This is a genomic window from Halomonas halmophila, assembly GCF_006540005.1.
GTDB lineage: Bacteria > Pseudomonadota > Gammaproteobacteria > Pseudomonadales > Halomonadaceae > Halomonas > Halomonas halmophila.
In genome coordinates, this window is record NZ_BJOC01000029.1 from 1 (window position 1) to 57,671 (window position 57,671).

53 protein-coding genes (1 of these 53 running past the window's edge) are annotated in these 57,671 nt (G+C 62.9%); 28 read left to right on the plus strand and 25 right to left on the minus strand.

What is annotated here, in order from left to right; genetic code table 11:
• The 3 genes from HHA01_RS10770 to HHA01_RS10780 all read right to left on the minus strand — a co-directional run.
• On the minus strand, positions 1–668 hold a 668-nt coding region (locus HHA01_RS10770; RefSeq protein ID WP_141320557.1), incomplete at its 3' end, for a retention module-containing protein.
• 164 nt (positions 669–832) lie between these two features.
• Positions 833–1,459: a helix-turn-helix transcriptional regulator gene (locus HHA01_RS10775; protein ID WP_141320559.1), complete on the minus strand. Its 627-nt coding sequence runs from the start codon at positions 1,457–1,459 to the stop codon at positions 833–835.
• 260 nt (positions 1,460–1,719) lie between these two features.
• Complete coding sequence (locus tag HHA01_RS10780; RefSeq protein ID WP_246053882.1) at positions 1,720–3,888, minus strand: type I secretion system permease/ATPase; 2,169 nt, start codon at positions 3,886–3,888, stop codon at positions 1,720–1,722.
• Between the two features lie 281 nt (positions 3,889–4,169).
• Between HHA01_RS10780 and HHA01_RS10785 the strand changes: the two genes are divergently transcribed.
• The 5 genes from HHA01_RS10785 to nth all read left to right on the plus strand — a co-directional run bounded on the left by HHA01_RS10785 (position 4,170) and on the right by nth (position 9,915).
• Entirely contained in the window at positions 4,170–4,451 is a 282-nt protein-coding gene (locus tag HHA01_RS10785) for a hypothetical protein (protein ID WP_141320561.1), read from the plus strand.
• A gap of 127 nt (positions 4,452–4,578) precedes the next feature.
• Positions 4,579–6,057: a tRNA uracil 4-sulfurtransferase ThiI gene (thiI, locus tag HHA01_RS10790; RefSeq protein ID WP_141320563.1), complete on the plus strand. Its 1,479-nt coding sequence runs from the start codon at positions 4,579–4,581 to the stop codon at positions 6,055–6,057.
• 130 nt (positions 6,058–6,187) lie between these two features.
• Positions 6,188–8,224: a methionine--tRNA ligase gene (gene metG / locus HHA01_RS10795; protein ID WP_141320565.1), complete on the plus strand. Its 2,037-nt coding sequence runs from the start codon at positions 6,188–6,190 to the stop codon at positions 8,222–8,224.
• A 7-nt stretch (positions 8,225–8,231) separates the two neighbouring features.
• Entirely contained in the window at positions 8,232–9,200 is a 969-nt protein-coding gene (locus tag HHA01_RS10800) for an RnfABCDGE type electron transport complex subunit B (RefSeq protein ID WP_141320567.1), read from the plus strand.
• 79 nt (positions 9,201–9,279) lie between these two features.
• Complete coding sequence (nth, locus tag HHA01_RS10805; RefSeq protein WP_141320569.1) at positions 9,280–9,915, plus strand: endonuclease III; 636 nt, start codon at positions 9,280–9,282, stop codon at positions 9,913–9,915.
• Positions 9,916–9,921: 6 nt separating this feature from the next.
• Here the strand turns inward: nth and HHA01_RS10810 are convergent, their stop codons facing one another.
• Together HHA01_RS10810 and HHA01_RS10815 are read right to left on the minus strand one after the other, a co-directional pair.
• Positions 9,922–10,971: a tRNA-queuosine alpha-mannosyltransferase domain-containing protein gene (locus HHA01_RS10810; protein WP_141320571.1), complete on the minus strand. Its 1,050-nt coding sequence runs from the start codon at positions 10,969–10,971 to the stop codon at positions 9,922–9,924.
• A gap of 10 nt (positions 10,972–10,981) precedes the next feature.
• Positions 10,982–11,659: a glutathione S-transferase gene (locus HHA01_RS10815; RefSeq protein ID WP_141320573.1), complete on the minus strand. Its 678-nt coding sequence runs from the start codon at positions 11,657–11,659 to the stop codon at positions 10,982–10,984.
• 269 nt (positions 11,660–11,928) lie between these two features.
• Between HHA01_RS10815 and HHA01_RS10820 the strand changes: the two genes are divergently transcribed.
• Positions 11,929–13,374: a 3'-5' exonuclease gene (locus HHA01_RS10820; RefSeq protein ID WP_141320575.1), complete on the plus strand. Its 1,446-nt coding sequence runs from the start codon at positions 11,929–11,931 to the stop codon at positions 13,372–13,374.
• A 130-nt stretch (positions 13,375–13,504) separates the two neighbouring features.
• On the opposite strand, the gene HHA01_RS10825 is transcribed toward HHA01_RS10820, so the two are convergent.
• Complete coding sequence (locus tag HHA01_RS10825; protein WP_141320577.1) at positions 13,505–13,813, minus strand: HlyU family transcriptional regulator; 309 nt, start codon at positions 13,811–13,813, stop codon at positions 13,505–13,507.
• An 84-nt stretch (positions 13,814–13,897) separates the two neighbouring features.
• The gene (locus tag HHA01_RS10830; RefSeq protein WP_141320579.1) at positions 13,898–15,118 is read right to left on the minus strand and encodes an argininosuccinate synthase; all 1,221 of its coding nucleotides are present in this window, start codon (positions 15,116–15,118) and stop codon (positions 13,898–13,900) included.
• Positions 15,119–15,380: 262 nt separating this feature from the next.
• Between HHA01_RS10830 and rnt the strand changes: the two genes are divergently transcribed.
• Positions 15,381–16,046, plus strand: coding sequence for a ribonuclease T (gene rnt / locus HHA01_RS10835; RefSeq protein WP_141320581.1), 666 nt, complete (start codon positions 15,381–15,383; stop codon positions 16,044–16,046).
• Positions 16,047–16,265: 219 nt separating this feature from the next.
• Here the strand turns inward: rnt and HHA01_RS10840 are convergent, their stop codons facing one another.
• Complete coding sequence (locus HHA01_RS10840) at positions 16,266–16,613, minus strand: Grx4 family monothiol glutaredoxin (protein WP_141320583.1); 348 nt, start codon at positions 16,611–16,613, stop codon at positions 16,266–16,268.
• Positions 16,614–16,767: 154 nt separating this feature from the next.
• Between HHA01_RS10840 and argF the strand changes: the two genes are divergently transcribed.
• The 5 genes from argF (at position 16,768) to HHA01_RS10865 (ending at position 21,066) form a co-directional block, all read left to right on the plus strand.
• The gene (argF, locus tag HHA01_RS10845) at positions 16,768–17,688 is read left to right on the plus strand and encodes an ornithine carbamoyltransferase (protein WP_141320585.1); all 921 of its coding nucleotides are present in this window, start codon (positions 16,768–16,770) and stop codon (positions 17,686–17,688) included.
• 186 nt (positions 17,689–17,874) lie between these two features.
• Complete coding sequence (locus tag HHA01_RS10850) at positions 17,875–18,783, plus strand: beta-keto acid cleavage family enzyme (protein WP_141320587.1); 909 nt, start codon at positions 17,875–17,877, stop codon at positions 18,781–18,783.
• Positions 18,780–19,736, plus strand: coding sequence for an L-carnitine dehydrogenase (locus tag HHA01_RS10855; protein WP_141320589.1), 957 nt, complete (start codon positions 18,780–18,782; stop codon positions 19,734–19,736). Before HHA01_RS10850 ends, HHA01_RS10855 begins: the two co-directional genes overlap by 4 nt.
• Positions 19,736–20,200, plus strand: coding sequence for a thioesterase family protein (locus HHA01_RS10860; RefSeq protein ID WP_141320591.1), 465 nt, complete (start codon positions 19,736–19,738; stop codon positions 20,198–20,200). Before HHA01_RS10855 ends, HHA01_RS10860 begins: the two co-directional genes overlap by 1 nt.
• A gap of 41 nt (positions 20,201–20,241) precedes the next feature.
• Positions 20,242–21,066 carry an alpha/beta hydrolase fold domain-containing protein gene (locus tag HHA01_RS10865; RefSeq protein ID WP_246053883.1) on the plus strand — a complete coding sequence of 275 codons (825 nt, stop codon included), beginning with the start codon at positions 20,242–20,244 and terminating at the stop codon, positions 21,064–21,066.
• Between the two features lie 242 nt (positions 21,067–21,308).
• Here the strand turns inward: HHA01_RS10865 and HHA01_RS10870 are convergent, their stop codons facing one another.
• The gene (locus tag HHA01_RS10870) at positions 21,309–22,280 is read right to left on the minus strand and encodes a GlxA family transcriptional regulator (protein ID WP_141320593.1); all 972 of its coding nucleotides are present in this window, start codon (positions 22,278–22,280) and stop codon (positions 21,309–21,311) included.
• Positions 22,281–22,348: 68 nt separating this feature from the next.
• Entirely contained in the window at positions 22,349–23,287 is a 939-nt protein-coding gene (locus tag HHA01_RS10875) for an ABC transporter substrate-binding protein (protein WP_141320595.1), read from the minus strand.
• A 558-nt stretch (positions 23,288–23,845) separates the two neighbouring features.
• Here HHA01_RS10875 and HHA01_RS10880 point away from each other — a divergent pair.
• Together HHA01_RS10880 and HHA01_RS10885 are read left to right on the plus strand one after the other, a co-directional pair.
• Positions 23,846–24,805, plus strand: a complete 960-nt coding sequence (locus tag HHA01_RS10880) for a GlxA family transcriptional regulator (RefSeq protein ID WP_141320597.1) — start codon at positions 23,846–23,848, stop codon at positions 24,803–24,805.
• A 114-nt stretch (positions 24,806–24,919) separates the two neighbouring features.
• A complete protein-coding gene (locus HHA01_RS10885) occupies positions 24,920–26,146 on the plus strand; it encodes a TauD/TfdA family dioxygenase (RefSeq protein ID WP_141320599.1) in 1,227 nt (408 codons plus the stop codon).
• A 67-nt stretch (positions 26,147–26,213) separates the two neighbouring features.
• Here HHA01_RS10885 and HHA01_RS10890 read toward each other — a convergent pair whose 3' ends face one another.
• Positions 26,214–27,212, minus strand: coding sequence for a GlxA family transcriptional regulator (locus HHA01_RS10890; protein WP_141320601.1), 999 nt, complete (start codon positions 27,210–27,212; stop codon positions 26,214–26,216).
• Positions 27,213–27,350: 138 nt separating this feature from the next.
• On the opposite strand from HHA01_RS10890, the gene tmpA reads away from it, so the two are divergent.
• The 11 genes from tmpA to HHA01_RS10945 all read left to right on the plus strand — a co-directional run bounded on the left by tmpA (position 27,351) and on the right by HHA01_RS10945 (position 38,352).
• Positions 27,351–28,490: a 2-trimethylaminoethylphosphonate dioxygenase gene (gene tmpA / locus HHA01_RS10895; protein WP_141320603.1), complete on the plus strand. Its 1,140-nt coding sequence runs from the start codon at positions 27,351–27,353 to the stop codon at positions 28,488–28,490.
• Entirely contained in the window at positions 28,487–29,074 is a 588-nt protein-coding gene (locus HHA01_RS10900) for an HD domain-containing protein (RefSeq protein WP_141320605.1), read from the plus strand. Before tmpA ends, HHA01_RS10900 begins: the two co-directional genes overlap by 4 nt.
• On the plus strand, positions 29,071–30,666 hold the full coding sequence (locus tag HHA01_RS10905; protein WP_141320607.1) for a 5-guanidino-2-oxopentanoate decarboxylase: 1,596 nt from the start codon (positions 29,071–29,073) through the stop codon (positions 30,664–30,666). The genes HHA01_RS10900 and HHA01_RS10905 overlap by 4 nt, the downstream gene beginning before the upstream one ends.
• 77 nt (positions 30,667–30,743) lie before the next feature.
• On the plus strand, positions 30,744–31,685 hold the full coding sequence (locus HHA01_RS10910) for a glycine betaine ABC transporter substrate-binding protein (RefSeq protein WP_141320609.1): 942 nt from the start codon (positions 30,744–30,746) through the stop codon (positions 31,683–31,685).
• A 23-nt stretch (positions 31,686–31,708) separates the two neighbouring features.
• Entirely contained in the window at positions 31,709–32,425 is a 717-nt protein-coding gene (locus tag HHA01_RS10915; RefSeq protein ID WP_174787733.1) for a class II aldolase/adducin family protein, read from the plus strand.
• Between the two features lie 10 nt (positions 32,426–32,435).
• Positions 32,436–33,635 carry a pyridoxal phosphate-dependent aminotransferase gene (locus HHA01_RS10920; protein WP_141320613.1) on the plus strand — a complete coding sequence of 400 codons (1,200 nt, stop codon included), beginning with the start codon at positions 32,436–32,438 and terminating at the stop codon, positions 33,633–33,635.
• Positions 33,636–33,642: 7 nt separating this feature from the next.
• Complete coding sequence (locus HHA01_RS10925) at positions 33,643–34,437, plus strand: ATP-binding cassette domain-containing protein (RefSeq protein WP_141320615.1); 795 nt, start codon at positions 33,643–33,645, stop codon at positions 34,435–34,437.
• 44 nt (positions 34,438–34,481) lie between these two features.
• Positions 34,482–35,252: a transporter substrate-binding domain-containing protein gene (locus HHA01_RS10930; protein WP_141320617.1), complete on the plus strand. Its 771-nt coding sequence runs from the start codon at positions 34,482–34,484 to the stop codon at positions 35,250–35,252.
• 184 nt (positions 35,253–35,436) lie between these two features.
• Positions 35,437–36,150: an ABC transporter permease gene (locus HHA01_RS10935; RefSeq protein WP_141320619.1), complete on the plus strand. Its 714-nt coding sequence runs from the start codon at positions 35,437–35,439 to the stop codon at positions 36,148–36,150.
• A 1-nt stretch (position 36,151) separates the two neighbouring features.
• Positions 36,152–36,907 (plus strand): ABC transporter permease, encoded by a 756-nt coding sequence (locus tag HHA01_RS10940; protein WP_141320621.1) that lies wholly within the window; start codon positions 36,152–36,154, stop codon positions 36,905–36,907.
• The gene (locus tag HHA01_RS10945; RefSeq protein WP_141320623.1) at positions 36,904–38,352 is read left to right on the plus strand and encodes an aldehyde dehydrogenase family protein; all 1,449 of its coding nucleotides are present in this window, start codon (positions 36,904–36,906) and stop codon (positions 38,350–38,352) included. Before HHA01_RS10940 ends, HHA01_RS10945 begins: the two co-directional genes overlap by 4 nt.
• Positions 38,353–38,670: 318 nt before the next feature.
• Here HHA01_RS10945 and HHA01_RS15010 read toward each other — a convergent pair whose 3' ends face one another.
• Entirely contained in the window at positions 38,671–39,801 is a 1,131-nt protein-coding gene (locus HHA01_RS15010; protein WP_141320625.1) for a 4-helix bundle domain-containing protein, read from the minus strand.
• Positions 39,802–39,956: 155 nt separating this feature from the next.
• On the opposite strand from HHA01_RS15010, the gene HHA01_RS10955 reads away from it, so the two are divergent.
• A complete protein-coding gene (locus HHA01_RS10955) occupies positions 39,957–40,631 on the plus strand; it encodes a Fe2+-dependent dioxygenase (RefSeq protein WP_141320627.1) in 675 nt (224 codons plus the stop codon).
• Positions 40,632–40,686: 55 nt separating this feature from the next.
• On the opposite strand, the gene HHA01_RS10960 is transcribed toward HHA01_RS10955, so the two are convergent.
• The 7 genes from HHA01_RS10960 to dapA all read right to left on the minus strand — a co-directional run bounded on the left by HHA01_RS10960 (position 40,687) and on the right by dapA (position 48,946).
• Complete coding sequence (locus tag HHA01_RS10960) at positions 40,687–41,721, minus strand: trans-3-hydroxy-L-proline dehydratase (RefSeq protein WP_141320629.1); 1,035 nt, start codon at positions 41,719–41,721, stop codon at positions 40,687–40,689.
• A gap of 211 nt (positions 41,722–41,932) precedes the next feature.
• Positions 41,933–43,231, minus strand: a complete 1,299-nt coding sequence (locus HHA01_RS10965) for a TRAP transporter large permease (protein ID WP_141320631.1) — start codon at positions 43,229–43,231, stop codon at positions 41,933–41,935.
• A 55-nt stretch (positions 43,232–43,286) separates the two neighbouring features.
• The gene (locus tag HHA01_RS10970; protein ID WP_141320633.1) at positions 43,287–43,793 is read right to left on the minus strand and encodes a TRAP transporter small permease; all 507 of its coding nucleotides are present in this window, start codon (positions 43,791–43,793) and stop codon (positions 43,287–43,289) included.
• A gap of 82 nt (positions 43,794–43,875) precedes the next feature.
• Positions 43,876–44,910 carry a TRAP transporter substrate-binding protein DctP gene (gene dctP / locus HHA01_RS10975; RefSeq protein WP_246053884.1) on the minus strand — a complete coding sequence of 345 codons (1,035 nt, stop codon included), beginning with the start codon at positions 44,908–44,910 and terminating at the stop codon, positions 43,876–43,878.
• Positions 44,911–45,171: 261 nt separating this feature from the next.
• The gene (locus tag HHA01_RS10980; RefSeq protein WP_141320635.1) at positions 45,172–46,677 is read right to left on the minus strand and encodes an aldehyde dehydrogenase; all 1,506 of its coding nucleotides are present in this window, start codon (positions 46,675–46,677) and stop codon (positions 45,172–45,174) included.
• 25 nt (positions 46,678–46,702) lie between these two features.
• A complete protein-coding gene (locus HHA01_RS10985; RefSeq protein WP_141320637.1) occupies positions 46,703–48,031 on the minus strand; it encodes an NAD(P)/FAD-dependent oxidoreductase in 1,329 nt (442 codons plus the stop codon).
• Positions 48,032–48,055: 24 nt separating this feature from the next.
• Positions 48,056–48,946 (minus strand): 4-hydroxy-tetrahydrodipicolinate synthase, encoded by an 891-nt coding sequence (gene dapA / locus HHA01_RS10990; protein ID WP_141320639.1) that lies wholly within the window; start codon positions 48,944–48,946, stop codon positions 48,056–48,058.
• A 507-nt stretch (positions 48,947–49,453) separates the two neighbouring features.
• Here dapA and HHA01_RS10995 point away from each other — a divergent pair.
• Positions 49,454–50,431 carry a LysR family transcriptional regulator gene (locus tag HHA01_RS10995; protein ID WP_141320641.1) on the plus strand — a complete coding sequence of 326 codons (978 nt, stop codon included), beginning with the start codon at positions 49,454–49,456 and terminating at the stop codon, positions 50,429–50,431.
• A 280-nt stretch (positions 50,432–50,711) separates the two neighbouring features.
• Here HHA01_RS10995 and yddG read toward each other — a convergent pair whose 3' ends face one another.
• Together yddG and HHA01_RS11005 are read right to left on the minus strand one after the other, a co-directional pair.
• Positions 50,712–51,644 (minus strand): aromatic amino acid exporter YddG, encoded by a 933-nt coding sequence (gene yddG, locus HHA01_RS11000; RefSeq protein WP_141320643.1) that lies wholly within the window; start codon positions 51,642–51,644, stop codon positions 50,712–50,714.
• 71 nt (positions 51,645–51,715) lie between these two features.
• A complete protein-coding gene (locus HHA01_RS11005) occupies positions 51,716–52,426 on the minus strand; it encodes a helix-turn-helix domain-containing protein (RefSeq protein ID WP_170214866.1) in 711 nt (236 codons plus the stop codon).
• 126 nt (positions 52,427–52,552) lie between these two features.
• Here HHA01_RS11005 and HHA01_RS11010 point away from each other — a divergent pair, with 126 nt between their 5' ends.
• A complete protein-coding gene (locus HHA01_RS11010; protein ID WP_141320647.1) occupies positions 52,553–53,317 on the plus strand; it encodes a sporulation protein in 765 nt (254 codons plus the stop codon).
• Positions 53,318–53,342: 25 nt separating this feature from the next.
• Here HHA01_RS11010 and HHA01_RS11015 read toward each other — a convergent pair whose 3' ends face one another.
• The 4 genes in view from HHA01_RS11015 to HHA01_RS11030 are tightly spaced (at most 53 nt apart) and all read right to left on the minus strand, a layout consistent with a single transcriptional unit that may run on beyond the window.
• Entirely contained in the window at positions 53,343–54,236 is an 894-nt protein-coding gene (locus HHA01_RS11015; RefSeq protein ID WP_246053885.1) for an SMP-30/gluconolactonase/LRE family protein, read from the minus strand.
• Between the two features lie 53 nt (positions 54,237–54,289).
• Positions 54,290–55,306 (minus strand): L-arabinose ABC transporter permease AraH, encoded by a 1,017-nt coding sequence (gene araH, locus HHA01_RS11020; RefSeq protein ID WP_141320649.1) that lies wholly within the window; start codon positions 55,304–55,306, stop codon positions 54,290–54,292.
• A gap of 40 nt (positions 55,307–55,346) precedes the next feature.
• The gene (gene araG / locus HHA01_RS11025; RefSeq protein ID WP_141320651.1) at positions 55,347–56,894 is read right to left on the minus strand and encodes an L-arabinose ABC transporter ATP-binding protein AraG; all 1,548 of its coding nucleotides are present in this window, start codon (positions 56,892–56,894) and stop codon (positions 55,347–55,349) included.
• A protein-coding gene (locus HHA01_RS11030) for an arabinose ABC transporter substrate-binding protein (protein WP_141320653.1) crosses the window boundary here: on the minus strand, positions 56,878–57,671 show its 3' portion. Its footprint extends 193 nt past the window's final position; the window shows 794 of its 987 coding nt (coding positions 194–987); the start codon falls outside the window, past its right edge; its stop codon occupies positions 56,878–56,880. The genes araG and HHA01_RS11030 overlap by 17 nt, the downstream gene beginning before the upstream one ends.

The following is a 57,671-nucleotide window of genomic DNA, read 5'->3' on the forward strand; positions in this document are numbered from 1 at the left end:
TGACCATTGCCGTCGATGCTCACCGCACCATTGGCGCCCTGGGTTACCGCACTGACAGTCGGCGAGCCCTCGAAGCTATCATTGCCCAGCACATCAGTAGTCACCGGCGTGTCTTCGTCGGTGGTGGCATTATCAGCCACTACCTGTAGCGCGGAATCGTCGTCTTCCACTGTCTGGGCATTGCCCGGGAAAGAGGTGGTGGAAACGTCTACCTGCCCGTCGAGCTGAAAGCCATCAAGATCAAACGTCAGGGAATCAACCTGCTCCGTGATACGCGCAATGCGTACGAAGTCATGACCACCACCACCCTGACCTCCGCCAGCACCAGCACCGCCGGCGGCAGGGGCTTCAAGGTATTGCAACAAGTCGCCACTTTCCTGCTCCAGAGCCGTCAGCATGGCCTGCAATTCGTCGTCGCTGACACTCGACTCGTCAACCGATGCCGGTACCGAAGCATCCATCTCGGGGCTGAGAGAGACGACTTCGCCACCACCGATGGTGGTAGGACCGAAGGCATCCCCCATATCGAGCTGAACACTGCCATTGTCAGAAGTGACGAGCGTCTCGCCCTCCTCAAGGGTGTCACCTTCCTGAAGCTCTCGAAGATTCCCCTGACTGTCTCGCGCCCAAGCCTGACCCGTGATGGATACGATAGTGGCGATGGCCATTGAGTGGCTCCTCCAGCGCAGATGCAAGGCACTGCGCTTTTATAGGTATAGGTGTGATATCTACTAAAGGCTAAACGAAAAATCGACTTAGCAACATTGTCCCGAAGGACTAGATAACAAATTCACCAGAAACCACTAATTTAAGCCACAACAAAATATTAGAACTAATTCATGGAGTGATGCAGCTCAGCCTTCGGCACCGAAAGCTTGACCAGCAACTGGGCCCGCCCACGCAGACCCAGCTTGCGATATATCGCGCCGAGATGTGCCTTGACGGTCCTCTCGGCAATACACAATTCCTGCGCGATTTCCTTGTTGCTGCGTCCACGCGTCACCAGCAGGGCCACCGCCCTCTCGCGCTGTGTCAGGGCCTGAAGAACCTCGGACTCATCGGGTTCCGGTTCCCCAAGTGCTTGCCAGGTAGTGCTAAGAAACTGAGCCATTAATTCCGGATACACCCAGACGCCATTATGGGATGTAACGAGGCTCATCTGACGCAGGACCTCGGGGGATGACAAGGCATGAGCATATCCCCGCGCACCGGCACCCAAGGCATCCAGCGCCTCCCGAGCATCGGGAGCAAGACTCAGCACACATACGATGGCCCCTCGCTGACTCAAGGTCGCTACCAGCTGGTGCCAATTGGCCAGTCGGCTGGGGACCCAGACACAATCACCCGACGCCACCTCCTGTAGCGCCTGGTCAGGGTCTTGCGTCAAGGCATCCCCGAAGGCCTCTCGCCAACGCGGCACCTCCTCTTTGCCCGAGGGGCAAATGAAGACTTGAACCATCTGAACTGTCTCCCTGGTATTGAGTGGCCCACTCGACACTGAGCCTCGAGGTCGCTGCCAGAGGCGTAACGAACCTCAGATGTTTACAAACCACGGCACTCGCCCATGTGGCGTTGACATCAGCCTCGCCCTCGAGCCCGATCACAATGCTCATTTACCCGCTCGTTAACGCCACCCTTACGGTTGGTGTCATCTGGCCTGGCCATTGCTCGTGACTTTTGTAAACCATTTATAGTGTAAGCAAGAATATTATTATGCTTTTAAGCGCCAACGCCAATCTGGCCCTTGCGCAATGCATCGACCACCTTGTCCCGCGGGCCATCTGCTACAACGTGGCCTGCATCCATGACCACAACACGGTCTACCAGCGGCAGCAAGGACGTTCGATGCGTCACCAGCAGCAACGTCTTGTCATGGTCATACTCATCGAGGCGTTCCCTAAGCGCCCTTTCGGACGAGTGGTCCATCGAGCTGGAGGGTTCATCGAACAGCAGAATCCTCGGGTCATGCACCAGCGCCCGCGCCACGGCCACTGCTTGTCGCTGGCCGCCCGAGATCCGTTGACCGCGCTCCCCTACCTCCAGCTCGAGCCCCCGAGGGTGGCCATTGACCAATGCGTCCAGGCCACTCAACTTCACGGCGCGCAGCAACGCGGCCTCGTCGACGGCATCGCTGCCGGCTCCCACCAGGATGTTTTCCCTCAGGGTGCCGTAGAACAGGCTGATATCCTGCGGCACATAACCGATGTGACGGCGCAGCTGTGACGGATCCAGCTGGCGGATATCTACACCATCGACGCGCACATCGCCCGCCGAAGGCTCATAGAGCCCGAGGATCAGTTTGGCCAGGGTACTCTTGCCACACCCTACCTTGCCGAGTAGAGCCACTTTCTCCCCCGCACGGAAGGATAAGGCTATATCACGCAGTGCATCGCGCTCTTCATCCGGATAACGGAACGTCACGTGATCGAATTGGATATCTCCCTCCATGACAGGACGATCGATATAGCTTCGATCAGCAGAGCGCTCCACGGGGCGCTGCATGACATCCTCGAGCGATTCCAGGGCCGTGGAGGCATGATGATACTGGGCCAGCAGAGAGGCCGCCTGACTCACCGGTGCCATGGCACGGGATGACAGCAGGTACGCGGCAATCAGGCCACCCTGGGTCAGGTTACCCGCTATGATCTGGTAGACCCCCACCAGGATCACGCAGACCGCCACACTGTTCTGGGCCCAGAGAGCCACGCTGGAAACCGAGGAGCTGATCAGCCTGAGCCTTGCCGAAGTACGCGACAGAAAGGCTGACGCCTTTTCCCAGCTTGACTGCAGGCGACCTTCACGGCGCATTGCCTTGACGGTCTCGAGTTGCGACACCATCTCGACCAGGCTGGCATTTCGCTGGGCACTGATGCGCCAGGTCGTCTCGGACAATTCATGCAGCTTGGATTGGGCCGCCAGGGCATAAAGCAGCACGAACACGATACCGACCAGCACGGGTATAACCAGTGGTGGCGCTATCAGCGCGATGATCCCCGCGAACAGCAATACGAAGGGCAGGTCGACGAGCCCGACGACGGTAGCCGAACCGATAAAGGCACGGATGGATTCATAGGACTGCAGAGTGGCCGCGAAGGATCCGGTGGAAGCCGGTCGCGAGGACATTCTGAGCCCCAGCACCTGTTCGATGATCGATGATGATAGCTTGACATCGGCGCGACTGGCGGCCAGATCGATAAAGGCACTGCGCAACAAGCGCAACACCAGGTCGAAACACAGCACGATAAAGATCCCGGTCGCCAGGACCCACATCGTTTCCGTTGCCTGATTGGGTACAACCCGGTCATAGATATTCAGAACGAACAGCGGCATCGCCACGGCGAACAGGTTGATGGCCAGAGACCCCAGCACGACATCGCGGTACAGGCGCCGATTCTCCCGGATGACACCCCAGAACCAGTGGTGATCTCTGCGGCTGCGACGGCCCGCAGTGCGGTCATCGAAGCGAAAGCGCGGGCGAACATAGATGGCACGACCGCTGTAACGAGACTCCAAGCTATCCAACGCGACCGTCGTCTCGGCATCACCGAGCTCCGGGTAGATGACCCGCGCGGCACCTCTGGCAAGGTCCAGGTGAACCAGTACACAGGCCCGTCCCGGTTCCAGCAGGAGTACGGCGGGCAAGAGTGCCGAGTTGAGCGTTTCCAGCGGCGCCTTGACCAGGTTGGCGGCCATGCCGGCATTGTCCGCCGCCCGAGGAAACACACTCGGGGTCAGGCAACCCTCTTCGAGAGGCAGGCCGGCAACCAGTGTATCGGCACTCGCATCATGCTCATGCAGATGCGCGATGCTCTGTAGACAGGCCAGCAGCTCATCGCGAACCACGGACTCGTCATCAACAGGGTCATCATCATGTTGCTGTCGTGTCACGTCCGCCCCCTAGGCCGACTGGAAACGAGACTGGGTCGGCCTCGTCGCTATGCATGGCATGACTCATCATTCAATAACCAGAAATTTGCATTTTACGATCCCTGGAATGACGTCATGGCTAACCACGGAGGTGACAAAACACCACTCATTGCATATCACTAACATATCATCATGCCCTAGTCCGTTTCAGAATCGCCAGGCGGGGCAAGATAGACTTTGCGCCACGGTCAATCATGGTATGGTGGCACCAGTCTGGAACGTGCCGCACAAGGAGCACCGCCATGTCCTCATCGGAGATTCAAAAAACACGCATCATCAATGAGCTACGTGGGTTCATCAAAAAGCTTCTGCAGGATCCGAAGATTCTGGAGCAGTCCCTCGAAGTAGCGAGGCAGGAGCTGTACAGGGATGAATCGACCGATGCCATGGTGCGCATCGCCAATCAGATATCGGACACCACCAGCGTCCACATCCCGGAGGACCCGGCCGAACACTCGGAGGCCGACAAGCTCTTCCTGGAACTGCTCAAGGAGGTGGTCGACGAGGACCAGGCCTTGTTCTAGACCGCGTCGCCTCGACGACGGCCCCAGCCGCGCTATCGACCATTTTCATGTTCTGACGCAGCAGGGGCCTGTGCCGCAGCGCCCCCGCTGGTAAAATGCCGGGCACATTTACCATTTACGCCGCCGCATGACCTATCTGATCAAGCTCTACCCCGAGATCACCATCAAGTCAAAGTCAGTGCGCCAGCAGATGACGCGCTGTTTGGCATCGAACATACGCAACACACTGCAGCCCCTTGATGAAAACGTGCGCGTACGCCGACGCTGGGACGCCATCCAGGTACAGCTGTCCGACGGACTGAGTGCCGAGCGGATCGGCGACATCGAAGGGAGCCTGAGCCGGATCAGCGGCATCGATCAGATCCTGGCGGCCGAAGAAGTCACGGCCCGCGACATGGCAACCATTGCCGAACATGTCGTCCCCCTCTGGGGGCCAGTCATCGAAGGGCACAGCTTTCGCGTCAAGGTCAAACGACGCGGCCGCCATGACTACACCTCCATGGACCTGGAGCGCTACCTGGGCGGCCAGCTCCTGCAAGCCGCTCCCGGAGTGAGCGTCGACCTGAAGTCCCCGGACATCACCGTCCCCGTGGAAATCACCAATGACCGTCTCCAGCTGATCCGCGCCAAATGGGACGGCCTGGGCGGCTTTCCCATGGGCATCCCGGGCCAGGTGCTGACCCTGATTTCCGGTGGCTTCGACTCGCCGGTCGCCGCCTGGCGAATGATGCGGCGCGGCATCAAGTCGCACTATATCTTCTTCAATCTCGGAGGGCCGGCTCATGAGGCCGGGGTCCGTGAAGTGACCCAACACCTGTGGCAGCAATACAGTGCCTCCCATCGGGTTAAGTACATGTCGGTGCCCTTCGATGCGGTAGTGGGAGAGATCCTGCGCACGATTCCCGACGGCCTGATGGGGGTAGTGCTCAAGCGCATGATGGTTCGCGCTGCCAGCCGCATCGCCCAGCACAACGGCATCCCGGCCCTGGTCACCGGCGACGCCATCGCTCAGGTGTCCAGCCAGACCCTGCACAACCTCGGGCTGATGGACGCCGCCAGCTCACTGCCGATCCTCAGGCCGTTGCTGACCGATGACAAGCAGTCGATCATCGACCAGGCCCGGCAGATTGGCACCGCCCGCCATGCCGAGGTCATGCCGGAATATTGCGGCGTCATCTCGCGGCGCCCCGACGTCAAGGCCAGGGCCGAAAAGATCGAGGAAGCCGAACAGGGCTTCGACTTCAGCGTGCTCGACGCCGCCATCGACCGAGCCACCACCACGCGCAGCGACCAACTGGCGCCGCAGCACGGCACCATCTCTGATGACGACCTCCTGATCGTCGACTCGACATCGGCCCTGCAACGACTCGATCATGCCTGCGTGATCGACATCCGTGCCCCTCATGAGCGCGAGGACGCCCCCCTCGAGCTCGAGCGCACACCCCAGCTGCAGATTCCGTTCTACGAGCTTCAGGAACGCGCCCCTGACCTGGCCTCGGACCAGCACTACCTGCTGTTCTGCGACCAGGGAGTGATGAGTCGCATGCAGGCCCTGCACCTGCACGATCAAGGTCTCACGCACTTCGGGGTGTACCGTGGCCATTGAAGGCAGGCCAGTGCAGTCGGCACCGAAAATGCTACAATCCAAGCCCTGATTTCACGGACATTTACCGTGGCGCCCCGCTCACCGAGCCCGGGATCGCCGCGTCACGCTTCACGGGAAACCCAACGTCGCCATGTCGAACACCGATCCGCGCCAGATCCTGGTCACCAGCGCCCTTCCCTATGCCAACGGCGCCATTCACCTGGGCCACCTCCTGGAATACATCCAGACCGATATCTGGGTGCGCTTTCAGAAGAGTCGCGGCCACGATTGCCACTACGTCTGTGCCGATGACGCCCATGGCACTGCGATCATGCTGCGCGCCGAACAGGAAGGCATCACCTCGGAAGAGTTGATCGACCGCGTTTCGCGCGATCACCAGGCGGACTTCGCCCGCTTCGGCGTCGGCTTCGACAACTATCATTCGACACACTCCGAGGAAAATCGCCACTTCAGCGAGTTGATCTACACGCGACTGCGCGACAAGGGCCATATCGCGACGCGTGATATCGAGCAGATGTACGACCCGCAAAAGGGCCTGTTCCTGGCGGACCGCTTCATCAAGGGCACCTGCCCGAAATGTCACACCCCGGACCAGTACGGCGATAACTGTGAAGCCTGTGGCGCGACCTATACCCCGGCCGAACTGATCGACCCGGCGTCGGCCATCTCCGGGGCCACGCCGGAAGTCCGCGGCTCGACCCATTATTTCTTCAAGTTGCCGGATTTCGCCGACTTCATGCACGAGTGGATCAATGACGGCCATGTACAGCCACAGATCCGCAACAAGCTGCAGGAATGGTTCGAGTCCGGCTTCAACGAATGGGACATCTCCCGCGATGCCCCCTACTTCGGCTTCGAGATTCCCGACGCCCCCGGCAAGTACTTCTACGTCTGGCTGGACGCCCCCATCGGCTACCTGGCGAGTTTCAAGAACCTGTGCGAACGCCAGGGCATCGACTTCGACGCCTACTGGCGGCAGGACTCCAGCGCCGAGGTCTATCACTTCATCGGCAAGGATATCGTCTACTTCCATGCCCTTTTCTGGCCGGCCATGCTGCATGGCGCCGACTTCCGCACGCCGACCGCGGTCAACTGTCATGGCTTCGTCACCGTCAATGGTGCCAAGATGTCCAAGTCGCGCGGGACCTTCATCAAGGCCGCGACCTTCGCCGAACACCTGAATCCGGAGTACCTGCGTTACTACTTCGCCGCCAAGCTAACGGCCGGTGTCGATGATCTGGACCTCAATCTCGAGGATTTCGCCCAGCGCGTGAACTCGGACCTCGTCGGCAAGGTCGTCAATATCGCCAGCCGCTGCGCCGGCTTCATCAGAAAGCTGGGTAACGGCCAGCTCGCATCCAGCTGTGCCGAACCCGCACTGCTCGAACGCTTTATCGAAGCCGGCGAGGAAATCGCCGCGCACTACGAGAGCCGTGAGTTCGGCCGCGCCATGCGCCGGGTCATGGACCTGGCCGATGAGGCCAACACCTATATTGCCGAAGCCGAGCCCTGGGTGCTGGCCAAGCAGGACGGACGCGACCAGGAGGTGCTCGACATCTGCTCGGTCGGCATCAGCCTGTTTCGTCAGCTGATGGTCTACCTGGCCCCCGTGGTACCGGCCATGGCCGAGGATGCACGACGCTTCCTGCAGCTCGACAGCCTCGACTGGCACAGCCGAACGCAGGGACTCGAGGGCCACACCATCGCCAAATTCAAGCCCCTGATGACCCGCGTCGAAACCGATCGCATCGATGCCATGATCGAAGCATCGAAGGAGGATCTGGTGGAAGAACAAAAGCTCAAGGACAGCGCCAAGGGCCCGCTGGCCGATAACCCGATTGCCGACGAAATCACCTTCGATGACTTCGCCGGAGTCGACCTGCGCATCGCCCGCATCGCCAAGGCCGATTACGTCGAAGGCGCCGACAAGCTGCTCAAGCTGACACTGGACCTGGGCGGCGAGACACGCACGGTCTTCGCCGGTATCCGCTCGGCGTACTCCCCGGAGGCCCTGGAAGGCCACCTGACCGTCATGGTCGCCAATCTCGCGCCGCGCAAGATGCGCTTCGGGGTCTCGGAAGGCATGGTGCTGGCGGCCGGTGACGATGACGGCATCTACCTGCTGGAACCTCATTCCGGCGCCAAGCCGGGCCAACGCGTCAGTTGATGATCTCATGCACGCATCCGAGCTGATCGAGGCCGTCGACGCCGCTCTGCCGCAGACCCAATGCGGCAAGTGCGGCCATGACGGCTGCCGCCCCTATGCCGAGGCCATTGCCCAGGGCGAGGCAATCAACCGTTGCCCGCCCGGTGGCGACGAGACCCTGGCGCGTCTCGCCGAACTCACCGGGCAAACGCCGCTGGCCCTCGAGCAACCGGCCCAATCCCCGCTGGTCGCCCGCATCCGCGAGGATGAATGCATCGGTTGCACCAAGTGCATCCAGGCCTGTCCGGTGGACGCCATCCTGGGTGCTGCCAAACAGATGCATAGCGTGATCGAAAGCGAATGTACCGGTTGCGAATTATGTGTCGCGCCCTGCCCGGTGGATTGCATCGACCTCTTGCCACACCCCGAGTGGCAGGCCGCCGACAGCGAGCCGGCACAGCGCGATTACCTGGCGAAGCGTGCCCGCCTGGGGCGCCAGCGTCACCAGGCACGCAACCGGCGCCTGGCCCGCGAAGCCGAGGAGAAAAGACAGCGCCGCCTGGAACGCCAGGCCAGGCGTGCTCAGTCCAGCCAGCAGCCCTCGGCCAGCTCGTCGTCCGCGAGCCAGTTGCGCACGACCCGCGTCAGCCTGGTCGCCAGTCTCAGAAAGATTGATCGCCAACGCCGGGATGACAGTCTCGACGATGGCGCCAGGCGCGAGCTCGACCAGCGTGCCGCTGACCTCGAGACACGCCTGAACGACATCGACCGTCAACTGCAAGCCACGCCGGACGTCTCCAGCTCGAGCAGCAGCGAGCGCCAGCAACGCTTTGCCGTCAATGCCGCCGAGCAGGCCTGCCGCCGGGCTCGCCAGCAGATCACTCATGCCGAACGCCACGGCAGCCAGGACGACGTCCAGGCCGCGCAGCAGCAACTGGAGCAGGCGCAAGAGGTGCTCGAGGAGGCGCGCCAGTCCCAGGCACCTTCCACCCACTGACTGACGCCTTCCACCCACTGACGTCTTCCACTCACTGACGTCTTCCCGTCACTCAACCGACTTCCGGAGCCAATCTGTCATGAACGCTCAGAAACGCCACGAGATCTTCGTCAGATTGCGCGAGCACACCCCCGAGCCGACCACCGAGCTGGTCTGGCAGACGCCCTTCGAGCTGTTGACCGCCGTGCTGTTATCCGCCCAGGCCACCGATGTCGGCGTCAACAAGGCCACCGCACGGCTCTTCCCGGTGGCCAATACACCGGGCGCCGTACTGGCGCTGGGCCTGGATGGCCTCAAGGAGCACATCAAGACCATCGGCCTCTACAACACCAAGGCCGAGAACCTGATGAAGACCTGCCGCATCCTGGAAGACCAGCATGGTGGTGATGTTCCCCGCTCGCGGGCCGCCCTCGAGGCACTGCCCGGCGTCGGGCGCAAGACCGCGAATGTGATTCTCAACACAGCCTTCGGCGAACCCACCATTGCCGTGGATACCCATATCTTCCGCGTCTCCAACCGGACCGGCCTGGCCAAGGGCAAGACGGTCAACGAAGTCGAGCACAAGCTGTTGCGTCATGTCCCCAGGGAGTTTCGCAAGGACGCCCACCACTGGCTGATCCTCCACGGCCGCTACACCTGCCTGGCACGCAAGCCACGCTGTGGCAGCTGCGTGATCGAGGACCTGTGCGAATTCCCCGACAAGGTCGAGCCCTGAAGGGCCTCACCCGCCGTTCAGCACTTGCCGATACGCCGACTTCAGTGATGGCCAGGTCCAGTCATCCGTCACCGGCGGATCCGGCCGGCTACCGGGCGACGTCAGCCAGGCTTCGAGACGGGCCACCAGTTGATCATCATCGGCATAGCGGAATGGCGCGGCATACAGCTCCGGATAGCACAATCGATCGGGCACCAGCGGCACACAGCCGCGCCGCACCGCCTCCATGATCGCCAGCCCCTGGAATTCATGGTAGCTGGTGGAAACCACCACGGCGCCTCGATTCAGCCAGTCATGATAGGCTGCGGCCGTCTGCGGCCCCCAGCAGACCAGGCGGTCGCCCAGCCGCTCGCGGGCCTCATCGAAGACCGCCGGCCAGTGACCAAAGCGCTGCCCCATGACCGCCACACGAAAGGACACACCCCGCGCAGCCAGTTGAAACAGGGCGGCGAAGAACGACTCGGGGTTCTTGTCGTATTCCCAGCGGTGATTCCAGACGATCAGGTCGCCCGCCGTCGAGCCCTGGCCGGTTGAGGTCGCGATGGGCACCGGCACCACCCGGGCGCGCCGACGCAGCGCCTCCAGTGGTTCATAGGCCGGCAGGTTCTCGGGCATGCGCTTGAGCAGGGCGCGCGCGCCATCGATGAAAGAGTCCCGGTTGTAGGCAGTGTTGAACACCACCTCATCGGCCGCCAGAGCCGTATAAAGGTTCACCATCTGCGGCCCGACCCGAGAGCCCTGCGCGGACGAGGCTGGATAGGCGAACTGGTTTTCATGGAAATAGACCACCTTGCGGGCGCCGGCGAGATTCGGATACAGCCCCACCAGCGTCGCCAGATCAACCATCGAGGTCGCCAGGATGACATCATAGTGGCGTGACAGCGCCTCGCCTTCCCGCAGCATCCAGGTCAGCGGATTGCCGCGAATCCGCCAGGGAAAATGGCGCGCGGGAAGTTCCAGTCGCGTCCAGTCGATCTCGTCCAGCCACTCCACAATCCCCTCGGCCCAGTGCTGATGACTCGCCGCCGCATAGGCGGAAAGCAGGAGTCCGCGCATCACTGCTACCTCATATCGCCGACAGATCACCGCCTGTCTCGCTGGCGCGCTGGTACGCCTCGCGGGCACGACAACGCTCGAGAAACGCCTGCAGATTGGGCAGGGAATCGAGACCGCCCCGCCCCTCCAGTGCCTGGATCGGGAAGCTCATCTGAATATCCGCCGCCGTGAAGGTATCCCCCGCAAACCACGGCGACTCGGCCAGGGCATCGTTCCAGAAAGCCGAAAACTCGCGGATTCGCGGGGTCAGGAAGCTGCGCTCGATCCCCTTGGCGAACTGCCGCCCCAGGGGACGCATCGGCCAGGGAACGGGAGGCTTGTCGAGTCGCGAGAACACCAGACGCATCACCAGCGGGGGCATGGCGGAGCCTTCGGCATGATGCAACCAGAAACGATAGCGCTCGAGAGCCTCCGTGCCGGCTTCGGGCTTCAACTGCCCCACGGCGTCCGGATGCTCGACCAGGTACTCGAGAATGGCACCGGACTCGGCGATAACCCGATCCCCCCGGCTCGCATCGCTGATGACCGGAGCCTTGCCCAGAGGGTGCACCTGCTTGAGCGAGGCCGGCGCCAGCTTGGTTTGCGGGTCGCGCTGGTAGTTAACCAGCTCGTAGTCCATGCCGAGTTCCTCGAGGCACCAGATCACCCGCTGCGAGCGCGAGCTTTCCAGGTGATGCACATGAATCATGGTTCACTCCTTGTTCGATGCAGCCCGCAGTCTACCGGACAACCTCGACAGCGACGAATCAGAGCGCGCCAGCCGCGACACCTTGTCCCAAGGTCGACTTGGCCGGCTAGAATGGAAGCGTAGACTTCAAGCCATGCGCCGTGATCGGCTCGGAGCAGCTTCGACACGGCAGACGGGATAGCCACGACGGCGATTCACTCGACACCATGGTCGCCAACGCCGGCGGCTGCCCCGAGCGGGCAAGCGGGATCCGACTTGCGAGGTAACGCATGAACACACGCCTGGCGGGACTGCCTCGCCGACATCGTCTGACCGGGCTCTGGCTGCTCCTGTGTGGCGTCGCGCTGCTCGGTGGCATCGGCTTCGCCGCCTGGCTGGAACAGCGCTACCAACCCCAGGGCCTCGCCCAGTGGCTGCTCTGGCTGGGGTCGTTGTCCGGCGGCATGACGCTGGTACTGGCAGGACTGGCCCTCGAGCGCTGGCTGTTCCAGCCGCTGCGCCACCTCAATGCGCAACTGGCCAGACTGGTGGCGAACCCGGATGCCGACTGCGATCAAACGCCGGACGGCTGGCTGCGCGGCCTGGGGCCGGATCTGGCCAGAATACACTCTGCCTGGCGCGACGACCGTCGACGCCTCGCCGATGCCCGCGCCGAGGGAGCATGCGATACCGCCAGGGTACTCGGCCGCTTCGAGTCGCTGCTGCAGGCCCTCAACACCCCGGTGCTGCTGTGTGATCGGCACCAGCGATTGCTGCTGATCAACCAGGCCGCGGAGAGGCTCCTGGCACCGCATCCCGGCCTGGGGCTGGGCAAACCCCTGGGCCAGCTGTTGAACCTCCGGGAGCTGGACTGCCATCTGACCGCGCTGCCCGAAGATGGCAGTGCGCTGGAAGTGCCCATCACGCACGGCAACCAGCGGCTGAACGTGGAAGTGTGTCGACTGGACCAGGATCAGATGCTGTTGACCCTGAGTGATGCCGCTCAGCGGCCTCAGCGAGTCATGCCTCCCGCTGGCCAGGAGCACGCGTCACGACGGCGCATACCGCCACGTCCGGAATTTCATGACTTCGCCATTGCCGACCTGCCGCCACCCCAGGCGGATCTGGCAGACTGTCCGCTGCCGGCCCTGAACATCGTGGCCTTCGATACCGAAACCACCGGATTGGCGCTGCGCGAGGGCGATTGCCTGATCAGCCTAGGCGCCTGTCGCGTCGTCAATGGCAGACTGCGCCACACGGAGACCTTCGATCAGCTGATCGACCCGGGTCGACCGATCCCCGCTGCCAGTACTGCAGTGCATGGCCTGACGGATCAGGACGTGGCCGGACAGCCCGCCGCTGCTACGGTTCTTGCAGACTTTCATGCCTATGTGGGACATGCCGTGCTGGTCGCCCACAACGCTTCCTTCGACATGCTGGCCATTCAGCCCGACCGACATGGTCCGAGCTTCGACATGCCGGTTCTCGATACCCTCCTGCTGTCCCGAGCCCTCGACCCGGGCCTGGAGGGCCATGGGCTCGACAGCCTGGCCGAGCGTTATGCCCTGCTCTTTCCGGAGGGAGCCCGCCACACCGCACTGGGCGACGCGCGTGTCACCGCACAGCTGTGGCTGGCGTTGTTGCCGCGGCTCGAGGCACGCGGCATACACTGCCTGTCCGACGCCCTGGCATTCCAGCATGCCGGCGCCACCACCCAGGATGCCTACGCATCATGAGCGTCAGCGGTATGCAGCGACCAGGCTCGGGGCATCCAGCAGACGCCAGGCCGGACAGGCAAACGGCAACGGCGCCCCGCAGGGCACCGTCCGTCGAAGAAGCTCACATGGAAGCCAAAAAGCGGGCGAGTCAGTCGCGGGCCTCGAAGATGGCATCCCCCAACTCGTCGATGAAGCGTTCCGCCTTGCTGACCATCAGTGCATCGCAGGCCTCACGGCCAGGGACCACGTCGGAACGCTCGAAGCGATGTTCGAGTGGCTCGCCACCTTCGGGGTCCGGCTTGCGGATCCAGCCGCTCACCCTGAATTGCCCGCCCATATCCTCGGACTGCGGCACGATGGTGTAACCGTGATACTCGACCGACTCGCCCTCGCGAGACGTCGATCCCGCACCATCTTGCCCTTGGCCCAGCAGGCCGGATAACAACTTTTTCAGCATGGCGCTTTCCCCCTCACGTATTCATCCCCAGCGGATGGCACAGAGCCCTCCCCGGAGATGAAGGGAAAGCTCACAACCCGATCATCAGCCCTGCTGACGCCCCTTGCCGGCCGCAATGCGCAGCCGCAGCGCATTGAGCTTGATGAAGCCCTCGGCATCCTTCTGGTCATAGGCGCCGGCATCATCCTCGAAGGTCGCGATGGACTCGTCGAACAACGAGGCATCGGACTTGCGCCCCGCCACCGTGGCGCTGCCCTTGTAGAGCTTGACGCGCACGACACCGGAGACATTGGTCTGCGTCTCGTCGATGGCCGCCTGCAGGGCGCGGCGCTCGGGGCTCCACCAATAGCCGTTGTAGATCACTTCAGCGTACTTGGGCATCAGCTCATCCTTGAGATGCGCCTCTTCGCGATCCAGGGTCAGCGATTCGATGGCTCGATGCGCCTTGAGCATGATGGTCCCGCCGGGCGTTTCATAGCAGCCACGTGACTTCATGCCGACATAGCGGTTCTCGACGATATCGAGGCGGCCGATGCCATTGTCCCCACCCATCTGGTTGAGCTTGGAGAGGACGTCATGCGGCCGCATGGGGACCCCATCGATGGCCACGATATCGCCCTTGTCGAACGTCAGCTCGACATAGGTCGGCTTGTCCGGCGCCTCTTCCGGCGAGACGCTCCAGCGCCACATGTCTTCCTCGGCCTCGATCCACGGATCCTCGAGATTGCCGCCCTCATAGGAGATATGCAGCAGGTTGGCATCCATGGAGTATGGCGACTTCTTCTGCTGGGACGAGAAGTCCACCGGGATGTCATGCTGCTCGCAGTAGGCCATCAGCTTCTCACGGGAATTGAGGTCCCACTCACGCCACGGCGCAATCACCTTGACGCCCGGCTTGAGCGCATAAGCCCCCAGCTCGAAACGGACCTGGTCATTGCCCTTGCCGGTAGCGCCGTGAGAGATGGCATCGGCGCCGGTCTGGTTGGCGATCTCGATCAGTCGCTTGGCGATCAAGGGGCGCGCGATGGAAGTGCCCAGCAGGTACTCGCCTTCATAGATGGTATTGGCGCGGAACATCGGATAGACGTAATCACGCACGAATTCCTCGCGCAGGTCCTCGATGTAGATTTCCTTGACCCCCAGCGCCTCGGCCTTGGCCCGCGCCGGCTCGACTTCCTCGCCCTGGCCGATGTCGGCAGTAAAGGTCACTACCTCGCAGTCGTATTCTTCCTGCAACCACTTGACGATGACGGATGTATCCAGGCCGCCGGAATAGGCGAGCACGACCTTCTTGACATCGGACATGCTGGGGCTCCTTTGCGCTAGAGGTTAAGGGCAACACGGCCTGAATGACGGCGCATGCCAAACGCTTCGTTGCGCTTGACCATGCCTGGCGATGCATTCAGCGGTTCCCGAGAACTGGTAAAATTCAACAGGATTGGATTATAGCGCGGCACACCTTTCGCGAATACCGGCAGCAGGACGACGCCTGCACGAAATGCTAGACTGAGGCGCTTCGGGACTCCCCTGCCCCCAGTTATTTTCATGCCAAATTAAGGAGAGGCGCATGACCGAGGCGGTCACCCGCGAACTCATGGCGCAGCGTTTCCGCAGCTTTCTGCCGGTCGTGGTGGATCTGGAAACCGGCGGTTTCAATGCCCAGGGCGACGCCATCCTGGAAATTGCCGCCGTCACGCTGACCATGGATCCCGAGGGCAACCTGATGCCCGACGCCACCTATGCCTATCATGTCACGCCTTTCGAGGGGGCCAATGTCGAGCAGTCGGCACTCGATTTCACCGGTATTCGCCTCGACGATCCGCTGCGCAAACAGGTCGCGGTCAGCGAGACCGAAGCACTGGGCGAGGTATTTCGGCCGATTCGCAAATCCATCAAGGCCCATGGCTGCACCCGCGCCATCCTGGTGGGCCACAACGCCGCTTTCGACCATGGCTTCCTGAATGCCGCCGTGGAACGCTGTGCCATCAAGCGTAGCCCCTTCCATCCCTTTTCCAGCTTCGACACCGCCTCGCTGGCCGGGCTGATCTACGGCCAGACCGTTCTCGCCCGGGCCTGCCGCGCCGCCGGCATCGAGTTCGACAACAGCGCCGCCCACTCGGCCCGCTACGATACCGAACGCACCGCCGAACTGTTCTGCGCCATGGTCAACCGCTACAAGGACCTCGGCGGCTGGCAGCTCGCCCAACGCGAGCAAGGGGTCGAGGAACTGTAAGCGGGGAGAGAAAAGAATGAAGAGCGCCGCTTCGCGGCTGGAAGAAGGAAGAAAGCCGTAAGCCGTAAGCCGTAAGCCGTAAGCCGTAAGCCGTAAGCCGTAAGCCGTAAGCCGTAAAACAGGATATCGCTGCGAGCTAACGAAACACCCCCACAGCCTGGCTGCGGGGGTGTTCTTATAGCTTAGCGCTTATGGCTTACAGCTCCGGACGAAGTCCGGTCAGCCTTCCGCTTGCTCGCCGTCCTGATGCTTGGCGGCGGTTTCCTTGACCAGGGTTTCCAGCTCACCATTTTCATACATCTCGACCACGATGTCGCAGCCGCCGACCAGCTCGCCTTCGACCCACAGCTGTGGGAAAGTCGGCCAGTTGGCGACCTTGGGCAGCTCGGCGCGGATGTCCGGGTTATCCAGCACATTGACGAAGGCGAAACGCTCGCCACAGGACATCAAGGCCTGCACGGTCTGGGCGGAGAAGCCGCATTGCGGCAGCTGGGGCGTGCCCTTCATGTAGATCAGAATGGGGTTTTCGCTGATCTGCCGCTGAATGTTCTCGACAGTAGTACTCATGTTCGTTACCTCTGGATCGCGATGTGGACCCGTCGCCACGGGAATACCCGAGCGTACGGGTCGGCCTTGTCATGCGGCCATTCTACTGATGCAAGTCGCATTGCGCATCCCCCGAGGGCTGGCTAGGATGGGCGTCTTTGCGTGGAGCGACACCATGGCCACTCGCCATTTCCTCACCCTGCTCGACCTGAGTCCGGATGAGTCCCGCTATCTGATACAGCGTGCCATCTCCATCAAGAACAGCCTGAGGGCCCAGGGGCCTACCTATACGCCCTTTGCCAACCGCACCCTGGCCATGATCTTCGAGAAATCCTCGACACGCACCCGTGTGTCCTTCGAGACGGCCATGGCGCAGTTCGGCGGGCACGCCCTGTTTCTCTCGCCGCGTGACACCCAGCTCGGCCGTGGCGAACCCATCGGCGATACCGCCCGGGTACTCTCCGAGATGGTCGATATCGTGATGATTCGCACCTTCTCCCACCAGGGAATCGAGGAATACGCTGCCGCCAGTCAGGCGCCGGTCATCAATGCCTTGACCGATGACTACCACCCCTGCCAGTTGCTGGCCGATGTCATGACCTGGACCGAACGGCGCGGCAGCGTTCGCGGCCGCACGGCCGTATGGATCGGCGACGGCAACAACATGTGTCACTCCTGGATCAATGCCGCCCGGCAATTCGACTTCCAGTTGCGCGTGGTCTGCCCCGAAGGCTACGAACCGCGGGCGGACATTCTCGACGCCGCTGGAGAGCGCGTGACCATTCACCGCGATCCGATGAGCGCCGTGGAAGGTGCCGACCTGGTGACCACCGATGTCTGGGCGTCCATGGGTCAGGAAGAGGAGCAGGCCAGCCGCGAGGCGGACTTCGCCGGCTTCCAGGTCAGCGAGAGCATGCTCGACAGGGCCGCCGAGGATGTGCTCTTCCTCCACTGCCTGCCTGCCCACCGTGGCGAGGAAATCAGCGAAACCCTGCTCGATGACCCACGCGCCGCGGTCTGGCAGGAAGCCGGCAACCGACTCCACGCCCAGAAGGCCCTGATCGAATTCCTGTTGCTGGGGCGTGTCGCCGAGTAGCCCTGCGCTGTCGTTCGCCCCGGCCCGGCCGGGGCGCGCCAGCACGCAGACCTGCCCCTTGCATGACAGCCGCGACGGTAAATCTCGATACTGCGGCGCTTAACGTCAAATTGCCGTCGTTTTGTGTCGATACGCGAACGCCACCCTCCCGGACACTCCTCATAGATTCACACAGGAGGTCCGACCATGAACCGCAACGTCATCCTGACCTGCGCCGTCACCGGCGCCGGCGACACCACCGCCAAGAACCCCAATGTCCCGGTGACCCCCAGGCAGATCGCCGACAGCTGCATCGAAGCCGCACGCGCTGGTGCCAGCATCGCCCATATCCATGTGCGCGATCCGCAGACCGGCGGCATCAGCCATTCCCTGGATCACTTCCGTGAAGTGATGGAACGCGTGCGCGAGTCCGACACCGATATCGTCATGAACATCACCGCCGGTGGCGGTGGCGACTGGATTCCCGACACCCAGGATCCCACCCGCGGCGGCCCGGGCACCGACATCCAGACACCAGCGCAGCGTCACGAGCCGGTCGGCGAGCTGCTGCCGGAGCTGTGCACCCTGGACTGCGGTAGCCTCAACTTCAGTGACATGGTCTACATCAACACCGCCGACTGGCTGCGCGAACATGCCCGTCTGGTACAGGCCGCCGGCGTCAAGCCCGAGCTCGAGTGCTTCGATCTCGGCCATATCTGGTTCGCCCGTCAGCTCCAGCAGGAAGGACTGATCGATGGTGACCCGCTCTACCAGCTCTGCCTGGGCATTCCCTGGGGCGCCGAGGCCGATACCGAAACCATGCTGGCCATGCGCAACAAGTTACCGGCGGGCGCCAACTGGGCCGCCTTCGGCATCGGCCGCGAGCAGATGCCGATGGTCGCCCAGGCAGCGTTGCTCGGCGGCCATGTCCGCGTCGGCCTGGAAGACAACCTGATGCTGAAGAAAGGCGTCCTGGCCACCAACGGCGAACTCGTCGACAAGGCCTCCGGTATCATCGATGGTTTGGGCGGTCGCGTCATGACCCCGGCCGAGACCCGCGCGCATCTTGCCCTGCGCGACCCGAGCACTGGCCGGATCGCCGGAGGTGACGCATGAGCCAGCAACTCACCGTGATCGGTACCGGCGTCATCGGTAACGGCTGGATCGCCCGGGCCCTGGCCAATGGCTGGGATGTCGTCGCCTTCGATCCTGCCGAGGGCGCTGAGGCAAGGACCCGCGCCTTCGTTGCCAACGCCTGGCATGCCCTCGAGAAAGACGGCCTGCCCGCAGGCGCCTCAGCGGATCGCCTGCGCTTCATGCCGAGCCTGGAAGAAGCCGTTGCCGGCGCCGACCTGATTCAGGAAAACGTCCCGGAGCGCCTGTCGCTCAAGCAGGAGATCCTGGCGGCCGTCGATGCGGCTGCCGACGCCCGGGTGGTGATCGGCTCCTCCACTTCGGGCTTCAAGCCCAGCGACCTGCAACGCGACTGCACTGCGGCCCCGGGACGGGTGATCGTCGCTCACCCCTTCAACCCGGTCTACCTGCTGCCGCTGGTGGAGCTGGTGGGGGGTAACGCTACTCAGGCCACTCACATCGAGCAGGCCCGGACGCTCTACCAGTCGCTGGACATGCGTCCACTGGTGGTACGACGCGAGATCGAAGGGCACATCGCCGATCGCCTGATGGAAGCCTTGTGGCGTGAGGCCCTGCACCTGGTCAATGATGGCGTGGCCACCACCGAGGAAATCGACGCCGCCGTGGTCTATGGCTGCGGCCTGCGCTGGTCGTTGATGGGTACCTTCCTGACTTTCCACCTGGCCGGCGGCGAACAGGGCATGCGCCACATGCTTGAGCAGTTCGGCCCGGCGCTGAAGCTGCCCTGGACAAAGCTGGAAGCACCGGAGCTCAGCGATGAACTGATCGACAGGGTCGTCGAGGGATGTGAACATCAAGCGGCAGGCCGTCCGGTGGCCGAACTCGATCGGCGGCGCGACGACTTCCTGGTGGAACTGCTGGCCCTGACCCGCAAGTACTGGCCGGAGGCCGAGGGCCTCGAAGGACGCATATGATGAAACTGCTGGATCTCCAGGTACCCCACGACTGGGTCGACTACAACGGCCACATGAACGACGCCGAATACGCCCGGGTATTCTCCCTGGGCGTGGAGGCACTGATGGACGCTATCGGCCTCGACGAGGCCGGCCGGCGTCAGCATGGCTATACGCTTTACACCCTGGAGACGCACCTTTGCTATCGTCGCGAGGCGCACGAAGGTCAGCCGCTGTGCGTTGAGGTAATGCTGCTGGAGCGGGATGCCAAGCGGTTGCATGTGTTCTTCGAGATGTACGACGCCGAGCGTACCTTGCTGGCCACCAGCGAGCAGATGCTGATGGGGATCGATGCCGAGGCCGGTCGACCGGCGCCCTTCCCGGCACCCATCGACGCCGCCATCGGGGCACTGCCGAGTGCCGAGCCCGAAGCCTGGCCGGAACAGGCAGGGCGTCGCATCGGCCTGCCACCGGCCAAGCGTTGAGCCGGGACATCACGCCCCCACCTGCCAGAACGGCCGCCCCCATGATGCAGTGTGACAGCTTTCGCCGCCGCTTCGAGCGCGGCCTCGACGCCCTTGCCGGGCTGCCGATGGAAGCGGCCCGGAAGCGCTACGATGCACTCTGCGCGAGCTTTGCGCCCGTCGACCCCACCGGCATGACGGTCCGCGACGGACACATCGCCGCTGTCGGCGTACGACGCTTCCACCCTGCCCGCATTGCCGAGGCTTCCCCCATCCTCTATGCCCACGGCGGCGGCTGGAACTTCGGTTCACCGCGCAGTCATCACGGCATCGCCGCCGACCTGGCCGAACGGCTGGGGCGCGAAGTGATTAGTGTCGACTACCGCTTGGCCCCGGAAGCCGGCTACACCGAGGCCCTCGACGACTGTCGTCGCGTCGCCGAGGCCTGCGCGCCCACTGCCCTGGTCGGCGACAGCGCCGGCGGACGACTGATCATGGATGTCTCACGGCAGTCGCACTGGCACGGCGTACTGGGCCTGATCTACCCACCAGTAGGTCGCCCGACAGCGGCCAGCCTGGGGCCGGACGCCCCGCTGCTGACGCGGGACGATATCCTGGCGCTGTGGGAGAGCATCGCCGACGAGATACCGATGCCGGATGCCACCTCGGCCCCCGGCGAGTCCATCGAAGTGCTGGCAGTGGAACATGACCCCCTCACCGTCCCCCTGGAGCGCGCCGTGGCGGACTGGCGTCGCGACGGCGCCGACATCGGCTACCGCTGTGCCCCGGACATGCTGCATGGCGCCTTGCACGCTCATGCACGCCTCGACGCCATGCAGGCCGCCTGGCAGGACTTCTGCCGCGCCCTGTCGCAACGGCTGGGGTGAACAAAACCTGACGGTTCAGGCCTTGGGAAGCGCTGAATAAATCGCCGAGCATAGTGAACCGCAAGGCGCACGGAACGCAGAAAGCGAGACATAACACTTAGTTAGGCGAGCTTTCGACCGGGCTGGCGCACCAGTACCGCGCACAAATTCGCCGGGAGCGAATTTGAACCGTCCTAAGACGGGACCGGAGGGTAGCCGCCAGGGATGGCGGCTATAGCGCCGCGATTTGCATGCGCAGGCATTTAAGCAGTGTTTCCCTTGCGCAGCTGCCGCGGCGATTGACCATACCGAGCACGAAACGCCCGCGAAAAACTCGAACTCGAGCCGAAGCCACACGCCAGCGCTACCGCCAGCACATCGAGGTCGGTCTCCTCGAGCAGGTAGCGAGCGCGCTCCAGTCGCAATCCCAGGTACCAGTCTCGCGGTGACTGCCCGAGCTCACGTTCGAAGAGCCGCTGCAACTGACGCAGCGAGACGCCGCTGAGCCGCGCCACTTCCGTCAGGCTCAATGGAAATTCGAGGTGCTGTTCCATCACATCAACCGCCTCGACGAGATGGCGACGATGCGTGCCGAGCCGACGGGCCAACGTCATGCGTTGCTGGTCATGGCGGGTTCGGATGCGTTCGTGTACCAGCTGTTCCGAGACATCGATGGCCAGCTGGTTGCCATGGCGCCGGGCGATCACGTCCAGCGCCATGTCCATGGCCGCCGCGCCCCCGGCACAGGAGAAGCGCCGACGCCCGAGCTCGAACAACTCGTCCGAGGTCGCGATGGCCGGAAAGCGCTCCTGAAAGGCCGGCAGACTCTCCCAATGGAGGGTGACCCGCTCACCCTCCAACAGGCCGGCCGCGGCGAGCACAAAGCAACCGGTGTCGAGACCGCCCAGCACGCAGCCCGACTCGTTGAGCCGATGCAACCAGCGCATCAGGGCCCGACTCAGGCAGGACTCGGGGTCGAAGCCGCTGCACACCGCCAATGAAGGGAGGTGATGGACCGCCTCGATGGACTGGTCAGCCAGCAGCGTCATGCCGTTGGAGGCCGTCACCGGATCGCCATCCTGACTGAGCAGCGTCCAGTCAAAGAGTGGCTGGCCGCTGATTCGATTGGCAATCCGCAGTGGTTCGACCGCAGAAAAGAAGGCCATCATCGAAAAACGTGGCAGCAACAGAAAACCGACGAGCTCCGGCGCGGGTCCGGTGTAATCGAGGCGCATGACAGCAAGCCAAGGATGCGAAGGGGCCGGTCATGATGACCGGCCGGCCACTGTCGGGCAAGCTTGCCTCAGTCGAACTGCGCTTCGACCGCCTCGATGGCGGGGCGCCCATCACGCGCCTCGACACCCTCGAGCCAGGCCGCCACGGTATCGTGGTTGGCCGCGATCCATTCGCTGGCCACCTCACCGGCGGGCCGCTCCTCGTGACTGTAGGCATGCACCCAGTCGTTCTGATCGGCGGTATCCACCACGTACTGGGTCATGAAACGATGGACATCGGCATCCCGGTCCTTCAGGTCGTCCGGCACCACGGTCCAGACCGTGCTCTCGATCTCCGCCACACCGGCATCATCGGCATCCTCGAGATAGACGAGATCGAAGCTGACGTTCATCCAGTGCGGCTCCCAGCCGACAAAGGTCACCCATTCGTCGTTGCGCATCTTCTGCTTGGCCTGGGCCAGCATCGCGGCCGTGGAACTCTCGCGCAGGGTCCAGTCGCCTAGATTGGCGAGATCCTTATCGATGGCCTCACCGATGGCGGTATTGATGCCGGTGCCGGCTTCGATACCCAGGATGGTTCCATCGAAACGTTCGCGGTAGTCGTCAAGGTCCGCCACCGATTCGACTCCGGCTTCCTTGACGTAACGTGGAACCACCAGGCCCGAGATGGCGCCCTGGATATTGGCGACGGCTTTTTCCACCTTGCCGTCGGCCACCAGTGGTTCGACCATCTCGGTCTGCACCGGGTACCAGCCACCCAGGTAGGCTTCCAGATCACCCTCGGCCACGCCATTGAGGATCACGCTCACCGCCAGGTCATTCTGCCGGGTCTCGTAGCCCATGGCCTCCAGCAACTGGGCGGCGATTTCGGACTTGACGGTAACCCCCGGCCAGGGCGGTACACCGAAGCGAACTTCATCGAGATCGGCCTGGGCAATGGGCGCGACCAGGGAGGTCAGCGCCAGGGTGGCGCCCAGCAGGTGGCGACGGTGGTGCGTCATCGTCATGGTAATCTCCTGTTGCTTGGGGAACCTTCACAGTCTGACGCCTTTCATCAGGGTAACTTTTCACAAGTCGACCCATAGGCGGCACAATGCGACAGAACGAATTCATTCTTGCGACCCTGGGAAGCGCTGAACAAATCGACGAGCGGAACGAAGGCTAGGCCCGTTCCCGACGGGCCATCGCATTTCCCACATCCATGTGGGTCACGCAAGGCGCACGGAGCACAGCACCGAGCGGAGCGACAAACATCCGAAGGGTGGCCCCGAAGGGGCGAGAAACCGGAGGTTTCGAGTCAACCGGAGCCTATGGGGTATAGGTGAGGATTCCGACCGGGCTGGCGCACCAGCACCGCGCACAAATTCGCCAGGAGCGAATTTGAACCGTCTTTAGACGGGCCCGCAGGGTAGCCGCCATGGATGGCGGCTATAGCGCAGCGATTTGCCCGCGCAGGCATTTGTGCAGTGTTGCCCTTGCACGGCCATTGCAAAGGAAGCGATCCGCCCTACAATCGTCACTGCTATCCGATCATCCCCGATGCACACCGGCCAGGTTCGTCGTCCATGCGCCTACACCCCCAGGTTCCCGAGCCGGAATCCATCGGCTTCTTGCTGCTGCCGCGCTTCGCCATGGTGGCGTTCTTCTCGGCCATCGAGCCGTTGCGCATTGCTAACCGCATCAGCGGTCGCACCTTGTTCCACTGGGATGTGATCAGTCGCGATGGCGGCCCTGTCACCGCCTCCAACGGCATGCCGCTTGCCGCCACCTGGTCGTTGCAGAAGGCACCCGAGACCCAGAGCCTGGCGGTCTGCGCCAGCTTCGCTCCGGAGCAAGCCCTCGACACCGAACTGCTGGAATGGTTGCGGGCTCGCGTCCGAGCCGGCTGCGTGCTGGGCGGCATGGACACGGGCTGCTTCGCACTTGCCGCTGCCGGCCTGCTCGATGACCAGACCGTGACCCTGCACTGGGAGTCCCTGCCCGCATTTCGCGAGCAATTCCCCGGGATCGAGGCGGTCGAGTCGCTCTACGAGATCTCGGCCGAGGGGTTTTCCTGCGCCGGCGGCAGCTCGGCCATCGACATGAGCCTGGATCTGATCGCCCGTCGACACGGCGACGAATTGGCCGGCCAGGTGCGTGAACAGCTCGTCCACGATCAGGGCCGCCTGCCTGCCAGCCGGCAGCGCCACATCGCCCGGCCGGCCAATGATGTCGACCCTGGGCTCCATCGAGCCGTTGCGTTGATGGAGACTCACCTGGAGGCCCCACTGGGCATCCAGGCACTGGCCGATGAGCTCGGGCTTTCCTGGCGACGGCTCGAGCGTCTCTTCGCTCGCCACCTGGGCCAGACGCCGTTGCATTTCTACCAGGAACGTCGCCTGGCTCATGCCCACCAGTTACTGATCGATACTCGTCACGGCATCATGGACATCGCCTTGGCCAGCGGCTTCGCCTCGGCCTCCAGCTTCACCCGGGCCTTCCGCAGGCACTACGGCCTGACACCCAGCCAACTGAGGAGACGCTGATTCGAGACGAGCTGTCGAATCGTGCATGGTCGATGTCGAATCATGTCGCATGGCGTTGCCCGTCGGTTGGCATTCTGAGTCGCATCATCACGCTGCCATCTCAGGAGATGCCCCATGACCGATACCGAACTGCCACGCACGCCGGACTACGACGCCTGGCCGATCGACGCCGATCTCGACACCGTCTCCTTCACCCCGCGACTGGTCACGGTGCGCTGGAGCGACGGACGGATCAGCCGCTACCACGGCATCTGGCTGCGCGAAAACGCCACCGACGACACCACCATCAACCCCGCGACCCGGGAACGCATCCTGGACCTCTCCACCCTACCCGCCTGGCCGGAGGTCGAAGGCGCCGAGATAGACGCGACCGGTGCACTGTGCGTGGATTTCGCCCCCGAGGATCGCCGCCTGCGCTTCCACCCCGGCTGGCTGCGCGCCCACGACTACGACAATGTCAGTGATCCCGAAGCCCCGTTGGTGCCGGTGACGACCTGGCAGGGCGGCCCGGAGGCCGGCCCCGACACCCTGGACGCCACTGGCCTGCTCGATACCGATGCGGGCGACGACGCCGAAGAAGCGATCCTCGCCCCGGCCCTGGAGAGCGTACTCGGCAAGGGGCTGGTACGGCTGCGCAATCTACCGACCGAACCCGGCTCGCTGGAAGCTATCGCCTGGCGTATCGGTCCGGTGCGTCCCACCAACTTCGGGCAACTGTTCGACGTCAGGGCCAAGCCGGACCCGGATTCCAACGCTTATACCTCCATCGCCCTACCGCCCCACGTGGACCTGCCGACCCGCGAGTATCACCCGGGCCTGCAGATGCTGCACTGCCTGGAAAACAGCGTGGAGGGCGGCCAGGCGGTGATGCTCGACGGCTTCGCCGTGGCCGAGGCGCTGCGCGACCGTCACCCCGAAGCCTGGACGACGCTGACTCGGGTGCGCTGGTGCTACGCCAACACAGCCAGAACCACCGACTACGTGTGGTACGAGCCGATGATCCGCCTCGACGCCCGGGGCAAGCTGCTCGAGGTGCGCATCGCCGATTTCCTGCGCGGCCCGCTGCAGACGGCCTTCGAGGACGTGGAGCCGGCCTATGAGGCACTGATGACGCTGCAGCGCCTGCTGCGCGACCCGGCCTTCGCCATCCGCTTCACCTACGCGCCCGGCGACCTGGTGATCTTCGACAACCGCCGCCTGTTGCACGCCCGCGACGCCTTCGAAGGCGCCAGCGGCCACCGCTGGCTGCAGGGCTGCTACATGGAGCGCGACGAGATCCGCTCGCGTTACCGCATGATCCAACGGGCACGGCGCCAGCGTCGTCTCACCACCGATGCCTGAGAAGCGACGAATGTTCGGCGCCCCTGCCTCCGGCATCGACTTTCGCTGAGCGTCCCGTCGGCCGCTTTCAGCCGCGTTCTGCGGTCACACTGGGCGCCTCCCCGAATCTCGCCCGGTAGGCCCGGGAAAAGTGCGCCAGGTGTGCGAATCCGGTGGCCAACGCCGCCTCGGTGACCCGACAATGGCTGGCAGCCAACAGACGCTGGGCCTGGTCGAGCCGCATGGCCAGGTAGCATTGCTTGGGCGTCTCGCCGAAATGGGCCATGAAGCGACGCGTCAACTGGCGCTGCGACTGTCCCACCAACCGGCAGATCTCGGGAATGGGCAGCGCCTGGGCCAGGTTCGCCTCCATGACCGCCAGGGCTCGCAGCACGCTGCGCGGCAAGTGCGCATAGCGCTCGTCCCGACTCGGCGAAGGCTCATCGTCACCGCGCTGGTGCACCAGTTGACGGCCCACGGCATTGGCCAGCGCCGGGCCATAGAGCCGCTCCATCCAGGCCAGCATCATGTCGATGCTCGCCGACCCACCCGATCCGGTCAGCCGGGACGCATCGAGCTCGAAGCGTGCCTGGCTGACCCTGAGCTGCGGGAACTCGCGTCGAAACGCCGGTACGCTTTCCCAATGCATCGCGACCCGATGCCCTTCCAGCACGCCCGAGCGCGCCAGGATGAAGGGTGCCGTGTCCAGCCCCCCCAGCCAGCCGCCATGGGCCGCCACTCGCCTCAGCACAGCGAGATCCTGTCCCCGGATGGTCGCCTCCGCCTCATAGGAAGACACCACCATCAGATGCGCGTCATCGTCCACGGCATCGAGCTCGCCATCGACATCGATACGCACGCCGTTGCTGGCCACCAGCCCTTCTCCATCGGCGGACAACAGCCGCCAGGCAAACAGGTCCCGGCCGAAACGGTTGGCCACGCGCAACGGCTCCAGCAGACAGAACAGGCTCAGCATCGAGAACTTTGGCACCAGCCAGACATCCAGGGTGTGCTCCGCTTCCTCGGGCGCCAGCAGCGGCGGGGAATCCGGTCTCGGATAGGGCCAGGCGTCGGTGAACTCACTCATTATGGCCAAAAATATCAAATATAGGGCGAATTTATGCAAATGGTAGCGGCGCAACGGCGTTAGGGTAAAGCCAGTCGCGCATCGGCGCCGGTGGCGACACTTCGTCACGGTCCACGCAATACCCGGAGATAGATCGTCATGACCGCAAGCGGCAAGCTGTGGCTGTCCTCGGACGGACAGCGCCTGAACCTCGACACCCAGGGCCATACCCGCGAATTCGCTGCCCTTTGGCTGCGCGAACGCGCCCCCGATTCCGCCACCCTGGATCCCCGCACCGGCCAGCGCCTGATCGAGGCCGCCGAATTACCGCTCGACCTGACCCTGGAAAGTGCCGAGCTGGCCGGCGAGCATGTGGCGCTGCGTTTCAGCGACGGCCACGCCACCGACTTTCCGCTCGAGGCACTGGTCGAGGCCAGCACCGAGATCGCTACCAGCGTGCCCGGCCGTACCCTCTGGGATGCCAGCCTGGCCGAGCCACCCAGAGCGGACTTCGCGGCCGCCCGCCAGGACGACGCCGCCCTGCTCGACATGTTAGAGAACCTGCATCGTTTCGGCTTCGTGCTAGTCTCGGGCGTGCCCACCGAGGAAGACGGAATGCAGACCCTGATCGACCGTATCGGTCCCCTGCGCCGCACCAACTGGGGCGGCATCGCCGACGTCAAGTCGGTGGCCAACGCCTATGACCTGACCATGACCCAGCGTGGGCTCGAACCGCACACCGACAACCCCTATCGCGATCCGATTCCCGGCTACATCTGGCTGCATTGCCTGACCAATGCCGCCGACGGCGGTGACAACACCCTCGTCGACGGCTACCAGGCGGCGCTGACGCTCAAGGCGCGCGACCCCGAGGCCTTCGACTGCCTGACCCGTGTCGCCCCGGGCTTTCTCTACCATGACGACACCACTCGCCTGGAAGGTGAAGGGCCGCTGATCGAGCTCGACAGCCACGGCCGCCTGGCACGCGTGCGCTTCAACAACCGCACCGAACGTGTCGATGCCCTGTCGGCCGATGAACTCGAGCGCTACTACGCCGCGCGCCGGGCCTTCTACCACCTGATCACCTCGGACGAGCTGACCGTTCACCTCAAGCTCGATCCCGGCCAGATGTTGATCATGGACAACTATCGCCTGCTGCACGGGCGACGCGCCTACCAGCTCGCCGGCGGCGTTCGCCATCTGCGCCAGGGCTACGTCGACCGCGACAGCACGACCAGCCGACGCCTCGTGCTCCGCCGACAGCTCTCCGGTCAACCATCGCAGGAGGCCAGCGCATGAACCAGGCCAGTTTCCGACGTTTCGACGAAAGCCGGCTCGACGAGTGGCACTTGATCGACGCCCGCTTCCGCGACTACCAGGCCGACGCCCCGCGCCGCGTGCTCGACCATCTGCATCGGCTGGCCGGGGACCACCACGGCTACCCGGTGGATCGCTTCGAGCACAGCCTGCAGACAGCGACCCGCGCCCTGCGTGACGGTGCCGACGAGGAAATGGTGGTGTGCGCCCTGCTGCATGACATCGGCGACGATCTCGCACCGGCCAATCATGCCGAGATCGCCGCGGGCATCCTCGAGCCGTTCATCGATCCCTTGAATGCCTGGATGATTCGCCACCACGAACTCTTTCAGGGGTATCATTACCGCCACTTCTTCGGCCAGGATCGCCACGCCCGGGAGCAGTTTCGCGACCATCCGGCCTATGCGCGCACGGTGCGCTTCTGTGACCACTGGGACCAGGCGAGCTTCGACCCCGACTACGATACCCTGCCACTCGAGCACTTCGTGCCCATGGTCGAGCGCGTCTTGGGCCGTCCGCCCTTCGGTGGCCTGCCCGATCTGATCGAGGAGAATTTGCCGCGATGACCTGCGCCCAGCGACTGATTCAACTGCTCGAGGCCTACGGCGTCGATACCGCCTTCGGCATCCCCGGCGTGCACACCATCGAACTGTACCGTGCCCTTGGCGAAAGCCGACTGCACCACGTCACGCCGCGTCACGAACAGGGCGCCGGTTTCATGGCCGACGGCCATGCCCGGGCGAGCGGCCTGCCCGCTGCCTGCTTCATCATCACCGGTCCCGGCATGACCAATATCGCCACCGCCATGGGGCAGGCCCTGGCCGACTCGGTGCCGATGCTGGTGATCTCCAGCGTCAATCAGCGCGCCAGCCTGGGGCGTGGTCAGGGGCGCCTGCACGAGATGCCCCACCAGCGCGAGACGCTGGCCGGCGTCAGTTTGTTCAGCCACACCCTGCACGACCCCGAGGCGCTCCCGGAGGTCATGGCCCGTGCCTTCTCGATATTCCACAGTGCCCGCCCCGGCCCCGTGCATATCGAGATCCCCCTGGACGTGATGGGCGCCCCGGTATCCGACGAGCCCATTACGCCGACCCGTGCCTACCCGCCGGCACCGGCTCCCGAGGCGCTGGCACGAGCCGCCGAGTGGCTCGGTGCGGCTTCGCGTCCCCTGGTCCTGCTCGGCGGCGGCACCGCCGACGCGGCGGACGCGGCCCGCGCCCTGGTCGAACGACTCGATGCTCCGACCTTTACCTCCATCAACGCCAAGGGCGTGCTCGGGCTCGACCATCCGCTGGACCTGGGCGCCACTGCCAGCCTTCCCGCGGCCCGTCGGCTGGCCCGCGAAGCCGACGTGGTACTGGCCATCGGCACCGAGCTCGGCGAGACCGACTACGACCTGGTGTTCGATGGCGGCTTCGTACTCGACGGCCGCCTCATTCGCATCGATATCGACCCCCAGCAGCTCGGCCGCAACCAGGCCGCCGATCTGGCCTTGCTCGCCGAAGCCGGCCAGGCCATGGCGGCCCTCGTCGAACGACTGCCCGAGTCGACGCAACGCGACGGTATCAGGCGCGCCGAGGCCGTGCGCCGAGCCCTGGCCCTCGCTGAGGATGCCGAGGTGGCCCCCTACGCACCGCTCTTCGCCACCCTGCGCGAGGTACTGCCGGACGCCATCCTGGTTGGCGATTCCACCGGCCCGGTCTACGCCGGCAACTTCCTGGCCTCGCTGCCGGCACCGCGCCGCTGGTTCAACGCCGCCACCGGCTTCGGCACCCTCGGCTACGGCCTGCCCGCCGCCCTGGGCGCCGCCTTGGCCCGGCCGGAACAACCGGTGGTCGCCCTGGTCGGCGACGGCGGCCTGCAGTTCGTGCTCGGCGAGCTGGGCACCGCCCGCGACCTCGGCCGCCCCGTGGCAATCATGATCTGGAATAACGACGGCTACGACGAGATCCGCCGCTTCATGTCGATGAACGAGATACCGCACCTGGGCGTCGATCTGGCCACCCCCGACTTCCAGGCCCTGGCGCAGGCCTTCGCCTGTCGCCACCTCGGCGTGACCGACCCGGCGAGCCTGCACGACGCCCTCGGCCGCCTCGACGAAGCGAGTTCCCCATTGATCATCGAGGTCGATGCCACCGCCTGGACCGCCTCGCTCTGACGGCTCGTCACCTCGACCGAATCACTCTGAGGAGGAGATGACTGTCTCATCCTCCCTGCAAAGGGAAGCATTGATTTATGAACACGCATACCACGACCCTGACCATGACCCTGATCGCCGGCCTGACCCTGGCCGACCCCGCCACGGCCGCCGATCGCGATGACCAGTTGCACCTGGTCGTGCCGCCCTGGCCCGGCGTGACCGTCAAGAGCGAGATCTTCGCCCAGCTCATCGAGCCACTGGGCTATACCACCAGCAAGCAACAGCTCAGCTCGACGGTCGGCTACAACACCCTGCAGACCGGCGACAGCGATGCCTTCCTCGCCGGCTGGATACCGGCACAGCAGGAGAGCTACGACGCCGCCATGAAGGCCGACGCCATCGTCGACCTGGGCAACAACGTCAACGGTGCCCGCATGGGCTTCGCGGTCCCGGACTACGTCTACGAGGCGGGCATCACCAGCGCCGAACAACTGGCCGACCCCGAGGTGGCCAAGCGCTTCGACAAGACCGTCTACAGCATCGAGAGCGGCTCCACCGTCACCGACATGCTGAACCAGGCCATCGAGGCCGACACTTACGGGTTGGGTGACTGGGAAGGCATGTCCTCGTCCACGCCCGGCATGCTCAGCGAGGTCGAGGCCGCGGTCGACGAGGACCGCTGGATCGTCTTCTACGGCTGGACGCCCCACTGGATGGTGCCGGAATACGACACGCGCATCCTCGACGACCCCGAGGGCGTCTATGGGGCCGACAACGGACGCAGCGACGTCAAGACCATCGTCGCCACGTCCTACGCCAAGGCCAACCCCAACCTGACCCGGCTGCTCGACCAGTTCGTGATCAGCGCCGACGAGCAGAGCGAATTCATCCGCGACTACAGCCTCAAGGAGCGCGAGCTGGAAGCCGTGGCCCACGACTGGCTGGCGTCCCACCCCGAGCGAGTCGCCGAATTCCTCGAGGGCGTCGAGACCCGCGACGGCGGCAATGCGCTCGATGCCGTGGAGGCCAGCCTGTGACGACACCTCGTGACGAGGCAGCCATGCAGCGCCGCGACCTGGCCGCCGCCTACCGGCTGGTCGCACTGGACGGCATGGATGACGGCATCTCGACGCATATCTCGGCACGCCTGTCCGGCGGGCGCTTCCTGCTCAACGCTTTCGGCCTGCGCTTCGACGAGGTACGTGCCGACAACCTGGTCACCGTCGACGCCGAAGGCGAGATCCTCGACGACCCGACCGGGCTCGGCATCAATCCCGCCGGTTTCACCATCCACAGTGCCATCCATGCGGCGCGTCCCGAGGTCGCCTGTGTGCTGCACACCCACACGGTCGCCGGCGTCGCCGTTTCCTGCCTCGAGGAAGGCCTGCTGCCGCTGAACCAGTGGGCGATGCAGTTTCATGACCGGCTCGGTTATCACGACTATGAGGGCATCGCCCTGGACCTCGACGAACGTCGACGGCTGACCGCCCATCTCGGTCGCCACATGGCGATGCTGCTGCGCCAGCACGGCCTGCTGACCTGCGGACGCAGCGTGGGCGAAGCCTTCCTGCGCATGCGCGACCTGGAACGCAGTTGCCAGACCCAGTTGGCCGCCCAGGCCACCGGACGCCCCTTGCGTCAGGCCAGCCCGGCACTGTGCGAGCACGTCGCCCGCCAGTACGAAGCCTGGGCCGCCAGCCCGCAGGGCACCGACCTCGCCTGGCAGGCCGAACGCCGCCGTCTGCCAGCCGATGACACTTCCCCTCAGGCCATCTAGCGAGACTTTCATGCGTTATTCCCGACTGACCGACCGTATCGCCGGCGAGGGCGCCGCGGCCTGGGACATCCATAACCGGGCCCTGGCCCGCCAGGCCGCTGGCGAGGACATCACCGTGCTGTCGGTGGGCGACCCGGACTTCGACACGCCGGCGGCGATCGTCGAGAGCGCCGTGAACAGCCTGCGTGACGGCGCCACCCATTATCCCGACGTTCAGGGCAAGCGCGGCCTGCGCGATGCCATCACCGAGCGCTACCGCCGGCACGGCGTCGCGGCCGACCCCGAGCGCATCATCGTGATGGCCGGGGCCCAGTGCGGGCTCTACGCCGTGGCCCAGTGCCTGCTCGACCCAGGTGACGAGGTCGTCGTGCCCGAGCCCTGCTATGTCACCTACGAGGCGGTGTTGCGCTCCACCGATGCCGCCATGGTACGCATCCCGCTACGCGGCGATGCCGGCTTCCGCCTCGACCCAGCCGATATCGAGGCGGCGATCACCCCGCGCACCCGGGCGATCATGCTCAACAGCCCGCACAACCCCACCGGGCAACTCATCGACGCCGACACCTGGCACGCCATCGCCGAGCTCTGCCGACGCCATGATCTGTGGCTGATCTCCGACGAGGTCTACGCCAACCTGGTCTTCGAGGGCGAGCACCAGTGCGCTGCCGCCCTACCCGGCCTGGAGGATCGCAGCGTGGTGATCGACAGTCTCTCCAAGTCCCACGCCATGACCGGCTGGCGACTGGGCTGGGTGCTCGGTCCCCGGGAGCTGATCGAGCACCTCGGCAACCTGGCGCTGTGCATGCTCTACGGCTGCCCGGACTTCATCCAGGACGCCGCCCGGGACGCCCTGACCCGACAGGCCCCGGAACTCGAGGCCATGCACCAGGGCTATCGAGCCCGACGCGATGCCGTCTGCGCGGCCCTGGCGGACTGTCCGGCCGTGAAGGTCATCCCACCGGCGGCGGGCATGTTCCTGATGGTCGATATCCGCGCCACCGGTCTCTCGTCCCAGGCCTTCGCCGACCGACTACTCGATGAACACAGCGTGTCGGTGCTTTCCGGCGAGGCCTTCGGTCCCTCCGCCGCCGGTTTCATCCGGCTGAGCCTGACCGTCGACGAAGCCCGATTGACCGATGCCTGCCAACGCCTGGCCCGCTGTGCCGAGACGGCACGCGACGACGCCGGCCTCCTTTCCACCGTCCAATGAGTCGCCTATGACATCATCGCTCGACGACCACACTCCGCAAGCCACCGCCGCCCCGGCGGTGCAAGCGCACCACCTCGTCAAACGCTATGGCGACCTCGAGGTGCTGCGCGATGTCTCCCTCGAGGTCCCCGAGGGCAGCGTTACCTCCATCATCGGCGCCAGCGGATCCGGCAAGAGTACTCTGCTGCGCTGCCTCAATCTGCTGGAACGCCCCGACCAGGGCGACCTGGCGATTGCGGATGAGACGATCCAGTTCGACCGCAATCCCCAGGGCGACGTCGTCGGCCTTAACCGACGCCAGCTGCAGCGGCTGCGCGCCAAGGTCAGCATGGTCTTCCAGCAGTTCAATCTGTGGCCGCACTTCAGCGTGCTCGGCAACGTCACCGAGGCCCCGATGCGGGTACAGGGGCTCTCCCGCCGACGCGCCACCGAAGTGGCCGAGCACTACCTGGCGCGTGTCGGCATGGCCGACAAGCGCGATGCCTACCCGGCGTTCCTGTCCGGCGGCCAGCAGCAGCGCGTGGCCATTGCTCGCGCGCTCGCCATGGAACCACGCCTGCTGCTGTTCGACGAGCCGACATCGGCGCTGGACCCGGAACGCGTCAATGAGGTCCTCGGCGTGATCCGCGACCTGGCCGGCGAAGGCCGCACCATGGTGCTGGTCACCCACGAGATGGCCTTCGCCCGGGAGGTCTCCGACCAGGTCGTGTTTCTCGATCGCGGCGTCATCGGCGTCGCCGGCCCCCCTGGCGAGGTCTTCGACGACCCGCGCTGTCGGCGCTTCGCGGCTCCCGCCGCCTGATCGTCCACAGCCCCCATTTTCGAACAACGAGTCAGGAGAACACCATGCAACGCACCCTCATCCCCGCCATCGCGCTGTCCATCGCCAGTCTCGGCGGTACCGCCCAGGCCGCCGAGCCCCTGCAGATCGGCATTTCCGCCGAGCCCTACCCCCCTTTCACCTACACCTCGTCCGAAGGCGAGTGGACCGGCTTCGAAGTGGAACTGGGCATGGCCATCTGCGAGGCCATGGAAGCCGAATGCGAGATCAAGCCCACCGGCTGGAGCGGTATCATCCCCTCGCTCAAGGCCGGGCGCATCGACATGATCATGAACTCCATGTCGATCACCAAGGCCCGCCAGAAGGTCATCGACTTCACCGATCCCTACTACTTCACCCCTGGTGCCTACGTGGCCGCCGATGACCAGGAACTGAGCCTTCCCGAAGGGCTGGATGGCCTGATACTAGGCGTGCAGAGCGCCACCACCAACGCCACCTATGCCCGCCGCGCCCTGCGTGACACCGGCGTCGATATCCGCCTCTACGACCAGGCAGAGCAGGTCAACCGCGACCTGCTCTCCGGCCGCCTGGACGTGATCCTGGCCGACAAGATCGCCATGAACGAGCTGGTCGAGCGCGACGAGGCCGAAGGCTTCGAGATCAAGAGCACCGCACCCCACCACGAAGCCTATGGCGAGGGCGTCGGCATTGGCATCCGAAAGGCTGACGACGACCTGGAGGCCAACCTCAACGCGGCCATCGAAAAGGTCCAGCAGGATGGCACTTGCACCCGACTCTCCGAGTCGTACTTCGGCACCGACGTCTGCACCGACTGAGTACCATCGACTGCCATCGTGATTCGAACCGCCGGGCGATGACGCTGTCCGGCGGCTTCGCCATGTCCATGCAAGGATGTAAACGCAAGTGTGACACGGTACGCGCCGGTCGATCCCCGAAGAGACCGTACGACGTTATCCCGTCCCGGCGCACACTCCGTGTCTTCCAAGGTGCTTTTCGACCATGAACAACCTCTCGCAAGAAGGCCTGGCCGACTGGTCCGGTCCCATCTTCCAGGGCGCGCTGACGACCCTCGAGATTGCCGTGCTGGCCTATGCCATCGGCCTGCTGCTCGGCCTGACCGGCGCCAGCGCGCGTCTCAGCCCCTGGGCACCGATACGCGGCCTGGGTATCCTGTACTCCACGACAGTGCGAGCCGTGCCCGAGCTGCTGCTGATCATCCTGCTGTACTATGCCGGCTCCCAGGCGCTCACCATTCTGGTCAACGCCATGGGCTTTTCCGGGCAGGTGGCCATCAACGGCTTCGTCACCGCCGTTGGCGTGCTGGCCTTCGTTCAGGGCGCCTACATGACCGAAGTGCTTCGTGGCGCCATCCTGGCCATTCCCCGAGGCCAGCTCGAGGCTGCCGATGCCTTCGGCTTCTCGGCCTGGGCGCGCTTCCGGCGCATCGTCGTGCCCGCCATGCTGCCCAATGCCCTGCCGGGCATGTCGAATCTCTGGCTGATCCTGATCAAGGACACCGCCCTGATCAGCGTCATCGGCTACAGCGAACTGTTTTTCACCATCCAGCAGGCCGCCGCCAGCACTCGTGCCCATTTTCTGTTCTATGCCGCCGCCGGCGTCATCTACCTCGCGATGACGCTGTCGTCCACGGCACTGTTCGCGCGCCTGGAACGTTACCTGCGTCGCGGCCAGCCGACCACTGAGGAGGCCTGACATGGACTTTTCCTGGCTTGGCGACCCCTTCTATCAGGACTACCTGATCGAGGGCTTTGTCAATACCCTGTGGCTGGTCGCCGTGTCGGCGGTCGGCGGCCTCGCCCTGGCCGTGCTCGTGGCCATCACGCGGCTCAAGGCACCCCGCCCCTTGGCATTGGCCGTTCAGGGCTTCACCACGGTGATGCGCGGAACGCCGCTGCTGGTGCAGCTGTTCTTCTTCTACTACGGCGTGGGGCGCCTGCTCGAGGGTATCCCCGGCATCCAGGACAGCCTCATCTGGCCATTGCTGCGCGATCCCTTCTTCTACGGTGCACTCACCTTCATCCTGAGTGTCGGCGCCTATTCCGGCGAGGTCATTCGCGGCGCCCTGTTGAGCGTGCCACCGGGCGAACGCGAGGCCGGCCGCGCCTTTGGCCTGACGCCCCTGCAGGTCTTTTTCCGCCTCTGGCTGCCCCGTGCCATCCAGCAATGCCTGCCGACCCTGACCGGCGAAATGATTCTGCTGCTCAAGTCCGTTCCGCTGGTCTCGACCATCGCCATGATGGATCTGCTGCAGGCTGCCAATATCATTCGCGACGAGACCTTCCTGGTCTATGAACCCCTGATGCTGATCGGTGGCATCTATCTGGCCATGACACTGGTGCTCACCCTGGTACTGCGCCAGGTGGAACGTCATTTCCCCGGCATGAAGCCCGAACGCGGCCGGGGATGGCTGCCGCGCCGCTCCCTGCACACCCATGGAGAAGCCCCATGAGCACACTGACACGACATTTCATCGACAACGCTTGGGTGGACAGTCGTGCCACGCGATGCCTGGACGTCCTCGACCCTTATCGACAGACTCGCATCGCCACCGTGACCGCCGGCGACCCTGCCGACGTGAACGATGCCGTGGCCGCCGCTCGCAGTGCGCTGGCCGGTTGGCGAGACCTGACGGGCGAACGTCGCGGTCGTTTCATCGACGCTATCGCCGACGCCCTCGAGGCCCGTCGTGTCTCGCTCGTCGCGCTTTCCAGCCGCAACAACGGCAAGCCGCTGACCGAAGCCGACCAGGACCTGGCCGACGCCATCGACTGCTACCGCTACTATGCGGGAGAAGCCCGGGTACTGGATGCACGCCAGGGCGAGGCAGTCGCCACCGGCGAGGCAGACATGGTATCGCGACGCTACCAGGACCCGGTCGGCGTGGCCGGCTTGATCACCCCCTGGAACTTTCCGCTGGTCAGCAGTGCCTGGAAGATCGCCCCGGCGCTCGCCGCCGGCTGCACGGTGGTCTTCAAGCCCTCCGAGGTCACGCCGCTGCCCGAACAGGCACTGGCCGAGATCGCCCTCGAGACCGAGTTGCCTCCCGGCGTCTTTAACCTGGTGCACGGCGACGGCCGAGGCGTGGGCGAGGCGTTGACCGCTCACCCCGGGGTCGACAAGCTGTCATTCACCGGCAGCAACCCCGTAGGCGAGGCCGTGATGGCCGCCGCCGCCCGGGGAACACGCAACGTTTCCCTGGAACTCGGCGGCAATTCGCCGATCCTGGTCACCGAAGATGCCGACCCGGACCTGGCCGCCGAACTGGTCCTGGCAGGCTTCGCCTACAACGCCGGCCAGATGTGCTCGGCGACCTCGCGTCTGCTGGTCCACGAGTCACTGGCCGATACCCTCCATGAGCGCCTCGACGCGGCCATCGCCGACCTCGTCCCGGGCGATCCGCTGGACAACGCCACCACCCTGGGCCCGCTGATCAACACCGCCCAGTACGAACGGGTCCTCGGCTATCTGGCCGCCGCCGAGCATGAAGGACTCGATGCCGGTAGCGCCCCGGTCTCGGCCCTGCCCGATCACGGCTACTTCATTGCCCCCCGGGTCTTTCGCGATGTGCCCACCACGAGCCGGCTGTGGCGCGAGGAAATCTTCGGTCCCATCCTGTGCTCGCGTCGCGTGGCCAGTGATGACGAGGCGATCACCCTGGCCAACGACAGCGCCTTCGGCCTGGCCGCCACCGTTGTCGCCGGCGAAAAGGACCGCGCTGCCGATATCGCCGCACGGCTCCAGGCGGGCAATGTCTGGTGCAACACTCACCAGGTGGCCCCGCCAGGACTCGGCTGGGGCGGCATGAAGGGCAGCGGCATCGGCCGCGAACTCGGTCGCGCGGGCCTCGACGCCTATCTGGAGACGCGGTACGTCACTCTGGAGAACGACATCTAGCCGCAAGCTAACTGCCACGCGCACGACTGCCAAAACCTAGTGACTTCTTCATCATTACGATGCCCATTTAGATAGAGCACCGGGGCTTTCATTCAGTCCAGCAACAAGATATGGCGACAACTGCCTCAAGCACTGATCGTGCACAACTCAACAGACGCATAATGAAGCGCAGATGACCGAAAATATCGTGTCGGTGCTCGGAGCACCCGGGTCATAGAAAAGGATCGGAACTGCCATCCTGGCCACCAGGAGCAGTCCCTTGAGTGCCGAAGAGAGGAAACTGCCCCACGCCGCTGAATTCGGCATGGGGCACTACGACTAGTACTCGCCCAGCTTTGCCTCGAGCTTGAACATGCTGGCCGAGAGTTCGCCCGGTGTCATGGCCGGTGTCTCCGGCGCCACGGCGGAGGGCCAGGCCTTGAGGGTATCCTCATAGGCAGCGAGCAGGGTGCCGTAAGTCTCATTGTCGTACAGCCCCTTGTACTGCTCGAGAACCGACTTGGCTACCTGAACGAAGCCACGGCTGTCCTGATACTCGACGACGTTGACGAATTCGCCATCCTCGATGGCTGCCTGATATTCATTCATGGCCTTCTTCAGAAGGGCCAGCTGAACGCGGCTCTGGAAGACCACATCGTCGCGGATTTCGCTATCCACGTCCTGCATGGCCGCCTTGATGGCCTCCTGGGCCGCCTGGTAGGCGTCAGTATGCTGGTCCCAGTCACCACCCTCACGTGTGCTGTCCACCAGGTCTTGCAGGGTGTCATCCAGGCTATCGATACCCCGCGTTTCCAGTACGGAGGACAGCGGCTCATAATGTTCATTCAGCGGGTGGCCAAAGTGCGGCTGGGCTGCCATCTGCTCATCGGCTTGGTAAAGGTCGCGCGCCACGGCAAGATGACCCTGCATCATGGCCAGGCTGGCCGTGAAGACACCCGGATTGCTGGCGTTGACGGTATGGCCGGCTTCGCCGCCTTCGCCGCCTTCACCGCCTTCACCGCCTTCACCGCCTTCACCGCCTTCACCACCTTCACCACCTTCTCCGCCTTCACCGCCGGAGCTGGCATTCAAGTAGGCAAAGGCCGCATAGGGGTCAGTGGCGCTGGCTGAACCACCTTCGCCGCCTTCGCCGCCTTCACCGCCTTCACCGCCTTCACCGCCTTCGGCTTGATGACCGGCTTCACCGCCTTCGCCACCTTCTCCACCTTCTCCACCTTCGGCTTGATGGCCGGCTTCACCGCCTTCACCACCTTCTCCGCCTTCGGATTGATGGCCGGCTTCACCGCCTTCGCCACCTTCTCCGCCTTCTTCGTGCACGGCTTCCTGGCTTTGCGCTGACTCGCTCGATGAATCAACGTCCTGGCTTTCTGCCCAGACCGAGGTACTGGCGCCCAGTAGTACCGAGGCGCCAACGCCCATCCAGAGTCGCGTTCGGGTGCTGTGTGTCATGCAACCTCCCTTGTATCGTCAACAAGACTATCCAATCCGCCACGCCTGGCGGGTGGCGAGCAACTCAATTGCTGGTATAGTCTGCCGTGACCTCTGACATCAACGCAAATCATTCACATTATACTTTGTAAACACCGACAGGGAGGTTCGGCAACATGATTCTTTGCATCGAGCAAGCCATTTCAGCGGACTTGCTTAAGGACGTGCACGCCACGCTGAGTGACACCTCCTTTCAGGATGGCCGCAAAACGGCCGGCTGGCATGCCCAGACGGTCAAGAACAATCAGCAGGCCGACGGCAAGGATGCCCGCATTGCCAAGCTGCGTGAGTCCATCACCGGTGAGCTGAACCGCCACCCCCTATTCCAGATGGCCGCCCGTCCGCGACGCCTGAAGCCGCTGATGTTCAGCCGTTATCAGTCCGGCATGAACTACGGCAATCATGTCGACGATGCCGTGATGCCCACGCCCGACGGCGCCATGCGCACCGATCTGTCCTTCACGTTGTTTCTCGAAAGCCCCGACGCCTATGAGGGTGGCGAGCTGCTCATCGACACGACGGTCGGCGAGCAGACCTACAAGCTGCCCGCCGGTGCTTTGATCCTCTACCCTTCATCCACCCTGCATCGTGTCGAACCGGTCACCCGGGGAGAGCGCCTGGCGGCGGTCGGCTGGGTACAGAGTCAGGTACGCGATCCACAGCAACGCGAGATACTGTTTGACCTGGACCGGACTCGTCGCCAGATGTTCGAACAGGATGGCAAGTCCCAGGACTTCGATATCATTTCCAAGAGCCTGACCAATCTGCTGCGCATGTGGGCCGAGATATAGGATCGGCCTCCCTCACGATCCCAGCTTTCAGGCCAGCCTCATGAATGAACCATGATTATTCCTTGAAGGATGGCCAGGTGTCGGTCAGGCGATAGCCCTCCGGCCAGGGATCCTGTGGATCCAGCATGTGCTGATGCGTACCCGTGATCCAGCCTCGACCTGAAATCTCTGGAACGATGGCCTTCTGATCACCGACCATCGTTTCACTCTTGAGTTGCCCCTGGAACTCCGAGCCGATCAGCGAGCATCCCTTGAAGTAATCTCCCACCGTCATCTCGCCTCGTGCATGCAACAGTGCCATACGGGCAGAAACCGCGGTCCCTGTAGGAGAGCGGTCGATCTTGCCCGGCTGAATGGATACGGCTGAGCGTGCCGAGAGGCGGTTGCCGTCACGCTCCAGAGGGCCTGCGAACAAGCAGAAGGAAAAATGCGTCCATTCCGGGTTATCCGGGTGATGGAACGCCAGTTGTTCATTGGCAGCATTGGTGATACGCACACCCAGCTCCGCCAGTTGACGAGCTTCGTGTTCCTCAAGGCTGAAGCCGAGCTCAGCGGCATCCGCGACGACAAAGCTATCTCCACCGTAAGCGGTATCGACTCGGACCTTGCCGATACCCGGGACATCCAATGTCTGGTCCAGCTCACAGGCAAAACAAGGGACGTTCTCCACCATGATCCTTTGAGCCTTGCCATCACGACACTCTGCCGCCACCTTGACCAGCCCGCCTGGCGCCTCCAGCACCATCTCGGTAACTGGCTCCTGCATCGGAATAATGCCACTGTCCAGCAATACCGTGGACACGCAGATGGAGTTGGAACCCGACATCGGTGGGGTGTCCTCCGGCTCCATGATGATCCACCCCATCTGGGCATCAGGGTGCTTGGGTGGGACCAGAAGATTGACGTGACGAAAGACGCCACCACGAGGCTCGTTGAGAACGAAGTTACGCAACGTCTGATCCTTGTCGATCCAGTTGCGCTGTTCCCATAGTGTGTCCCCCGGCGGAGGCGCAACGCCTCCGACAATGACATCGCCCACTTCGCCTTCGGCGTGACACGAAATCACATGTACCGTCTTTGAACTTCTCATAAATCACCTATTTGGAGAGTACCCACAAACAACAGCGGCGAGGCTCTTTTCACCAACAAGACATTCAAGTCCCGCCGCCTTGCATGTCGTACGAGATGTCCCATCCTTGGGCCACATGCCAGCATGTGGCAAAGCAAGAATCCCGCCATTAATCGATCGCGCCTGTCATAGTCCCTTGAGAGGCGCGATCACCCTGTACTTCATGATTCGATCAATTCACGTAACCCAGCAACCTGGGCAGGAACATCGACAGATCGGGCCAGTAGGTCGTGATGAGCATGACAGGCAAGGCCGCCAACAGCATGAAACTGAAGGCCGGACGAATAACCTGAGACATGCCGACCTGCCCAATACGGCAACTCATGAAAAGGATCGGTGCCATCGGCGGGCTGTTGCAGCCGATCACGACGCTGGTGCCCACAATGGCGGCGAAGTGCACCGGATGAACGCCAATGCTTTCCATGATCGGCAGCAACAGTGGGCTGAGAATGGCGACGACACTGACATCATCCATGATCATGCCCATCAGGATCAGAAAGATGTTGACCATCAACAGAATCATCAACTTGTTCTCGACCAGGTCAAGCAACAGCGAGGTCAGCTCCTGGGGAACGCGTTCGAAGGTGAAGATCCGGCTAGCCACGAAGGAGAACAGCAGGATAATCATGATCACGCCGGTGGTCGTGGCAGCCTGGACGAAGCAGTGCACCAGCGACTTCAGATTAAGGTCGCGATAAACGAAGAGCCCGACGGGAATAGCATAGACCACGGCGACCGCAGCAGCTTCGGTGGGAGTAAAGATGCCGCCATAGATCCCACCCAAGATGATGACAGGCAGCAAGAGAGCAGGAAAAGCCTTCCAGCCAGTGGTACCAATGTTACGAAACCGTTTGCTCAGCGCGATTTGCTCAGGTTGATAGTCCTGATTGGCGCGCGTCTTGATGGCATTGATGACGCAAAGAAAAATCATCAGCAGGATGCCGGGGCCGATGGTCGCCAAGAACACCGCCGCCACGGACTGTCGGGTCACCACGGCATACAGAATCATGGTGATGCTTGGTGGAATAAGCAGGCCAAGGAGGGAAGAAATACCGACCAACGCAGTGGAGTATGGCCGTCGATAGCCATGTTTCTCCATGGGACCGATCATGATCGTCCCGATGGACGCGACGGCAGCGGATGCGGTACCCGAAATGGCACCAAACACGCCGCAGGACACCACCATCGTAGTTCCCATCCCACTGCGGGACTTGCCGACCACGGCCTCGGCGAAGTTGATCAGCCTGGCGGCAATACCCCCCGACTGCATCAGATAACCCGTCATAATGAAGAGTGGAAGAGCCAGCAATATGATCGAATTTATAGACCAGAAACCAGTGGTCATCAGGGAGGAAATATCGACGTCGTAGGAAAATGAAAGCACGAGCGTCATAGCAGCAAAGGAAAACACAACAGGTACGCCAATGATCATCAGAACAATGACGGCACCTATCGCTAATAGAGCACCCATGGTCAGACTCCATCTAGTGTCAAGGAATGGCTATATCCGGAATACCGCATGGTACTCAACCCTTCAAGGAGAGCTTGCCAACGTCATGGATAAGGTCTCTAATCGCGTAGAGCAACAACAAGATGCTCGCAACGAATAGACTGCCCTGTGAGATATATTGCGGAATACTGAAAACGGGGGTGACCTGCTCCATCTCGATGCCCCACGCGAACAGACTATAACTCCAGGTAACGAAGAACGCCGCCATCACTACTGAAATAGCAGTGGCGATCAGTCTCATGACATCATGCAGGGTTTCGTTGCTGGAAAAGGCCTCGATGAAATCCGCACTCAGGTGGGACTTTTCCCGCGAGGCCAGCGCCGCGCCTAGCATGTAGAGCCACATGGCCGCCATCAGCACCAATTCCTCAAGTCCGAAGACCTGGATTCCCAAAAAAGCCCTTGAAACGATGCCGGTCACCATGGCGAAAGATACGAATATCCCCATCACCACAACGGCGACCTTCATGCAGGCCGCGAGCGCGCTATCCAGGCTGGCGAATAAGTCGACTATACTTCTCATGTTCTTACCTCTTGCGGTATCGAACAGGGAGCGGTCCCTCTTTGCTACTTCACCGGGCCGCTCCAGTACATCCAGCGAGTGATTATTCAGGTGTTGAGGCACGCTCGCGGACAGTATTCATGATATCCTCTCCCAAGGCTTCTTCGGCCTGGGGCCACACTTTCTCACGGACACGCTCAACCCACGCCTTCATTTCGGCATCGGTCGGTTCGATATATTCCATCCCTTCTTCCTGAGCCTTTTGGATCCACTTCTGATCCTCCGCCTGGGCATTCTGGAACTGCTCATTGACGACAGTAGAGACGGCATCTGAGATGATTCCGCGGTCTTCTTCGTCGAGGGATTTCCAGCTTCTCTGGTTCATCAGGAAGGTGTAAAAGGAGAAGTTGTGCCTGGAGTGAACGAAGTAATCGAGCAGGTCGTTGAAGTAGGTGTAATCCCAGTAGATAACGTTACTGGAATCCCCATCGACGACCCCGGTCTGTATCGAGGTATAGACTTCAGACCAGTCAATGGGAACAGCCTGGAAGCCCATGGCCTGAATCGTCTGAGGTAGCGGGAAGATCGGCTGGGATCGAAGTTTGATGCCTTTTTCCTGGGCCTCCTCGTAAGAGGTGGCATAGGTATCCGCTGTCGCGATACCGCCGAACCCTTCCGGGAATGGTCCAAGATATTTAAGCCCAATATCCGACAGTACCGGCTCGACAATCTCGGAAATCCAGCCATCCGTGCTGTAGGCCTCCAGCGCGTCATCCCAGCCCAGTGTGAGATAGGGAAGCTGCAGTACACCCAGCCGCTCGTCATAGGACGTCTGGGGCCAGCCAAGGAAAAGGTCGATATTGCCACGGACCAGCTGATCGAAGAGCTCCTGAGGACCGCCAATTTCGCCCTGGTAAAAAACATTCATGCTGATTCTTCCATCGGACTTTTCCGCCACCAGGTCAGCAATTTTTTTGACGGCCAGGCCGTGAGGAGACTCGCGATCCCCCGATTCCGTTGCCATCGTCAAGCTGATGGCTTCATCACTTGCCCAGGTATAAGGGATAAAACCAAGGGTAGCGACCGCCGATACTGCAGCTATTTTTGCGCTAGTCTTTATTGAACTTTTTAACATCATGTCACCTTTTCCGACTGAGACTATTGTAGTTAGGTTTTCTCTATCACCTGGTTAACACCAGGCCTTTCTTCACGCTATAACTGTGACGAAGTCAATGGAAACGACTTTTTCTTGGTACAAAACAAAACCTGAGGTTATCGATGGCAATGGGCACCTTCTGGAAAGGCGTAAAAGCTGGCATAAGCACCATCGCGGTGACAGTTGCCATCCCGTCATCTTCCGGGGATGGCAGCTCGGGTTATTGCCGTGATTTGGACTGGCTCAGGAAAGCTGGATCCAGGTCGTCTTGATCTCGCAGTACTGGTCGTGGGCATAGACCGACTTGTCCCGGCCACCAAAGCCGGACTGTTTGTAGCCGCCGAACGGCGTTGTGATATCCCCCTCGGAGAAGCAGTTGATGGATACGGTACCGGCTCGAATGGCCGCGGCCATGCGATGGACGGTGTTGAGGTCATCGCTCCACAGCGACGCTGCCAGGCCGTAGCAGGTGTCATTGGCGATGGCGATGGCTTCTGCTTCGGTGTCGAACGGAATCACCGCCAGCACCGGGCCGAAGATCTCTTCGCGGGCCACGGCCGCCTCGGGCGCGACCTCATCGAAGATGGTCGGGGGCACAAAATAGCCGCCACTCTCCTGCTGCACACGCATACCACCAGTCACCGCCTTGAGACCTTCAGACCTGGCCTGCTCGATGTGGGACAGCACCTTGTCCATATGAGCCTGTTCGATCAAAGCCCCGAGCTGTACCTCTGGATCCAGCGGATCGCCCAGGGTCCAGTCGGAGGCGAGCTGGGCCTGCATCTCTTCTAGCAGCGCGTCCTTGATCGAGCGGTGCACGATCAAGCGCGACCCCGCCGAGCAATTCTCGCCCATGTTCCAGAAGGCGGAGGCCAGTACGTCCGTCGCCACAGCCTTGAGGTTGCTCACGTCCGGCATCACCACCTGCGGGTTCTTGCCCCCACACTCGAGCACCACGCGCTTGAGGTTGCTGGCGGCCGAGTATTCGAGGAACTTGCGCCCCACCTCGGTGGACCCGGTGAAGGCGGTCAGGTCGACATCGGGGTGCAGGCCGATGGCCTTGCCGGCCACGTGGCCAAGACCGGTCACCACATTCAATACGCCAGCGGGGATGCCGGCTTCAAAGGCCAGCTCGGCCAGGCGGGTAGTGCTGAGAGAAGTCAGCTCGGCAGGTTTGAGTACCACACTGTTGCCGGTGATCAGCGCCGGGCCCAGCTTCCAGCCCGCCATCATGGCGGGAAAGTTCCACGGCAACACCGCGCCGACCACACCGATGGGCTCGCGGGTCACGGTCGCCACCACGCCCTTTTCGGTAGGTGCCACGGCCTCATAGAGCTTGTCGGCGGCCTCGGCGTGCCATCGGATGGTGTTGGCGGTGTCGGGAATATCGACGTTGAAACACTCGCCGATCGGCTTGCCGGCCTCCAGGGCCTCCAGCACGGCCAGTTCCAGGCAGTGCTCATCGATGAGGTCGGCAAAGCGCTGCATGATGGCCTTGCGTTCGGCGGGAGCAAGCCCCGACCAGACACCGGCCTCGAAGGCGCGGCGGGCGGCCTGGACGGCAAGGTCCACGTCGTCTTCCCCACAAGCCGCGACCTGGGTCAGCACCTCGCCGGTGGCCGGGTTCAACGTCTCGAATGTCTCGCCGGAGCTCGCGGGAACGAAGCGGCCACCGATAAAGGCCAGATTGCGATACTCGAGCACTTCGATCTGTTGCGCGATGGCATCCTTGGTCAGCATATCGGACATTGTTGTTCTCCTCCTGTGGTAGAAATCAGAGTTCCCTGCCGGCCTGCCACTCCTTCCAGGCCAGGGTCGAACGGACCCCCATGCCGAGAAACGGCTCGGGGGGATTGCAGGCCGGCTTGGGCTGTTTCAGCATGATGTCGAGCAGTTCGCTTTCGATGCCGAGTGCATATTCGGCGATCAACTTTCCGGAAATGGTGCCGCGAGTCAGTCCCAGGCCATTCTGGCAAACGGCACTGAATACCCCTGGAGCGAGCTCACCGAAAGGCATGCCTCCGTTGCGGCTCACGCATAGCGCTCCACCCCAGGTATATTCGAGTTCGACGCCTGACAGCATCGGGAAGCGCGTCTCGAATGAGCGGCGGTGAGCGGCATGAACATGCGCCAGCCGTTTCGCACCGGTGCTGATATCCGGGTTGTAGGTAAAGGAATTGCGGATACAGATACGCCCATCTCCCATACGACGCACCGTGGTGCCCATGGGATTGGCCGGGATCAGTCCCCAACTTTCCTCGCCACCCAGTACCGCGAGTTGCTCCGAGTCGAGCGGCTGGCTCAGGCTGCCGTAGGTATAGACGGGCAGGATGCGCCCCTTGAGACCGAGCTGACCGAACTGCGCAGCATAGGCGTTGTTGGCCAATACCATCCGCGGCGCCTGGATCCGCCCTTGATCAGTGACCAGTGCATGCGGCTTGCCAACCTCGATCTTGTGCACCGGCGTGTCCTCATACAGGCTCACGTTTTCCGGCAGTGTCCGGGCCAGACCGCGCACCAGCGCGGCCGGTTGAACCAGCACCGCTCCCGGAGCATGCAGCCCGGTCTGGAAGAAATTGGTCCCCGTCACCGCTTGCATTTCGCGGGCATCGAGTACCCGATAGGGCTCATCCAGAGCGGTCAACCCTTTGGCAAAGGTCTCGAGGGAACGCTGCCCCAGGTCTTCGACGGCGCCATGCAGTTTCCCCTGCTCCCGCCAGTCACAGTCGATCCCGTGCCCCTTGACGATGTTACGCATATAATCGATCGCCCCGCGGTTGAGACGAATCTGCTCGCGGTCACCGCTCTTATCACCTGTATAATCATGGGACGTCAGGTCATGTGGCAGGTCTATCATGAAACCGGAATTGCGACCGGCAGCACCGGCACCGACCCGCCTGGCTTCGATCAGGGCGATGGTTGCATTCGGCTGCAGCTCGGCCAGACGCCGTGCGGTGGCAAGCCCGGCCAGTCCCGCGCCAAGCACGACCCAGTCGGCTTTCACCTCCCCCTTGAGCGACACAGCGGGTGGCGGGGATGGGAGTGTGTCGTACCAACCGCAGCGCCCGTCATTCTGGGGCAGGTGATGGCATGTCAGCTGCATAAGTCGCCCCTCCAGCGCCGGCCATCAGCCGCGGTGTTGTAACAGCGCATCGTAGGTGCGCTTGAAGCTGGACTGCTCTTCATCGTTAAGCGGCATCAACGGTGACCGGGCCGGTCCGACAGGTAGCCCCTCCAGTTCACAGCCATGTTTGATGTACTGACAGAACTTGCCGCCCTGCTCGAGCAGGTTCAGCATCGGCAAGAGGCGAGTGGCGATTTCACGACCGGCAACGAAGTCCTGGTCCACGACGCAAGCCTGGTAAAGCGCCACATGCTCAGGCGCCAGAAAATTGGAAGCCCCGCCAACCCAGCTGCGCGACCCCCAGGCGAAAAATTCCAGAATCTGATCATCCATGCCGCAGCTGACCTGTAGCTGGTCGCTGAACTCATTGATCAAGGCATGCATGCGCTCGATCGAGCCGGTGCTTTCCTTGATGGCCAGGATATTGGGACGATCACGAAGCGCCTGGATGAGTTCGAGTTCCATCGGGACGCCGGTACGATCGGGGAAGTTGTAGAGCATGATCGGCAGGTCGAGGGCATCGTCGACGCGCTGAATATGCAGCAACAGCTCGTCCTGGGCCGGCTGGCAATAATAAGGCGCTGCCACCAGGATCGCATCAAACCCGGCAGCCTTGGCATACTGCCCAAGTTCCAGGCTGTCCTCGGTCGTGGTGGCATTGACCCCCGCCATGATCGGGATGCGCCCCTTGGCGTGCTGCGCAACATAATCGAAGACCCGCTTGCGCTCGTCTTTGCCGAGGGCGTAATACTCGCCCGTGGTACCACCGATGATCAGGCCATGCACACCTTGGTCGATCAGGGTGTCGACCACCTTGCCCAGAGTTTCGAACTGGATGCTATTGTCCTTGGCGAAGGGTGTGACAACCGGTGTCCAGATGCCATCGAAGTTCATAGTGTCACCTTTTTGTACTGAGGGCTGTGATGAAAATCATCGAGCTTTTCTCAGATTAAAGGGTCACTCTTCACCTCAAAAGAAACCTTTTTTCCCGACAATCGATGACCGGACGTTATGGGAGTAATTTTGGTTTTTTGTAGAAACGTCTTCGCCGTATGGCTCTGACCCCATGGATATTTTCCATGAAAAATTGCAAGAATGAGGCGCAATACGATAGTTAGGCGAGTCCATCAGCCAATATCGCAAGTCAAGCGCGCCAATTGTCTATCCGGTTTCCATTTCAGCCTTGCCTCTGGCTCTTCGGCCTTGCGTCAGGCACAGTCCTGATCACCATTTGCCGGATAATGAGGGAGACTCCGGGCTTTCTTCAGGAATGGCTGTATTGCGACGGCTGGACCGAGCTATCCTGTAACTGACATGCCCGGCTAACCATCCGGTTGACGCGCGACCAGGCAGGCCGGATTCACCATGATATGCTTTCCAAGGTGTTGATAACCTTACATTATGACAAAGCACACCGATCCCGATCAGACGCTGCTCAACATGCCCTCGCTCCGCGCCGTGAAGTCCTTCGTGGCAGCCGCTCGATACCAGAGCTTCACTCGGGCCGCTGAAGCCCTGTGCGTGACTCAGGCAGCCATCAGCCGCCAGGTCAGAGAACTCGAGGACTACCTGGGCACGCCACTGTTTCGTAGAGCAGGCCGTTCCGTAGAGCTGACCACCGCCGGCTCGACTTTCTTCGATGCGGCTCAACTCTCGTTTTTCAATATCGCCCAGGCAGCAGAACGCATTCGCAAGGACCACAGCTCCACCGCCAAGCGCACCTTGACGCTGTACTGCTCCCCTGCCTTCTCGTCACTGTGGATGTCGCACCGACTTCCCAGCTTCTTCAGTGCCAACCCGGATATCGATCTCAACCTGGTGACGACCCAGAACTTCTTGTCCCTCGAGCCCGGGGTGGCACCCGATATTTTCATTACCAAGATGTCGCGAGTGCGTGAGGGCTATCGCAGCCTGCCGCTGTTCCACGACGTTATTTATCCGGTCTGCACACCGAGCTTTATCACGATGCATCCCGATATGAACACGCTCGAGGGGCTGCGGGACGGAATGCTGCTCAATCTGAGTCCATATGGGCGCTCACAGGTCTCGGAACACGTGGATTGGGGCGTCTGGCTGGCCATCCATCATCTGGACATCAAGAACCGTCGGCACGAAAGCCCTCACTTCTTCCACGCTAACGATTACAACCTGTTGATTCAGATGGTGCTCAATGATCAAGGTGTAGCCCTGGGCTGGGACCATCTGGTCAAGCCACTCGTCGAACAGGGTCGGCTCATCAAGCCTGTCGAACAGGAAGTGGTGCTGGAGGAAACCTACCACTATCTATCCTATCGCGAGGACAAGGGCGAGGATGAAGCATTGATCCGCTTCCGGGACTGGTTCATGGCACAGGTGGCGGCCCCATCCCCGGGTGATTAAACGCGGCCGATGATCAGGTATTCTACGAGGAACTTCTCACATCCATACGAGTGACAAGTCGAGGCCGGTCATCGCCCCGCTTCATGCCAGGCGCCCCCAGCGCGTCCCCGAAATAGACCCGCAGTCGATACGCCGGCCGCCGCGCCTCTGGGAAACTCGGCCTACTGGATGGTTCCTCCGCATCTCGAACCTGGCCAAATACGCCCATTCGGCCCGCTCCATGCTATCCCCCTCTGCCTGCGCCATTCTTGGGCCTGCCTTCCAGAAAAGACTTCCGCCGCTATCCGCGCGATTGCTCGATTTCGGCATCATCGCCTTGCCGGGATCGGCGACCGCTCAGCATGCCGCTGCCGATCAGGGCACCGCCGCAGATCAGCAACGCGGCGATCAGCAGACCGGGGCTGGGCGTCGCCAGGTCAAAGGCGATCAACACCAGGGTCGAACACAGCGGCGTGGCATAGGACAACAGTCCCAGCAGGCGCACCTGGCCACGCTTCATGCCGATATCCCAGGTAAAGAAGGCACTGCCCACCGGCCCCAGCCCCAGGGCCAGAATGGCCCACAGATTGGCCCCTTGCGGCCAGCCCGCCGGCTCCCAGATAAAGTGGCAGATCAGGGCGAGGATGGCCGCCCCCAGGCAGTTCCAGGCCACCGCCGTGGTCGGAATGCGCGCCAGCAGACGCGAGGCCACCGAATAGCCGCTCCAGATGAAGGCCGCCAACAGTGCCACCAGATAGCCGAGCGTGTATTCCCCGGACCAGTCGAAGCCATCGGGGCCGACCAGCAAGGCCGCGCCGACAAAACCGCAGACGCCACCCACCAGATGAATGACACGCAGGCGCTCGCCGGGCAGGACCAGCCCCGCCAGAATGACGATCAACAATGGCCACAGGTAGCTGATCAAGCCGGCGCTGGCGGCGGGGGCATTCTGCTGGGCGATAAAGTAGAACAGATGGTAGCCGAACAGGCCGCCGACGCCGAGCAGCCAGCCCATGACCGGCTGCTGGAAGGCCGCCTTGAGCGCCGCCCCTTCACCACGCCAAAGGAACATCAGCACCGCCAGAATGCCGGCGAAGCCGAAACACAGGGCCGTCAGCAGAAAAGGCGGCACCGGCCCGGCCCATTGCGTGAAGAGCGCCAGCGTGGCCCAGTTAACGACCGTGGTCGCGCCCCACAGGGTCGCCCGGCGTGATGCAGCACTTGCGGTGGTCATTGCGTGTCTCCTCGCCAGTTTGCCGAGGAGTATCGGACAGCCGGGGCATCAAGACTTGTCGATTTCGGCCATCAGCACCGCTGCCCTCGCCGAAAGGCCGCCGGTGACTGCCCCTGCCAAGCGCGGAACAGGCGACTGAATTGCGCTGCATCATGAAAGCCGCAATCCAGGGCAATGGTGGTCAGGGACGTGCGCTCTTCCAACATGCGCCGGGTGGCCCGCCTGAGTCGCTGCTGTTGCAACCAGCGCCAGGGGGTCAGGCCAGTGAGCGCCAGCAGACTGCGCCGCAGCTGTCGTTGCGAAAGATGCGTGATGGCGGCCAGATGCGCCAGGCTCCAGGGTGCGGCCAAATCGGCTTCGACCATGCGCGTCAGGCGTGCCAGATTCAGGCGCGGGCCGACGAGCGCCGGCGCGCCGGGCAGGCTGGCCAGCAAGGCCTGATCGCCCTGGGTCTCGAGCTCCGACAACGGCAGACGCAGAAAACGAATGCGCTCGAAGCAGGCATCCAGCGTCGCATCTCCGATGGCCAGGTCGAGCACTCGGCAACGGTTGGCGGCTTCGATGCCCAGATAATGATGGGTCGCCCCGGCCGGGATCACGCAGGCTCCACCGGGAACCACGGCCGCACCCCGCCCCTCGACCTCGACATCGACCCGCCCGGCAAGCCCCACCAGCAACTGATGGAACCCGTGGGTATCGCTCAGGCATTCCATGGGGTAGGACCGTTCTTCACCACTTGCCTGCATCACGACGCTGGTCACCTCGCTTGAGGGTTGGCTCATGTCATCCAGTATGCGCACGCTGCCATGTATCGTCGATGCCATATACCGCTATACTCTCTCCGGACTGGCATGAGATGCCAGATGGCCGCACTTCCACCAGGTGCCAACAGACTTCAGGAGTTAAGGATGTTCGATAAACTCATGGCCGCCGTGGGCATCGGCAATGCCCGCATCGATACCATGCTCGAGACCGATAGCGCCGAGGCCGGCAGCGTCCTCAAGGGCGAGATTCACATCGTCGGCGGCGAAGTCAGCCAGGAGCTGGACGCCCTGGTGCTGGATCTGGCCAGCGAGGCCATCCAGGAAGTCGACGACGAAAAGGTCAAGGTCCCCCACGCCTGGGCGACCCTGCGCCTCTCGGAGCCCATGACCATTCAGCCGGGCGAGGAACGCACCCTGCCCTTCGAGATGACGCTGCCTTTGCTGTCTCCGCTGTCCGTCGGGCGCGAGCAGCCCAAGACCTGGGTAGCGACACGTGCCGATATCGCCATGGCCATCGACCCGCGCGACAAGGATCCGCTGCGCATCCTGCCTGGGGAGCTGCAGCGCAATGTCTTCGAGGCCATGGATCAGCTCGGTTTCACCATGACCTCGGCACCGCTGGAGCTCTCGCGCAAGAACCCGGCGACCGGCTGCCTCCAGGAGTTCGAGTTCAAGCCCACCGGCGGCAGTCGCTTCAAGCACCTGGATGAAGCCGAGATTGCCTTTCTGCCCTCCGCTCAGGGCGGTGAGGGGCTGGACCTGCTGATTCAACGCGATACGCGCGCCACCGGATTGGGCTCGCTGCTCTCCGAAATGGCAGGTAGCGACGAGCAGCTCACGCGGATTTCGCTGGCTGGTGACGAGACCACCGAGACCCTGCGTCAGCAGCTGGAAAGCGTGCTGAGCTGATCACGACACCGGGCCGCCAGGCAGCTCAGCGCCGGGTCACACAGGGCTCCTGCAGGCCCGGCGTCGATACCCGCAGCGACAGCAGACTGCCCGCCAGCGGATAACGCTGCAACGCCGCCTGGTCCATCTCCTGGCGGGCGGTGGTAATGAACAACGTCTTCAGGTCGGAGCCACCGAAGGCCACCATGGTCGGATTCGGGCATGGCACCGGGTACTCGGCCACCAGCTGGCCATCAGGGTTAAAGCGCGCCACTCGAGCACCACCGTATAGCGCGCTCCAATAATGACCATCCTGATCGACCGCAGCGCCATCCGGCACACCGGGCAGATCATGCGCATCCAGGTCGATCCAGACTTCGCCCTCCCCCAGCTCGCCGCTCTCGGGATCGAAAGCATGGCGCAGCACCCGGCGTGACGGCGAATCGGTGTGATACAGCCACCGCGCATCCGGGCTGAACGCCAGGCCATTGGCAATCCGCAGGTCAGATTTGATGCATTGCAATTGCCCCTCACGCAGACAATACAGAGCGGCTCCGCCTGCCTCGGGGTTCAGGGTGCCGACCCAGAAGCGCCCCGTCGGGTCGCAGCGGCCATCATTGAAGCGATTGCCGCCATCACGGTGCCATTCAGGATTGATCGCCCCCACATCGCTGCGCTCGCCCGACGGCAACGCAAGCTGCGTCAAACCAGGCGCGGTGGCCACCAGCAGGCCGGCTTCGCTCAGGGCGACACAGCCAACGGTATGTTCGAAATCATGCCGCTGTGGCGCACTCTCGGCGCCAGGTGTCCATGCATATACATGGCCGCGATTGATATCGACCCAATACAACACTTGATCGACAGTTGACCACACAGGGCTTTCGCCCAGGTTCATGTCGAGTTCCACGGCGACCTCAACGGCATGCGATGGCATTGTCATCGTCGACTCCTTCCTGTCGTGACGCTCTCATGACGGCCTCATCATGATACTGGCTAGGCCCGACTGCGTCGCGTCTGCTTCCAGCGATCGAACATGACGGCGAGCAGCAGGATAGCGCCACGCACCAGATACTGATAGAAGGTCGGTACATTGAGCAGACCCATGGCATTCTGCACACAGCCCATGATCAGAACGCCGACCAGTACGCCGGTGATCGAGGCGACTCCCCCGGATAGCGCGACACCGCCCAGCACACAGGCGGAAATAACGGCCAGCTCCAGGCCCAGGGAAGTATTGGGATCGCCGAGTCCCATGCGCGAGGTCAGCAGGACCCCGGCAATGCCGGCTACCACGCCCTGCAGGCCGAAGACGATGATCTTCAGGCGGCGCACATTGACGCCGGCCAGGGCAGCTGCCTCCGCATTGCCGCCGGTCGCCAGGACATTGCGACCGAAGGAGGTCATGTTGAGCAGTATGCCGAAGACCACGAAACAGCCGATCATGGTCCATACCGGCAGAGTGAGGCCCAGGAAGGAAGCACTGCCCAGCTCGAAGAAGGCGGGAACGGTGATCATCACCGCGTCACCTCCCGAGGTGATGTAGGCCAGGCCACGCACGAACTCCATGGCCGCCAGGGTGGCGATCAGAGAATTGATCCCGAACCTGGCCACCACGAAGCCGTTGAAGGCACCGACTGCCCCGCCGGCGGCGACCCCGCCCAGTACGCCGATGACCACGCTGCTGGACGCACTGGTGACCACGGCCGCGACCACGCCGGCGAAGGCCACGATGGAGGCCACCGAGAGGTCAACCTCGCCCAGTGCCAGCACCATCATCATGGTGGTGGAAATCGTGCCGATCAGCGTCACCGACAACAGCAGGCCGACCATGTTGCGGCCGGTGAGGAAGTCGGGAATCATCACCGACAGGCCGATGAAGAGTACGGCAAAGATGGCGAACAGCCCCGACGTATCGAGCAACGTCCTCAGAGGCTTGGCCAGCCCCTGGCGCCCTGCGGGTGTCTCGGCTTGAGCGTTATCCTGGCTCTGGGCCGTCTTTTGGGTTGTCATCGTTTTGTCTCTCTTGCTTATGGTGCGATCTTCAAGCCACTCAGGCCGGCAGAGCCAGGCCCAGCAGACGTTCCGGGGTCGCCTCGTCGCGAGGCACGATATCGATCAGCTCGCCGTCACGCATGACGCCGATGCGATCGCAGATGGCACTGACCTCGGCCAGATCACTGGAGATGACCACCACGCCCTTGTCATCATCGGCGAGGTCATAGAGCAGGGAGTAGATGTCACGCCTCGCCCCGACATCGATGCCGCGAGTCGGCTCGTCCATGACGAACAGCTCGATGCGTTCGGACAGCCAGCGCCCCAGGATCACCTTCTGCTGATTGCCGCCCGAGAGATTGCTGATACGCGTACGCGGACCGGGCGTCTTGATGCTCAGCTGCTGGATGTAATCCCGAGTGTTCGCCAGCTCCCGGCCCGGATCGCGGAAGCCGCCCAGGCGCTTGAAGAAGCGCCGACAACTGATATTCAGGTTGTCGGTGACACTGGCAATGGGAAAGATACCCTGCGATTTGCGATCTTCCGGACACATGGCGATCCCGGCGCGGATAGCCTGGCCCGGCGTGGCAAAACGACACGCCTCCCCATCGATCCTGACCTGTCCCTCGCTGGGCGAGGACACACCGCAAACCAGCCGCATCAACTCGCTGCGCCCGGCCCCGACCAGGCCGAACAGCCCGAAGACCTCGCCACGATGCACACTGAAGCTGACTGGCGCGCTGACACCAGGTCCTTTGAGCCCGGCGACCTCCATCAGCACTTCCCCCCTGGGGCGCGCGCGATAGCCGTAGACATCATCGATGTCCCGGCCCACCATCTCGCTGACCAGGGTGTCGTGATCCAGGCCCTGCATGGTCGCATGAGTGCGGATATGCCGACCGTCGCGAAAGACGGTCACGGCATCGCACATCTCGAAGACCTCTTCCATGCGATGGGTGACATAGAGCACGACCCGGCCTTCATCACGCAGTCGCTTGACGATGCGCTTGAGCTGTCGTGTTTCCTGAACCGACAGCGAACTGGTAGGCTCATCGAAGGCAATGACCCTGGTATCGCGCAACAGAGCACGACCGATCTCAATCATCTGCTGCTGGCCGATGGACAGCTCACGCACCTTGGTGGCCGGATGCACCGAGTTTTCGCCGAGTTCCGCGAGAATTTCGCGAGCACACTGATAAAGCCGCCGCCGATCCAGCATGCCGTGGCGCTCCGGCAGCTGCCCCAGCAACAGGTTCTCCGCCACCGAGAGGTTGGGCGACAGCGTCAGTTCCTGGTAGATGATGGCAATGCCCTCGGCCAGCGCCTGGCGCGCATTGGTGAAGACACGACGTTCGCCATTCAGCGTAAGGCCGCCCTGACTGACGCGATTCACGCCACTCAGCACCTTGAGCAGGGTCGACTTGCCCGCGCCATTCTCGCCCATCAGGGCGTGCACTTCGCCGGCTCTTGCCGAGAAGCTGACACCATCCAGCGCCTTGACTCCGGGAAACTCGACGGTCACGTTGTCGACCTTGAGGTAAGCGTCGGCGTTGGCGCCGACGCTCGCCTTCCCGGTTGCCTGAGCGCTATCAGAGACCGAGCTCATCGCGCACTTCCTCCCAGTTGTCACGCGTCATCAGGGTACCGGAGGTTTCGGTATTGGCCTTGGGCTTTTCGCCCTCGGTCACCCAGGTATAGAGGTTCTGTGCCGATTGGCGGCCATGCATGGTAGAGCTGACCGCTACGGTGCCATGGAAACCGGTCGGTTCCTCCCTGGAGAACTCGGCGAAGGCGGCGCCGGAGCCATTGATGCCCACCCCGATGACGTCCTCGGCCGGCAGACCATATTGCTCGGAAGCACGCACGCCACCCAGCACGCTCTCCTCGTTGAGGGCAAAGATTACCCAGTGCTCATAGTCACCGTTCTTGGAGAAGACGGGCGAAGCCGCCGAGAAGGCGCTGGAAGTATCGGTGTTCTCCTGAGGGGCATCGAAGATATTGTCCTTGTGGAAGCCTCGCTCGAGCAGCGCCTCGGTCGCGCCATCAGTGCGCTTCTCGGCAGTCGGCAGCTCGTAGTTGGTGATGCGCAAAGCCGCGACTTCCTCAGGATTCCAGCCACGCGCTTCCATTTCGTCGGCGATCGCGTTGCCGACTTGCTGACCGATCTTGTAACCCGACATGCCGAGGTGCGGCACATCCTTCATGGGTTCCCCATCGGCATTGACGAAACGATCATCCACCGTCACGACCTTCATGCCGTACTGCTCGGCACGGCGCATGATGGCCGGCCCAAGACGAACATCGGGCGGGCATATCACGAAGCCTTGAGCGCCCTGGGAGTTCAGGTTATCAATGGCGCTCAGCACCTGCTGACCATCTTCAC

Coding starts and splice junctions, on each gene's coding strand:
- HHA01_RS10775 (WP_141320559.1), bottom strand. CDS start 1,459: ATGGTTCAAGTCTTCATTTGCCCCTCGGGCAAAGAGGAGGTGCCGCGT.
- HHA01_RS10785 (WP_141320561.1), top strand. CDS start 4,170: ATGTCCTCATCGGAGATTCAAAAAACACGCATCATCAATGAGCTACGT.
- thiI (WP_141320563.1), top strand. CDS start 4,579: ATGACCTATCTGATCAAGCTCTACCCCGAGATCACCATCAAGTCAAAG.
- metG (WP_141320565.1), top strand. CDS start 6,188: ATGTCGAACACCGATCCGCGCCAGATCCTGGTCACCAGCGCCCTTCCC.
- HHA01_RS10800 (WP_141320567.1), top strand. CDS start 8,232: ATGCACGCATCCGAGCTGATCGAGGCCGTCGACGCCGCTCTGCCGCAG.
- nth (WP_141320569.1), top strand. CDS start 9,280: ATGAACGCTCAGAAACGCCACGAGATCTTCGTCAGATTGCGCGAGCAC.
- HHA01_RS10810 (WP_141320571.1), bottom strand. CDS start 10,971: ATGCGCGGACTCCTGCTTTCCGCCTATGCGGCGGCGAGTCATCAGCAC.
- HHA01_RS10815 (WP_141320573.1), bottom strand. CDS start 11,659: ATGATTCATGTGCATCACCTGGAAAGCTCGCGCTCGCAGCGGGTGATC.
- HHA01_RS10820 (WP_141320575.1), top strand. CDS start 11,929: ATGAACACACGCCTGGCGGGACTGCCTCGCCGACATCGTCTGACCGGG.
- HHA01_RS10825 (WP_141320577.1), bottom strand. CDS start 13,813: ATGCTGAAAAAGTTGTTATCCGGCCTGCTGGGCCAAGGGCAAGATGGT.
- HHA01_RS10830 (WP_141320579.1), bottom strand. CDS start 15,118: ATGTCCGATGTCAAGAAGGTCGTGCTCGCCTATTCCGGCGGCCTGGAT.
- rnt (WP_141320581.1), top strand. CDS start 15,381: ATGACCGAGGCGGTCACCCGCGAACTCATGGCGCAGCGTTTCCGCAGC.
- HHA01_RS10840 (WP_141320583.1), bottom strand. CDS start 16,613: ATGAGTACTACTGTCGAGAACATTCAGCGGCAGATCAGCGAAAACCCC.
- argF (WP_141320585.1), top strand. CDS start 16,768: ATGGCCACTCGCCATTTCCTCACCCTGCTCGACCTGAGTCCGGATGAG.
- HHA01_RS10850 (WP_141320587.1), top strand. CDS start 17,875: ATGAACCGCAACGTCATCCTGACCTGCGCCGTCACCGGCGCCGGCGAC.
- HHA01_RS10855 (WP_141320589.1), top strand. CDS start 18,780: ATGAGCCAGCAACTCACCGTGATCGGTACCGGCGTCATCGGTAACGGC.
- HHA01_RS10860 (WP_141320591.1), top strand. CDS start 19,736: ATGAAACTGCTGGATCTCCAGGTACCCCACGACTGGGTCGACTACAAC.
- HHA01_RS10865 (WP_246053883.1), top strand. CDS start 20,242: ATGATGCAGTGTGACAGCTTTCGCCGCCGCTTCGAGCGCGGCCTCGAC.
- HHA01_RS10870 (WP_141320593.1), bottom strand. CDS start 22,280: ATGCGCCTCGATTACACCGGACCCGCGCCGGAGCTCGTCGGTTTTCTG.
- HHA01_RS10875 (WP_141320595.1), bottom strand. CDS start 23,287: ATGACGATGACGCACCACCGTCGCCACCTGCTGGGCGCCACCCTGGCG.
- HHA01_RS10880 (WP_141320597.1), top strand. CDS start 23,846: ATGCGCCTACACCCCCAGGTTCCCGAGCCGGAATCCATCGGCTTCTTG.
- HHA01_RS10885 (WP_141320599.1), top strand. CDS start 24,920: ATGACCGATACCGAACTGCCACGCACGCCGGACTACGACGCCTGGCCG.
- HHA01_RS10890 (WP_141320601.1), bottom strand. CDS start 27,212: ATGAGTGAGTTCACCGACGCCTGGCCCTATCCGAGACCGGATTCCCCG.
- tmpA (WP_141320603.1), top strand. CDS start 27,351: ATGACCGCAAGCGGCAAGCTGTGGCTGTCCTCGGACGGACAGCGCCTG.
- HHA01_RS10900 (WP_141320605.1), top strand. CDS start 28,487: ATGAACCAGGCCAGTTTCCGACGTTTCGACGAAAGCCGGCTCGACGAG.
- HHA01_RS10905 (WP_141320607.1), top strand. CDS start 29,071: ATGACCTGCGCCCAGCGACTGATTCAACTGCTCGAGGCCTACGGCGTC.
- HHA01_RS10910 (WP_141320609.1), top strand. CDS start 30,744: ATGAACACGCATACCACGACCCTGACCATGACCCTGATCGCCGGCCTG.
- HHA01_RS10915 (WP_174787733.1), top strand. CDS start 31,709: ATGCAGCGCCGCGACCTGGCCGCCGCCTACCGGCTGGTCGCACTGGAC.
- HHA01_RS10920 (WP_141320613.1), top strand. CDS start 32,436: ATGCGTTATTCCCGACTGACCGACCGTATCGCCGGCGAGGGCGCCGCG.
- HHA01_RS10925 (WP_141320615.1), top strand. CDS start 33,643: ATGACATCATCGCTCGACGACCACACTCCGCAAGCCACCGCCGCCCCG.
- HHA01_RS10930 (WP_141320617.1), top strand. CDS start 34,482: ATGCAACGCACCCTCATCCCCGCCATCGCGCTGTCCATCGCCAGTCTC.
- HHA01_RS10935 (WP_141320619.1), top strand. CDS start 35,437: ATGAACAACCTCTCGCAAGAAGGCCTGGCCGACTGGTCCGGTCCCATC.
- HHA01_RS10940 (WP_141320621.1), top strand. CDS start 36,152: ATGGACTTTTCCTGGCTTGGCGACCCCTTCTATCAGGACTACCTGATC.
- HHA01_RS10945 (WP_141320623.1), top strand. CDS start 36,904: ATGAGCACACTGACACGACATTTCATCGACAACGCTTGGGTGGACAGT.
- HHA01_RS15010 (WP_141320625.1), bottom strand. CDS start 39,801: ATGACACACAGCACCCGAACGCGACTCTGGATGGGCGTTGGCGCCTCG.
- HHA01_RS10955 (WP_141320627.1), top strand. CDS start 39,957: ATGATTCTTTGCATCGAGCAAGCCATTTCAGCGGACTTGCTTAAGGAC.
- HHA01_RS10960 (WP_141320629.1), bottom strand. CDS start 41,721: ATGAGAAGTTCAAAGACGGTACATGTGATTTCGTGTCACGCCGAAGGC.
- HHA01_RS10965 (WP_141320631.1), bottom strand. CDS start 43,231: ATGGGTGCTCTATTAGCGATAGGTGCCGTCATTGTTCTGATGATCATT.
- HHA01_RS10970 (WP_141320633.1), bottom strand. CDS start 43,793: ATGAGAAGTATAGTCGACTTATTCGCCAGCCTGGATAGCGCGCTCGCG.
- dctP (WP_246053884.1), bottom strand. CDS start 44,910: ATGATGTTAAAAAGTTCAATAAAGACTAGCGCAAAAATAGCTGCAGTA.
- HHA01_RS10980 (WP_141320635.1), bottom strand. CDS start 46,677: ATGTCCGATATGCTGACCAAGGATGCCATCGCGCAACAGATCGAAGTG.
- HHA01_RS10985 (WP_141320637.1), bottom strand. CDS start 48,031: ATGCAGCTGACATGCCATCACCTGCCCCAGAATGACGGGCGCTGCGGT.
- dapA (WP_141320639.1), bottom strand. CDS start 48,946: ATGAACTTCGATGGCATCTGGACACCGGTTGTCACACCCTTCGCCAAG.
- HHA01_RS10995 (WP_141320641.1), top strand. CDS start 49,454: ATGACAAAGCACACCGATCCCGATCAGACGCTGCTCAACATGCCCTCG.
- yddG (WP_141320643.1), bottom strand. CDS start 51,644: ATGACCACCGCAAGTGCTGCATCACGCCGGGCGACCCTGTGGGGCGCG.
- HHA01_RS11005 (WP_170214866.1), bottom strand. CDS start 52,426: ATGAGCCAACCCTCAAGCGAGGTGACCAGCGTCGTGATGCAGGCAAGT.
- HHA01_RS11010 (WP_141320647.1), top strand. CDS start 52,553: ATGTTCGATAAACTCATGGCCGCCGTGGGCATCGGCAATGCCCGCATC.
- HHA01_RS11015 (WP_246053885.1), bottom strand. CDS start 54,236: ATGACAATGCCATCGCATGCCGTTGAGGTCGCCGTGGAACTCGACATG.
- araH (WP_141320649.1), bottom strand. CDS start 55,306: ATGACAACCCAAAAGACGGCCCAGAGCCAGGATAACGCTCAAGCCGAG.
- araG (WP_141320651.1), bottom strand. CDS start 56,894: ATGAGCTCGGTCTCTGATAGCGCTCAGGCAACCGGGAAGGCGAGCGTC.